This is a genomic window from Cohnella phaseoli, assembly GCF_003386235.1.
In the GTDB taxonomy this organism is placed as follows: Bacteria; Bacillota; Bacilli; order Paenibacillales; family Paenibacillaceae; genus Cohnella; species Cohnella phaseoli.
Window position 1 is genome coordinate 1 of sequence record NZ_QRDZ01000050.1, and the last position, 47,714, is coordinate 47,714.

Consider the following 47,714-nt stretch of genomic DNA (forward strand, 5'->3'; position numbering starts at 1 on the left):
TCTGCAACTCCAGAATACAAAAAAATCACCAAAGGCGAACGGATTTCATTCCGTTTTGTGCCTTGAGCGTAGCGAAAGGAATGGGCATAACCATGGAAAAATTATTGCTCTTTCAATGCTAGTGTTTGTATTTACAGGCCCTTCAACTTTAGTAGACGCTCATCCAACCAAAGGTGAAGCAGTTAAAAGCGTGTATGCCACATCAGAACAAATATTATTGGATATGATGTGGACTTCGATAAACAGGTATGTAAACGATAATTATGGGCATGACGTTTTTTGGGCAGAACCTCGTATTACTGATGCACGACTTGAGGCGAAATCACCAAATAGCTGGAGTTATGTAGTATCACTAATGATAAAAGTAGATGACCATTCCGATCAATACCAGGATTTTGGGCTAGATCAAATGACAATAAAAATTGATTCTTCTCAATATAACAATAAACGATCTTCAAATGGGTCGAACATACATTTAGTGGAGTATAAGAAATTTGTCCTTCCACAAAGATTGAATCCATGAAAGTGACTACACATTAAGCTAATGAAGAACGTTAACTGAATAATAACACAACGGCAGCCGGCCAGAAGATCGGCTGTCGTTGTTCGTTAAAGTAGTAGGCAGGATAATTCCAAATGGTAGACAGGGGGATTTATATCGGAATTTTGAGTCTAGCGAAAGACGGATGAGCGTGACAACAATTTGAAGAAAATGACAACGAATGTAGCCCTTATAAGGATAATTTCAACAAGCACACCCCCATACAAGATGAGGTTTCAAAGAAATGTCTTAAAGGCAGCAACACTATAAACAAATTCTCGGACAAACGTGACAGGTAATTTGTACCAATCCGTCGAATGACAATATTAACGTTCACCTAATGGAGGGCTTAAATATGCCAGTATCAATGGATAAAGCAAGAGAATTTGTATATGCTAACGGTTTGCTTTGGGAACAAGCATTATTCAGTTATCTTTTCGATGACGGCTCACTTGAACGACTTCATCAATGCCTTCTCTGTTATAAAAATTCTGATGGGGGTTGGGGACACGGGCTAGAATATGATATTAAATGCCCAGATTCTCATCCCCTTGCACTTGAATTTTTACTTACGATTGAACGTGATACCAAAATTCCACTAACAGATTTGTTAGAAGGTACTGTTGATTGGATAGAACGCAACAAAAATGAAGATGGTTCTTTGAAGAATCCCGACTCCTTACACAAGTACCCTCATGCTCCGTGGTGGAGTAATGGCGGACAGTCCTCGCCTGATTCAATTACTGGTAATCTCATTAAAATGGGAATTTGCTCAACTTCCTTAACAGCATCAACATCATTATGGGTAAAGACAAACTTGACACTTGAGAAAATTCGAGCAAATGAATGGTTATTTATGGCTTATCACGCCCATGACTACTTTTTGAACCTAGATGATACACCTGAAAATAGACCTTTCATCGAAGCAACCATAGACAATATTATTGAATGTGCAAAAAGCGCCACGGAGAAAAACTACTTTACACTATTCCAATTTGCAAATTCACCTGATACCGAAATCGCAAAAGCTATGCCCAAAGAGTTAATTAACAAATTCCTTGATTATCTTGAGTCCTCGCAACGTGAAGATGGATGTTGGAATGATGAACATGGCTTAAAACATTGGCAACCGTATAATACTACTTTTATTCTTTCTGTACTTAAAAATTACGGAAGACTGAGTTAGGAGCAGCGCTCGATTCCGCTGGAATTCCCCCCCAACTTCTTACATAACCTTTAGGATCTATCCATGCAGGATCGTTGATTTAGCGTGCTTTAGAAATTCAGGATTATTGAATTTAAATGGCGCCACCATCTGTTTGGACTTTGCATGCTAAGTGTAACCATTAGCCACCATGCCAGACAGGGGTGGTTTTTTCTATTTGTAATATTTTTACTTGTTTGTTTTTTTAAGAAACATACTTTAGTAGGTAGTGAGGCCTTACACAATTCGTTATGTTTAATCTATGTTCAGTGGAAGGAGAGTCAATGAAGATATGGACCTGCTAGGATATGCGAAAATATCGAATTATTATGGTTATCGTAAAATGGCGTGGAATAGGGATTACAACTTATAATTTATGAAGGGAGATTAATATGAATACACAAAATAAAGCACAAAATGTACTGGAAGACATCAAAGTCAGTTCGAAACTGAAGCTTGCTACGCTGTGGGCGAGTTTTATGTTTCTCTATATTTATGTTGATTATTTCGCCTTATATATGCCGGACAAAATAGAAGGTATTCTGGAAGGAAAAATATTTATATTTGACATTTCATATGTCTTTCTATTGGTAGCACTGATTTCGGTAACAATTCCAGCTCTTATGATCTTCCTTTCTGTTGCCCTGCCGGCAAAAGTTAGTCGCTGGGCAAATATCATTATTGCGGCGGTGTATATCCCCTATACATTGTTTAATTTGACAGGAGAGGCTTGGGTGCACATGGTGTTTGGCGCTGTTGTAGAAGTCGCTCTTCTTTGTCTAATTATCTGGTATGCATGGAAATGGCCTTCTTCGTTGGCCAAATAGATAGAAACATACAGGCTGTCGAGATTGTTTCGGCAGTGTATTTGTCCTCAAACCTCCTCTAATCCATCCGTCAGCAAGCAAAGGAACAGATAAAGCTACCATGATAAGTAAGCTCGATCAATAGCTCGATCGAGCTTTTTTTGCATTTTTCATCGAACTGTCAGAAAGAATTGTTCCATTCATGAACGATTAAGGGAGAAGATGTGACCGTGATTGTTCTGAATAAAGGACAGAGATAAAATCAACATTAATTACAAATGGCTTGGGAAGGGAGGCAGTAATACATGGAAATTGATACGGTACTATGGAGCAGGCTGGTGACAGGAATGACACTAGGGTTCCATATGATATTCGCGACGATTGGTGTCGGTATCCCTCTCATGATCGCGATTGCTGAGCTCATCGGCATCCGCAAGCGAGATGCTCACTACACACTGATGGCTAAGAGGTGGGCGCGGGGGTTTGTTATATCCGTAGCAGTCGGTGTCGTAACAGGCACGGCAATCTCACTGCAACTGGCATTGGTGTGGCCGAATTTTATGAAGTTGGCAGGGAACGTTATTGCGCTTCCGTTATTCATGGAGGTGTTTGCATTCTTTTTTGAAGCTATCTTTCTTGGCATTTATCTGTATACGTGGGATCGGTTCAAGAACCCATATATTCATTGGCTGCTCACAATCCCCATTGTCGCAGGGGCAGGCATGTCTGCTGTTTTTATCACGACTGTGAATGGTTTTATGAACCAACCTGGGGGATTTACAATTCAAGGCGGACAATTTACAGCCGTTAACCCGGTACAAGCGATGCTAAATACGGCGACTTTCTCCAAAGTGTTCCATGTATTAAGCTCGGCCTATCTCACAGGAGCAGCTCTGCTAGCAGGAATAGCAGCCTTTACGATGCTTAAAAAGGGCGTTACAGGATATCACAAAAAAGCACTGAAGCTTATGATGACTGTTGTCCTGTTGTTCGGCGCACTAAACACCTTTGCTGGAGATGTGTCCGCCAAATTTTTGGCCGAGCATCAACCGGAAAAGCTGGCTGCTGCGGAATGGCATTTTGAGACCGAGAGCGGTGCGGATCTGATTTTATTAGGATGGCTTAATGCCGAGCATCAAATTATAGGCGCACTTCACCTGCCGAAGTTTCTCAGCTTCCTTGCTTTTGGAAACTTCAACGCGAAAGTAACAGGTCTGAACGAGTTTCCTCCGGACGAACAACCTCCGCTCCTTGTGCATTACTTTTTTGACTTGATGGCTGGCATCGGATTTGCATTGTTGGGCATATCCGTTCTGTATTTCCTATTTACATTCTGGAAAAAACGCAATGAGCACAACAAATGGATACTCCGCATGATTGCTTTAGGTGCGCCGCTCGCGTTTTTGGGGGTCGAGCTGGGCTGGTTTTATACCGAGTTGGGGCGGCAGCCGTGGATTTTACGAGGATATATGCGTGTAGAAGAAGCGGCGACGACATCGCCAAGCGTGAGAATTCTTTTTTTCCTCTTCCTTCTTCTCTACATTGTATTAGGCGTGGTTAGCGTTTTTGTTCTTCGGCGCTTATTCAACAATAATCCGGCAGAAACTGAGATGGAGAAGTGGACGCAGCATGAGGACGACAAGAGGACGGGGAAGGGAGCGCATACCTGATGAGTTACGATTTGATTGGGATTTCGGTACTTTGGCTGTTTTTGTACGGGTACCTTATTATAGCCTCCATTGACTTTGGAGCCGGTTTCTTTGCCTTTTATGCTCGCCTCACCAAGCAGGACCACCTCATTAATCGTCTGATTTCTCGTTATTTGTCACCCGTATGGGAGATCACAAATGTATTTTTCGTCTTTTTCTACATCGGCATGATCGGATTTTTTCCGGATACAGCCTATTATTATGGTTCGGCGCTGCTTGTTCCGGGGAGTATTGCAATCGTGCTGCTTGCTATTCGCGGTTCGTTCTATGCGTTTGAGAACTATGGTTCCAAAAATAACATCGTCTATCTGTTTTTGTACGGCGCATCGGGATTGCTGATCCCGGCTTCGTTGTCCGTGGCGCTGGCCCTGTCTGAAGGCGGCTTTATCATGAAACAGGATCAGTCGGTTTTTCTGGATTACTGGGCTTTATTTACCAATCCCTTGTCGTGGAGCATCGTTGGATTGGCGATTGTGTCTGTCTTGTTTATTAGCGCTTGTTTTCTGGCGTTTTACGCTTCACGGGCAGAGGATCAAGCTGCGCTAAAACTTATGAGGACCTACGCGCTGTTCTGGAGCACACCGACGATTATTATCGCCCTGACGGCCTTTATCTATTTGGGGCAACACAATGAGCGACATTATCAAAATATGATGGATTTATGGTGGCTGCTTGCGCTTTCTGTTGCCTTTTTCATGATTGCGATGTGGCTGTTAAACCGCGGCCGCCGCTACGGGTTAGCATTTGTTTGCATCATGCTGCAATTTTTCTGTGCCTTTTTCGCTTACGGAATCGGGCAGTATCCCTATATTCTTGATCCCTACATTACGATTCAGAGCAGCGTCACCTCATCCTCAATGGGCTTCGCGCTGGTTGTCGTATTTATCGGGGGCATGTGTCTATTGATTCCTTCCCTTATTTTGGTTTTCAAGCTGTTCCTGTTCGATGCAGATTACGTGAAAGGGAAAAAGTAGGCTTATTGCTCGCAGGCTATTACGATAAAGGAGTTGAGTTTGGTGAAGGGGAAAAGAAGCTTAGTCGCTATGCAGATGACCGCCCAACGCAAACGTCTCATTTACCTGACATTCATCTCGCTCGCACTAGGCGCCGCTATTGTAAGTCAGGCTGCATTGCTGGCAGAAGCCGTCCAGCGGATCTTTGTGGAGAATGCCTCTTTTTCATCAGTTGCCCCACTGCTCGGCATCCTACTGGTCGTGATGGCGATACGTGCACTGTTGTCATATGGGAACGGGACTGTTGGTTTGCAAATGGCGGCAACCGCCAAAAAAAATATGCGAGTATCCGTGCTTCAGAATTTTACGCATGCTTCCATGCCGTCCTCTCTTCGAGGGCAAACGGGGGGGAAGGTCAGTATGGCGCTGGATGCTGTGGATGAGGCGGATAGTTATTTCAGTCAATACATGCCGCGTATGGTGGAAACGGTCATTATCCCCATTCTGATTATGGTCGTTACGTTTACCCAACATGCCAATTCAGGGATCATCATGCTGGTTACGGCTCCGTTTATCCCGATTTTTATGATTCTGGTAGGGTTGAAAACGAAAAATAAATCAGAAGAAAAGATTGCGCAGTTGGCTGAGTTTGCCAGTACATTTCTGGATTCCCTTCAAGGGCTCGTTACGTTAAAAATATTCGGACGGGCCCGCCGTCAGCAGCAAGAAATCGAACGCAGCAGCTTAAGATACCGTGATGCCACAATGGATATTTTGAAGATTGCGTTTACGAATACCCTCATGCTGGAATCAATTGTGATGCTCAGCATCGGGATTGTTGCGCTCGAACTGGCCATTCAACTGCTTGTCTTCAAATCGATGTCGTTTCACACGGCCTTTTTTGTTTTGTTGCTCGTGCCCGAATTTTACAGCTTGCTAAAGAGTTCGGGAACCGCTTTTCACAATGGGCGAACCAGTATGGGGGCGATTCGCAAGGTTGAAACCATGCTCGCGGACACGAACGATAGAATCGATCCGCAGGATCAGCCGATAAGGCTCCGCACATTCCCGAAGAAACTGTTCCCAATGCCGCCCGTCCTTGAACTGGACAATGTCCGGTTTCAGTATGCACCTGACTCATTCGAGCTAAATACAGGCTCGATCACAATTGGACCAGGAGATCATATTGCCCTTGTTGGTCATAGCGGATCCGGCAAATCGACCTTGCTCCATCTTATAGCGGGATTACTAAAACCGGTGTCGGGGACTATTCTGGTGAATGGAAACCCGCTTACTCAACAGAATGAGACGATATGGTTCGAACATATTAGCTACATTACGCAGCATCCTTACATTTTTGCAGGTACCTTCGCCGATAATATCGCGATCGGTGCCGGGCGGGAAGTCTCCAGGGCTGAAATCGAGGCGGCGGCTGCGGACGCGGGTCTTTCGATGGTTGTATCCCAACTGGAGCAGGGATTGGATACCCCTGTCGGTGAAGGCGGTAGAGGTCTATCCGGTGGGGAAAAGCAACGGCTAGCCGTAGCGCGAGCTTTTTTGAAGCGCCCTTCCATGATTTTGTTCGATGAGCCGACCGTCGGACTTGATCTTCACACCGAGGGCATTCTGCAACAATCGATTGCAACCTTGGCAAAATCGGCGACGATGATCACGGTGGCTCACCGATTGTATACCATTCGAAACGCGGACAACATTTTGTTTATGGACCATGGCGTCCTAAAGGGCTCGGGACATCACGACGAGCTTATGAAACGTCTGCCGGCGTATGCGGAGATGGTCGATGTCCAACGCAAAGGGGTGCCGGGATGAACGAGTTGGCTATTTTGTTCCAAGCTATGATTCGGGAGCGCAAAGATATTATTCTTTCGATTTTAGGTGGGTTTGTCGCCGGCATCGCCGGTGTGGTCCTCTTTTCTGCGAGCGGATATCTCATTTCGCAGACGGTGTTTGCACCTCCGCTGTATACGCTAATCGTACTTACTTCATTGGTCAAGCTGCTTGGTTTGATTCGAGCGATGAGTCGTTATGGCGAGCGCTTATATTCGCATAGAGCGACGTTCTCTATGCTTAGCCGATTGCGAACCTCCTTTTTTGACAAGCTTATTCCTTTAACGCCGGGAATTTTAAGTCATAAACGAAGCGGCGATCTGCTTGCGCGAATCGTAGGGGACGTAGAGAGTTTGCAGCACTATTTTTTACGCGTCGCGTATCCGCCGATCATTGTTGTTATGGTGTTCTTGACGACAATGCTGGCTACCGCCTCCTTTTCTTTCTGGATGGCTTGCTTGATGCTACTCGGTATGCTGGGGACCGTATGGGTCGTGCCGGGAATCGTGTTGCTAGGATATCGAAAAATCAATGGGGATGTTCGCAATCAGCGGGCGCTGCTGTCTACGGAACTAACAGAGGTGTTGTATGGTTTCCGGGATCTTAAAGTTTATGGGCAGCTTGCGCAGCGGGAACAGCAACTTCACCAAGCTTCTGCCGCATTGGCAGCCGAGCAGCAGCGAGCGGCCGGACAACTGCTACGCGGACAATCAATGCACGTCTTTGTCACCTATCTGATTTCCTGGGGGGTGTTGGCGCTTGGTGCTTATCTGATATCGGATGGAACGCTAGCCGGCGTATATCTGGCTATGCTTGTCATGGCCTCATTAACTGTATTTGAAGAAGCAGCGGCTATGGCCACGTTGCCGGCATATAAGCAAGATAGCGAACATGCAGCCAAGCGGCTGACGGAAGCCGTATTAACTCCTGCCACGCAGCCGGTGCCGCCAAGCCGTACGTTGAATGCCGACCACGCCGTTTCTATTGAGTTATCCGGTGTTTCCTTTCAATATGAAGGGGAGTGGAGGCCGGCGTTGAAGAACTTTTCGTTGCAAATTCCACCTGGCTCCAAAACGGCGATTGTCGGACCTAGCGGTTCAGGAAAGTCCACGCTGATTGAGTTGTTGCTCAAGCTGCGTACGCCGACGGCCGGGGATTTGCGACTAGACGGCATATCGGTAGAAGAGTTGGAGGAGTCGAGCATTTGGAAAACGGCTAATGTCGTGCTGCAGCAAAGCCATTTTTTCCGGGGAACGATCCGGGATAACTTGCTCATGGATGGCGAGGACCATTCTGACGGCGACCTGTTGGATATCCTCGCTAAAGTGCAATTGCCGACCACTTCATTAACGGATCCCGTGTACGAAAAGGGAGAAAATTTATCGGATGGCGAAAAACAGCGCTTGGCCCTGGCGCGGGCTATGCTTCGCAAGGGAAAGCTATGGCTGCTGGATGAGCCGACGTCTTCGCTGGACTATGTGACAGAGCAACATGTTTTGACACACCTATATGAACAGGCTTCCGGAGATACGCTTCTGCTAATCTGTCATCGGCTTAATGGCTTGGAAGGAATGGACAGAATTGTAGTCGTGGAGCAAGGAAGAGTGATCGAATCGGGATCGTATTCAGAGCTGATGGAGCAAAACGGCTATTTTTATAAGATGAAACAAATTGAGTTACAATTAATCGGCGAAAAGGGGGACTAAGCATTTAAGGTAAGCTCGAAAAAAAGAAATAACTTTCGTCCGTATTAATTGATCGAAAATACCAGGTACTGCCTGCAGAAGGAGCTTTGGATCAAATGAACTCATCTTCCCTAGAATAAATGGAGTTTTAAATAGCTTTACGTTTATATTTTTGATATCGGGCTTAATTGCAATTCTGAGAAAAAACATTAAGGTGCACAAAGGTTTCATTCTTGCTTCCTTTATCTCGACATTATTATTTCTTGTTTCTTATTTAACATTTCACTACATGTCCTCAGACGTAGCGACATTTGGCGGTCAAGGTATTATCAAACCCATTTATTTTTTTATTTTAATTTCGCACAGCATCCTTGCCGCAATAATCGTACCGCTAGCCCTATTTACACTTGTGTGGGGATGGACGAATCAAATTCAAAAGCATCGGCGCATTGCTCGATGGACAATGCCTATTTGGCTATATGTCAGTTTTACTGGAGTAATCGTGTTTTTAATGATGGAACCCTATTACTGAACAAACATTCGCTTGCATGTTCAGTTCTTGGGTAAATTAGCTCAATAAATTCTATAAATAAGATTATATATGGTATAATATGAAAGTATATTTTAAAAGTACTAAAGCGTTATGAAATGGTGGACTAAACGAATGGAACGAACAATTCAATTAATGGAAACCCATTTAAATATCGATCTTGGAAATCCGCCCTTTTTAAATTTAGATAACGGGTTGCAAATTCCATACTCTTCGATTAGGGGGATAACCACAGGTAGACCCATACCAGATGCTTTCAAACTTTATGGTTTTTCTTTTGGAAGAACAAGAAATGGATTATTTAGATTCAATGGAGGTTATCATCTCTACTTTTTTAATAATGAGGTTGATACCCTTCATTTTGACTTGAATAATTTTCTTGTTGGTAAATTTAAAATATCAAAGTTAATCATTGATGTTAAGAACCCTGAAGAAATATGTAAAACGATCTCCGAAAGATTGACGTGATCGTTCAATACCGACAGCATGTCTGATGTCCCGGGCAAGCATCCGGTTTACACTGGCGCGCTGAGTTAATAAAAGCCAGTGTGTGATTATCTTAGAGAAGAGGCTGTTGTCACGCAGTATGTGACGAGAGCTTATTTTATTTTATCGGTTAACTCTAGGGGAAGATAGTCAGACATCAAAGCCCGTGTTAATCGTAAGCCAACCGCTATCGATGAACGTGATGAGAACTGGAAACCACTTCCCGAGGAGTAACAATCTCATTTTGCCTAACGAGGAACAATAGCATGTTTTTTTTATTAGTCGAATTAGTGGAGGAAATGCATTTGAACTTAGAGAATCAGGAAATGCTTTTCAGTATTTTCCACGATGGTAGTATAGAAGAAATTAGGGATTCGGTTAATGGGATTGAATTTACCGTCGACATAATGAATCTCGCCGAACGAATTAAGCCTCAATTTAGAGGTATTATACAGCATCTTCCTATGATGGTAAAAAGGACGTTAAATTCAGGCTAATGTTTGAGGAAAATCCTACAGAAGCTGAGGCAACTATTTTATTCAATCGCATATTGGACGTTATTGTTAAGTATTTGAATTGTTCACATGTCTGGGATTATTATAATGGATATTTTGATATCATGGTGTTATTTATGAAGGTACAAAGCTAATTGGTGAAGATTTAAAAGTTCAGTCGTAATGAGATTTTTTGATTTTTTCACTAATGGGGCCGATATTTCAATCAGAACAGGGAGTAGGCCCGCCTCGGCGCTGCTCCCTGTTTCCATTAAAGTAACGGGCAGGTAAATTCAGCTATACGTTTTATTCACAGACGTTCCAAATGGGGTGTGATACGCTATTATTAAGGTGGGTGACAAAGTATGGAAATAAGACTAAGGCCTGTTGAACTGATTCACAAAGAAATTTTGTTCAACCTTTACCAATTCTATCTATATGATTTTAGTCGAATTTCGGAAGAAGATTTGGGCTTTGATGGACGTTTCGAAATCAAGTTGGACCATTATTGGGAAGATCCACGGTGGAATCCCTTTTTTATCTATTATGAGGAGCGGATTATTGGTTTTTTAATAATACTTTTCGAAAATTATGATACAGTTCCTGATCCAACTCATGTTATTTATGATTTTCTAATCCTTAGTAAATATCGAAGGAAAGGATTCGGAAAGTTGGCGGCATTTCAAGCGTTTAATTTATATCAAGCGAAATGGAAAGTTGTTCAGATTAAAACGAATGAACAAGCAATTCATTTCTGGAGAGATGTAGTGAATCAGTATACCGTTGGTCAATACACTGAAGTGTTTCGGGAGGATTTAAACAAATACGTACAATCGTTCACTAATAAGACTGCCAGAACCAACTGTGCTAACGGGGAACGATAACCGAAAGATGCGGGGCTGCCGGCATGCTCGGCGGCCCTTTAAGCTGTCGGGCTGGAGAGTTCAATCCCTTCGCGAATCTTTCGAGTATAGATATCTTGCGTGCTTTACTTATCGGCTCATCTACAAGCCGCTTTCTCTGCTCGTCAAGTCGCTTCACAGAATGGAGAGAGGCGATCTCAATTTTCTGATCTCCCACAAATTCATAATGAATTCCGCGCTCCGTTATTGTATGTTCGAAGCGACGTCGATCCGCTTCTCCCGCCGGTACTCGCCCGGAGTGATGCCGGTCAGCCTGCGAAACATCCGTGTGAATGAATTCGCGTTCTGGTAACCCACATGAAGAGCAACCTCATGGATTTTGCAATCGGTCGATTCCAAAATTTCCTTCGCCTTCATGATCCGAATATCGTCGAGGAAATCACCGAACGTTTTGCCTGTTTTATTTTTGATGTATTTGCACATGTAGCCGGAGGACAGATTCAGCTTCTCCGCAACGGCGTCCGGTCCTATGTCGTCCCCATAATGCTGCTCCATATAAGTCAGCGCGAAATCGATAATCGAGTCTTTTTCCATTCTCTTATCGTTCATGAGAGTTGCCGCGTAACCGATCAAGCTTCTGAAGAAGTCGTCATACTGCTCCTCCGAAACAAATTCCTTAATCTGTTCGTAGGGCGACAGTTCTTCCTGCAAAGCTCCCGCGTTAATATTTTGCAGCACTAGCGCCAACAACGTTTTGGAAACGATCTCTCTTGCAAGCTGCCGGTACTGCTCCGCCGTTCCGTTCGCGCGGAGCCTGTTCATCATCCGGCCGATCATCGTCATAATGTCCGCTTCGTTGGCTGCGGCCAGACGGACGGCAAACTCTTTGTCCTCAGACGGCGTCAGATGAAAGTCCTGATGGGGGCCAGCGAAGTTCGAGACGATTTGCGTCTCGCCGTTCAGCCGGCGGCGGCGGATCATTTCCCGCCCCTCGTCATAAGCGGCTGTAAAGCCGCTCGGACTGTACGGCGCCGGCTTGAAGGCGATCGTCACGTAATAATACTCGCTGTCCATGTCAAAAACCCGCTTCATCTTGTCGAGCACGCCGCGCAAGGTCCCCGAAGCGTCCGCCCCCGCAAAGACGATCGAGAAGATCAAATCTTTTTCCGACTGTACTGTCTCCGATTGTGGGAAAGCCAGCTGAATATTCAGTTGGATAAATTCGAGAATATGGGATTTCTTCTGCTCCTCGGTAATCAGTTCATGGAAGCGGCGTGTGAAATGAAGATGGAACATGACGAAAAAATAAGGCTTGGACGTATCGATCAAGCTTTGCACGTCGCGGCTCCCGATCGGAATGCTTTTGACTTTGTTCCAGTAGCCGTACTTTTTAAGTAGTGTGTTCTTGTTTTGCAAATCCTTATGAATGCTGCGGTTCGAGGCGATGATCGTACGCATATTGTCGACGATGGCGTTAAATTCGTTGATTTTGCTGCCTAGCTGAATGTTCGGATTCATTTTGTACATCGACTCTATGATTTTCTGGATCGGGCTTTTGATGCGAATGCTGAGCAGCACGGAAATAATGAGACTGAGCGCGAGCGATACCGCCAGCAGCAGGATGAGAATGGCGCTAAGCCGCGATTTTTTGGCCGCGATGTTCTGGTTCGGGACCACGTTGACGTACGTAAACCCGGTTTTCTCGCCCTGCGCGTAAAAGTAATAGTTATCATTCTTCATATAATAGTTGCCGGATGCCGCGAGCGACTGCGGAGTTACCGTCTGACCTTGAGCATTCGAGCTGTAATACAACGTCCCGCCGGCGTCGGCAATATAGAAAAGATCGGAAACCGACAAATGGTATTTCTCATAAAGGGCCTCGGCGTCGAGCAGGGCGGCGATATAGTAGTGCTTTTGCAGCTTGCTTTTGACGATGACGGGAAACAGCTTGCCGACAGGCTCGATTAAGCCGTGTAACGTTTGTCTTGTAAAATCCGCCGCAGGATAAATGCGCATATAAAAATCTTCATCGAACTGCTTTGCCCAGAATGCCGTATCGTATTTGGCGCTGATGTACTGCTTGGCAAACATTTCGTCTTCTTTCATTAATCCGCTTTTGTCAACAAGAAACGAATGGCGGCCGTTATACAGAAACAGGTTGTCCAAACCGAGATTTTTATAATTCATGACCAGCGTTGTAAATTCGACGGCCAAGTCGTTCATCGCGAAGAAGTTCGTTTTATCCCGGCTGAGAGCGGTTACATTTGTGTTATTGTAGAAGTTCGTAGCAACCTCTCCCATTAATTGAAAATGCTCTTCATATTTAGACACGGTGTTGCTCATATTCAATTTGTTGTAAAGGACGACTTCATCATGAATGCTGACGGTAAAAAATTTGAAGGACAGCACATTGAAAATAAAGGAAATAACAATGATGACGATAAATCCGAGAAGGAGTTTCGCAAATAACGAATTTCGTTTCACCCGCAGGCTGTTGATCACCACTGGCACCCCCTGTATCCTATTTTCTCTGCTTTCATAATAGACGATATTGCCGCGCGCGGGGAACCTGCAATTTTGAATTAATTATTCAATCTCGGATATGCACGGGTTAAAAGGCGCAAAACGGAATAAGTCGGCGGAAACGGAAGCTTTTCAGCAGCGGGTTCAGCGGTTACGCTACTCTTGCAAGCGGTTTCGACCGGTCGGCTTGCCGAAAAATGACGACATTGCGGAAGGAGATGATCGCGGAATTTACGCGGGTTACGATCGAAAAGAAGCGAAAATCAACAAGAAATAACGGAGTGATTACGGATGGAAAACCAGTTGTACCGCCAAACGATACGCCGCGGCCTGTTTGACTTCCACGCGGGGGAAGCTGTTCCGGAGGTGCGGTTGAACGTTGCAGAGTATTTTGCGGCCGCAGCCGCGGCCGGCATGCAGACGATTACGTTCATGACTAAAGACGCGTTCGGCAACAGCTACTTCGACACGAAGATTGGTCATAAGAACGTGAAGCTGGATGGCGACCTGCTCGCCGAAGCTGTAGTCGAGGCCCGCAAGTATAACATCGCTATCATCGCCTATTATAATGTCGGGCTGAACAGCCATGTTGCCACGGACAACCCGGATTACCGGCAGCGGACCGCCGATCAAACGCCGATTAAGGAAGCGTTTGGCTTCTACGATCTGCTCTGCATGAACTCGCCTTACCGCGATTACGTGTATGGGCAGTTGCGCGAGATCGCCGAGAGCTACGAAGTGGCCGGATTTTTCTTCGACATCACGTATGTGTGGGACAACTGCTGCCACTGCGAATATTGCCGCATGGCGTACCGCAACCGCTTTGGCTATGAAGCCCCTACAGCGCCAGTTCCAGGCACAAAAGAAATGGCCCAATGGCAATCTTTTCAGCGCGATATTCGCTTCCGGTTTCTGCGTGATGCGGCGAACGGGCTGAAGGCGATCCGTCCGGATTTCCTGATCGGCTGGAATCATGCCGGCGATCCCCGGTTCGGCCAAGTGGAAGCGGACCGGTATGCGGACTATTTCACCTCGGAGTTCCATCCGCCGCACTACATGTACGGCAGCTTGCTCGCGCGCTGGAAACGGTCGTTCGGCAAGCCGTTCGAGCTGATGATGCCAAGCGAGATGGGGAGCTGGGGGGAATGGACCGTCGCGCCGCCGGAAACGCTGCGAACGACAGCCGCAATCGCCGTGGCAAACGGCGGTTCGATCAGCTTCGGCCATGTCGCCTATCCGTCCGGTGCTTTGAAGGGCAACGTGCCGCAGCCGGTTATGGAAGCGGTCAAACATGCCAATGACTGGGTGCAGTCGTTGGAGCCGTGGCTGCTGGAGGCGGTCAGCGAGCCGAACGTCGCCGTGTTGTTCAGCATCGGCAACAAGCGGATGCTGGAAGCGTCGGCGCTCCCGCGCAGTCTGGACGAAGCGACGCTGCAAGGCGTACACCGAATCTTGTCGGAAGGGCATATCCACTTTGATTTCCTTGACGAAGAGGGCCTCGCGGCGAATATCGACCGATACGAAATGGTAATCTTGCCGGATCAAGCGTATGTGAGCGAGGAACTGCAAACGATCATACGCGCCTATGTGCAAGGCGGCGGCAAGCTGCTGGCAAGCGGACGCACCTCTCTGTATCAAGCAAACGGAGAGTGCAGCGACAACTTTGGTCTGAGCGAGGTGTTCGGCGCCAATTTCCTTGACATGTGGCTGTATGAGGTTTCATATCTGTATCCGCTTGATGCTGATCTTGCGGAGAACGTTCCGGCTATGCCGCTGCTGCTGAAAACCCCGGTGCTGCCTACGCTGAAGGTATTGCCCACAACCGCGACGACGCTGGCCGGACTGATGGAGCCGGCCGTCGAGACGAAGGTACACCGTCATGTGTACCACCAACACTCTCATCCGGCAGCCGCAACGCCTTATCCATCCGTTGTGGTGAACGCATTCGGCAAAGGAAGCTGCTTGTACATTCCGCTGCCGCTGGAGGCGGGATATTGGAGCAGCGGTTCGCCATGGCTGCGCAACGTATACCTGAACGGCCTGCGGGTATTGAATCCCGAACCGGGAATCGACGTACGTGCGCCGTTATCCGTTGAAGTGAGCATCATGCGGCAGCCGGGTCAATCGCGAGTGATCGTCCACCTGATCAACGTACGCGAAGAAACGGCGGCAGGCTCGAAGACGTTTATCGAGGACGTGCATCCGGTCGGAGAAGTGGAAATTTCGCTTCGCCTCGATGCACGCAGCGTCCGGTTAATTCCGGAAGGAACCGAGCTTGCGGTCAGCCGGTCTTCCGGCCGCATCTCGTTCGTCGTACCGCCTTTCGGTTTGCATACGGCCGTTGCGATTGAGATAATCGAACAACGCTTGAGAGGATGAAGGACATGCATTTGCGCAGGAAGTCCTGGTTATCGTTATTGCTCTCTTTCTGTTTAACGTTTCAACTGATTGCCGTTTTTCAGGCACGGTCGGCGGCGGCTTCGAGCGGCAATCTTGTCGTGAATCCCGGCTTCGAGGAGGTGACGGGAGGTGTTCCCGCGCAGTGGGGTGTCATCGGCAATGTCTGGGGGGACGCAATCAAAGCGGTCCCGGAAGCGGCGCATACAGGGAATTACGGCATCTCCATTCAAACGAGCACGGGGAATAATCCGTGGGTAGCGATTCCTGTTCCGGTAGAGGAAGGAGCTACATACAACATCACCACCTGGTTCAAAGCGATCGGTGTTAGCGGAAATGTAGGCTATAAATTTGAATTTTTCAAAGGAATCGACAAAACGTTGGAGAACTGGGTAACCGGTTATAGCTATCAAGCGTCGCGCACCGCTAACGACGGACAATGGCATGAGCTGGAATACAACATTCAGGCTCCGCCGGAATCGGCCTACATGTATGTGTACTTGCGGCTGTACGGAACGGGAACCGCTTACTTCGACGATATGACGGCTGTCAAGACAAAAGACAAGCCTCAGCTTATTGTCGAACCGTCTCAACGTTACTTCTATCCCGACGTGACGAATGGAAGCGCTTTAATCAAGCTTGAACCTTCAGACGGCAGTATGGCGGGTAAAACGGTTGATGTTCGGCTTGTTGAGCAGGCTTCCGGCCAAACGATTTTTGAGCAGAACGGCATTGCGGCCGAAGCAACTTTGAACGTCGCCTTCCCGACGTCAGGGATGACGCTTCAGCAGTCCTATCAACTGAAGGTTGAGTTGAAGGATGAGGAAGGACAACGGATTGAGCTGGAGATCAGTGCGATATACCGTTGGGAGCGCCCGGCTTCCCTCCCTCAGAACGGTCCGGTACTCGTCGACGGGCAACCCTTCTTCCCGGTTATCGCTTACCATGCTTACCCGGAGGACTATCCCTACTTGAAGGAGATCGGTGTCAATACGATTCAAGGCACAAATAACGGAAGCGAGGCATCCTTGCAGTCGATGCTCGATACCGCCCAGGCTAGCGGGCTAAAGGTGCTCATTCCGCTTTATCTTGATATGAAGGTTAAGGAAAACTTTGAGCTGACCCAGCAAGTGGTAACGAAATTCAAAAATCATCCGGCTGTGCTCGCTTATATGATTATGGACGAACCGAGCGGAAACGGCATTCCGCAGTCTGAACTGCTTGATGCCTACAAGCTGATTCGCTCGATCGATCCCGTTCATCCGACGTATATGGTCGAGGTCGATTCGGATTATTATCGTTCTACGGGTCAGGCGACGGACGTTCTCGTTACGGACGTTTACCCGTATAACCAGGACTTCAACCAGCCGATCTCGGCGGTCGGAGACGGAGTGCGTAAAGCGGTTGCGGAAGTGGACGGCGCGAAACCGGTTTGGACGGTGCTGCAAACGTTCAAACTTGCCGGAACCATATGGAACTACTTGCCGACAATCGATCAACTCCGCAATATGGCTTATCAGGCATTCCTCGCAGGCAGCAAGGGTCTCGGTTATTATGCAATCAACGACCCGGGCTGGAAGCTGCGGGATTCTGCATTGTGGCCTGGGTTGGTGAATTTCAAGGACGAGATCGCCTTGATGGGAAATCTCGTCTCGGGAGGCAACAAGGCGGCGGAGCATATCGGCAGTGACGTCCAATGGGCGATCTATACCGAAGGGCAGGAGCAATACGCCATAGCCATCAACTTGACCAAGCAAGCGCAGACAGCCGTGCTTCCGCTTGCGCAAGCAGGTAGTCGGGTGGATCTGCTGTACGGCGCCCCGCCGCAGAAGTCAAGCAGTTGGGAGCCTGAGCTCAGCGTCAACCTAGGTCCGGAGCAAACGCTTGTATACCGAATCACGCCTTTAACGGTAGAGGTCGATCGGGCGATCGGCGAACTGCAAAGCGCAACCAGCCTCATTGCAAACAATCAGTGGCAGAAGAAAACGGAGAAGCTGAGCGAAAAGCTGCTGAAAGTGAAGCAGGAATGGACGGCGGCGTCTGTTGATGCAGGAAAAGTCATGAGCAAGACGGAGAAAGCGCTGGACGACGCCGACAAGCTGAAAAAATGGATAAGCGGCAAATCCGATACCGTTCTGGAAGGCAAAAGAGATCAGCTGAACGCCTTGTTGGACGATGTGATCGCAAGTATGATGCCGATCCTGCAGTCGATGGCGCGGCTGGATTTGCAAGCTGCGGTATCGTCGCTTGTACAGGGTGATGAGCTGGGATTGAGCGCAGAGATCCGGAATGTCGGCGACAAAGCGATCCAAAATGCGCAATTGCGCATAGAGCTGCCGGAAGCGATGGGGGTTCCGCCGATCGAGGCGCAGCTCGGTAAAATCAAGAGCGGAGAAAGCGCTGCCCGCAGCGTAAATCCGGTTATTCCGGCAACGCTGCCGCCAGGAGACTATGTGGCAAAAGCTGCGCTCTCATTTGAATACAAAGGCTCAAACATTCAAGTCAGGGCAGAGCAGGTATTTACGGTATCGCCGCTTCTTGCCGCCAAGCTAACGCCGGGGAGCATGGATGTCACGGAGGCGGGAACGTACCCGTTCTCGGTCGAGCTGACGAACGGCTCTGGCGAGCCGATTACGGTTGAACTGGAGCGGACGGTTGCGGATGGCGTGACGGTTGATCTCCCCGGAGCGGTGACGTTGACCGGGCATGAGACGAAGACGGTTCAGGGATCTGTCACGGTTCCCGCGGAGGCTGCGCACGGCGACTATGCTGTAACTGTCGAGACCAGGGTGTCCAGCGTCAGCTACGGGGTACTGCCGCTTACCCTGTCGGTTGACACGAACCCTGTATACAATGGCGGCTTCGAGAAGGTTACCGCCGGCGGCGCCAGAAAGGACGGCTGGTACATGCGTGAAGGCGTATGGGATATGACTACCGCTCACAGCGGCCAATCATCCGCCAAGCTGATTCCTGATGCAAGCAATGCATTTAACGTGCTGAATACGGATTCGAGCAAAGAATTCCCGCTTGTTGCCGGAAGCAAATATAAGCTGACGGGCTGGGTGAAGACAGCAGCGACGGCCGGCTCGGTCGCGCTTGGCGTTCGCCAAATCGACGCCGGCGGCGCATCCGTAACCTATACATGGACGGAAGCGGCAAAAACTGGCGATTGGACGAAGGTCGAGGTCATCTTCACGGCTCTGACGAATACGAAGCGCGGAGCGGTGTACTTCAAGCTCGACCAGGCCGCGAACGGCGAGGCGTGGGTGGACGATCTGGAATTGCACGAAGTCCTGACCGTTCTTGATGCACAGTTGACGCCGAGTGTTATGGAGATCAGCCAGGCCGGAACGTATCCGTTCACTGTCGAGCTGACGAACGGCACGAATAATCCGCTAACGGTCGATTTGCCACGTACGACGCCGAACGGAATCACCGTGACGCTCGACGACTCCGTCTTGCTGGCAGCACGCGAGAAGAAGACGGTGCAGGGCTCAGTCTACGTACCGGCTTCGGTAACGAAAGACGCATTTGGTGTAACCGTCGAAGCAAAGGTTGGGAATGTCAGTTATGCCACGCTGCCGCTCCAGGTGAACGTCGATACGAATCCCGTATATAACGGCAGCTTCGAGAAAATGACGGTCGGCTGGGCGAGACCGGACGGCTGGGCGATGCGGGCAGCCGTGTGGGATCAAACGGTCGCGCGCACGGGACAATATTCTGCGAAGCTCGTTCCCGACGCCAACAACACGTTTAATGTGCTCAATACGGACGCGCCGAAGGCGATTGCCGTAACGCCGGGTCATCGCTACCTCTTGACGGGGTGGGTCAAGAACAGCGCGACGGCTGGCTCCGTGGCGCTTGGCGTCAGACAGGTAGACGCAAGCGGCGGAAGCACTTCCTATTTGTGGACAGAAGCGGACCGAACGGGCGACTGGACGAAGGTTGAGGTTGAATTCACTGCGTTGCCGCAAACGAAAACGGTCTGGATTTACTTCAAGCTCGATCAGGCCGCGAACGGCGCAGCATGGGTTGACGATCTTGAGCTGAGCGAAGTTCCGCTGTAAAGGGGACCTTTCCGCGGTGAAGACGAGGTCGGGCATGCTGGAAGCCGTACGAGCAATTTCGAATTATTTATTCCATCATGGATAGGATCCGGCATATAAGCGTTTAACGGAATAAGTGAGCGGAAACGGAAGCTTTTCAGCCGCGGCTGCTGCGGGTTACGCTACAAATGCAAGCGGTTTCGGAAGCAGCTTGCGGTCACATGAACAACACTCACAACATTCAGAAGGGGATGCATGAATTGAAAAAGGCTGGACTCACAACCGTAACACTTATGTCCGCGATTTCGATCGCTATTTCGGGATGCAGCGGCAGCGGAGGAAAGGAGCAATCGCCGCAGCCGTCGGCCAAAGCCGAGGCAAGCGCCAAACCACAGGACAGCGGAACGGCAAACGGCATGGAGGACGGCAAATACGACCCGCCGATCACCTTGACGACCGTACGGGCGCAAGCGCCGACCGTCAAATTTGCCGAAGGCGATTCACTCGAAAATAACGCCTGGACCCGCGCTTACGAGAAGGAATACGGCATCAAGCTAAAGACGCTCTGGGCGGTCGATCCGACCCAATTGGAGCAAAAAATGAATTTGACGATCGCATCGGGGGAAATTCCGGATTTCTTCCAGGTGACGCCCACCCAGTTCAAGCAGCTTGCCGAAGCTGACTTGATCGCCGACTTGACGGACGTTTACAACAAAAATGCCAGCGACAGCATCAAAAAGCTGCTGACCGAGGACGGGGACGCGGCGCTGAAATCGGCAACGATTAACGGCAAGCTGATGGCGATTCCGTATACGGCGGCGGCTAAAGAACGTTCGCAAATGGTGTTCGTCCGCACCGACTGGCTGGAAAAGCTCAATTTGCCGGAGCCGAAGACGTTCGCCGATTTGCTCGCGATCAGCGAGGCGTTTACGACGAAGGACCCTGACGGCAACGACAAAAACGATACGTTCGGACTCGCTGTCGATAAAGATTTTGGGCTGCTGCCCGGCTTTTTTAACAGCTTCCATGCTTATTGGGGAATTTACGTCAAAGGGGCGGACGGGAATCTAGCGTACAGCACGACGCAGCCGAAGATGAAGAAGGCGATTAAGCAGCTTCAGGATATGTTTAAAGCGGGACAAATCGATCCCGAGTTCGGGGCAAAAAACTTGTCGAAGGTGTACGAAACGATCGCAAACGGCAAAGTCGGCATGTTCTATAACGCGCCGTATGCCGGTCTGTCGCCGCTGCAAGCCGCGAAGGATAAAGACCCGTCGATGGAATGGAAGGCGTTTCCGATCTTGTCGGTGGACGACAAGCCGGCTTTATCGCAAGTCGGGGTAGGCGTAAGCAACTATTGGGTAGTCAGGAAAGGAGTTCAGAATCCGGAAGCGGTGTTCAAGCTGCTTGAATTTTGGCTGAAAACGTTCTACGAAAATACGTCGAACGACATTTACCAGCAGTACAACACATCGGCGGACGGCAACCAGGTTTGGCTGCTGAACGCGATGGCTGCGTACAAATCGTACAAGAACATCGACGAGAGCCTACGTATTATTGAAGCGCTGGACACGAAGGATCTGTCGAAGCTGACGCCTGAGGATAAGGGCGTATACGATCGCATTCTGAAATTCCAGGCGGGCGATCTCAGCAACTGGGGATGGAATCTGATGTTCAATAAAGGCGGTACGATGTCGGTGGCCGACTACTATCGCAAAAACAATTTATACCTCGTCAACGAGTTTATTACGACGCCGCTGCCTTCGATGCTGGAGAAGAAGCCGGTGCTTGACAAGCTGGAGTTCGAGGCGCTGACCAAAATCATTTTGGGCCAATCGTCGATCGACGAATTTGACAATTACGTGGAGCAGTGGAATAAACAAGGCGGCGATGAAGTTGTTAAGGACGTTAACGAATGGTACAAAACGGCCAAGTAAGCGGGCCGGGGTATGGGGGAGAGGGCGTGCTTCCTCTCCCTCCTTCTCCACTCCACGGGAGGAGGCTTCGCAAGAAGCTGGCAAACTGGCCGCTTCATCTGATGATTTTGCCCGGCTTGCTGCTCGTTATTTTGTTTCATTACGGACCGATGTTCGGCATTATTATCGCTTTCCAGAAGTATATACCGGCCAAAGGCTTTCTCGGCTCCGAATGGGTCGGACTGAAAAATTTCCGCTATGTGCTGAGCTTGCCGGATACGTTCGAGGTGCTGCGCAATACGGTCTTCATCGCCATGATGAAAATCGCTTCTGGATTGGTTGTGCCGATCGGGATCGCGATTCTGCTTAATGAAGTGGCGTCCAAATTTATTAAACGCGGCGTGCAGACGCTGATCTATTTGCCGCATTTTTTGTCCTGGACGATTCTCGGCGGCGTACTGCTCGACCTGCTTTCGCCCTCTGTCGGGATCGTGAATACGATTTTGGGCACGGTTGGCATCAAACCGATTTATTTTCTCGGCAGCAACGACTGGTTCCCTTATGTGCTTGTCGTTACGAACGAATGGAAGGAGTTCGGCTTCAGCACGATCATTTATTTGGCCGCGCTAACGAGTATCAGTCCGTCGCTCTACGAAGCGGCGCTTGTCGACGGGGCGGGCAGGCTGCGTCAAACCTGGCATATTACGCTGCCCGGGATGCGGCCGATCATCGTGCTGATGGCGACGCTTAGCCTGGGCAACGTGCTCAACGCCGGCTTCGATCAGGTATTCAATTTGTATAATCCGCAAGTGTATGAAAGCGGCGACATTATCGACACGTATGTGTACCGGATGGGGCTGATCAGCGCCCAATACAGCACGGCGACCGCGATCGGCTTGTTCAAATCGCTCGTTTCGTTCGTGATGATCTCCTCCGCTTATTTTCTCGCACATCGCTTTGCCAATTACCGGATTTTTTGAAAGGAGAAGAGAACATGCGGGCAACCGGATGGAGAATCAGCTTCAATCTGTTCAATTACACCTTTCTCTGTCTGCTGGCCGTGCTGTGTTTGCTGCCGCTTGTTCATGTTCTTGCCGTATCGTTTAGCGCGAATCATGCGGCGTCCGCAGGAATCGTCAAGTTATGGCCGGTAGACTTCACTACAACGTCCTATTCTTATGTACTCGGCAAGCAAGAGTTTGTCCGTTCCTTGCTCGTATCCGTGAAACGGGTCATTCTCGGTACGATCGTCAATATGCTGATGACCGTTTTGCTGGCTTATCCGTTGTCCAAAGAGTCGGCGACCTTCAAATCGCGAACAGTTTACGTTTGGATTCTCGTCATCACGATTTTGTTCAGCGGCGGACTCATTCCTTATTACATGGTTATTAAGTCCGTTGGTTTGCTGGATTCGATCTGGGCGCTTGTTCTGCCAGGCGCTGTGCCGGTGTTTAATGTGATCCTGCTGCTCAATTTTTTTCGCGGGCTGCCGAAGGAGCTGGAGGAAGCGGCGTTTATCGACGGGGCAGGGTATTTCAGGACGTTGGCCAAAATCATTTTGCCGCTGTCGACGCCGTCGCTGGCGACGATTTTGCTGCTGACGGTGGTCACTCATTGGAATAGCTGGTTTGACGGCCTTATTCTGATGAATTCGCCTGAGCATTATCCGCTGCAAAGTTATTTGCAAACCATTATCATCCAAAAAGATTTCTCAGAGCTGACCGATTTGAATGCAGAGGCGCTGCGGGACATTTCGGACAGAACGGTAAAGGCGGCGCAAATTTTTATGGGTGCGTTGCCGATCCTGGTCGTTTATCCGTTCCTGCAAAAATATTTCATGAAAGGCATCGTGCTCGGAAGTGTAAAGGAATAAATACGCGCGGCATGTTCGGAGGGAGTTTACCTATGAGATTCAGACAAATTCATCTTGATTTCCATAACGATAAACATGTACAGATCGGCACGCAGTTTTCCAAAAAACAGTTTCAAGATATGCTGCGGCTGGGAAATGTCGATTCGATTACGATTTTCGCCAAATGCTTTCATGGCTGGGCTTATTACGATACGCAAAAATTCGCCAAGCACCCGGGCCTGTCGTTTGACTTGCTTGCCGAAATGATTGATGCGGCTCATGAGATCGGCGTTAAAACACCGGTATATCTCAATGTCGGGCTGGATGAGCAGCTCGCAAGGCGGCATCCGGAATGGCTTCGCCGCGACGAGAACGACCGGATCACCTGTGAGGCCGGGTTTCGCGAGCCGGGGCTGCATGTTTTTTGCTTCCATTCGCCGTATCTGGAATATATGACGCAGCATATTGAGGAGGTCGCTGCCGGTTATGACGCAGACGGTATTTTCCTCGACATCGTTTATCCCAAAACGTGCTACTGCCACTTCTGCCGGTCGACGCTGCTCGCGGAAGGGAAAGATCCGTACGACAAACAGGCGGCCGAAGAGATGGCTGAGCGGGTTTACGCCCGTTACACCGCCCAGATCAACGAACGCGTGCGGGCAATTAAACCGGACATGCCCGTGTATCATAATAGCGGCATCCGCTTCGGCCGCCGCGACATGGCCGCGATGAACAGCCATCTGGAAGTGGAATGTCTGCCTTCCGGCGGCTGGGGTTACGATTTTTTCCCGATGTCGGCCAGATATTTACAGCAAATTGAGGAAAAGATCGTCGGCATGACCGGACGTTTCCATAAAAACTGGGGAGATTTCGGCAACTATAAGCATCCGAACGCCCTCCGCTTCGAAGCGGCGCTTTCGCTGGCGCATGGCACCCGTTGTTCGGTTGGGGACCATCTACATCCCGACGGCCTCATGGACCCAATCGTCTATCGGGCGGTCGGCGCAGCTTACCAGGAGGTTGAAGCGAAGGAGCCATGGTGTACGGATGTACGCAACGTCGCCGATGTTGCCATCCTCGCCGTTGAGTCGCTTAGCCCTGCGGAGGAGCGGAAGGGGCGGTCGGATATCGGCGCTTATCGGATTTTGCAGGAGGGGAACATCCTGTACGATTTCATCGACACAGATTCGGATTTCACCGCCTACAAGGTCATCGTCCTGCCGGATAGGGTGAGAATCACGGCAAAGCTCGCCGCCAAACTGGACACGTATTTCAAAAGCGGCGGAAAGGTGCTCGCTACCGGCGAATCGGGGCTGAACGAAGCGGGCTATGCGTTTGCAATCGATCTCGGCGCAACGTGGCTAGGCGCGAATCCGTTCCAGCCGGACTATTTCCGGCCGCATTTTGCGACACGCAGCCTGGGGGAAGGCTCGTTTGTCTTCTATGCGCCGGGGCAGAAGGTCGAGCTAGCCGAGGGCGGCGTCGAGTTGGGCTTCAGGGAAGACTCCTATTTCAACCGCAGCGCAAGCGCTTATTATTACACGCACACGCCCAACTGCCGCAACAACGCGGGGCCTGGCATGATTCAAAGCGCGAACGGCATCTATTACGCCTGGAACGCCTTTTATGACTATGGCGAGAATGCCAGCTTGTTTATCAAGGAAACGATTTTGCATGCGCTGGATTTACTGCTCGGCTCCGGCCGAACGCTTCAGACAAGCTTTCCCGCGCAGGGAACAGTCACATTGCAGCATCAGCCGCATGAATCGCGTTATGTGAACCATCTTCTGTATGCATGTCCAGTCAAACGTGGAAGGAATTTGGAGATTATCGAGGATATGACGCCGATCTATGACGTTGATGTTACCCTGCAAGTGCCGGAGCCAGTGAAGCGAGTATATTTGGCGCCGACAATGGAGGATCTGCCGTTCACGCAAGAAGGCGGGGCGATTCGTTACCGGGTTCCGGTCGTCGAATGCCATCAGATGGTCGTCATTGACTATATCCTATAGTAAATCAACTGCTCACCAGGTTAGCCGTTCCCCTTAAAGGCGGATAACCTGGTGAGCGTTTTTGTTGACAAGAACTTTGTCCCATTCCCGTTTTGTGACATCAACAGAGGAGGGAGGGGAGATTGAATCCTAACGGGCAGGATAGTTGAATGATTTCGAGAATAACTTAGTCATGACGAATTTACGAAGTTCGCAAAAAAGACGTTAGCTTAAAGAAATTCTTAGATTAGGAGGAGTCTATATGATATTAGAAAAAGTTATAAATAAAATTGTAATACAAAGTGAATATAAGGATTTTGTTGATAAGTATATCGATAACATACTTGCCGAATTTAAAGGTAAGATTCATAGCATTTATATGTGCGGCTCGATTCCAAAAGGAACTGCTAAACCTTTTAAGTCAGATGCAGACTTTACGATTGTATGTGCAAATCCCAAAGATATTGATTACGAAAGATTGTCAAATATTAAAGACAGGCTTTTGGAAGAATATCCAGTAGTAACTAAGATTGATACGATAATTTGCTCGATCGGCGATGTATTAAGTAAACCAAATGAGTGGGGTTTTTGGGTAAAGATAATCTGTGTTTGTATATATGGGTATGACGTTGGTGAAGAAGTGCCACCGATAATTATTTCTCCGGAGTTCATTTTAGACTTAAATACAGAGACCAAGGAGGAAGTAGACCGTATACATAGTTTACTTTCTAATGCTAGTGATAACACAATGAAAACTAGATATATTAAAGGTTACTCTAAGAGATTAATTCGTGCATTATACTCTTTGGTTTTAGAAGATACAGGTGTATGGCAAGATGACATTATTAAGATGAAGAATGCCATATTAAACTATTGTGAGATTGACCCCGCTTTAGTTGATTATCTGTATGCTTGTTACTTGGATAGTCATGTACTTGTTGAAGAGTTTCTGGGAATTGCAGATGAAGTATACAGCTATTTTGAGAACGCTTTAAATGCAATGGCTGCTTCCAGGTGACGCTCCGGGTTACTCTGAGAAGCGAGTGACCACATCCAGCCCCCTAAGCCCGTCGGGACGTCATTGCATTAGGTGTTCGGCAAGCCTCACAACTATAAGCACATTAGGGTAAAGAGAAAAGGGTAAAGAGAAAATATGTGAATTAAAGGAGTGGTGATTTGGAGATTTTATTAGGAATCTTTTCAATTTTAGTATCGGTTTTCTTATTGGCTTTATTAATTTTCGGTCTTATACAATGCAAGAAAAATCACTTCATTGAAGGATTTTACTTCTTTCTTATTGTCATATTCCTAAAAATATATTATGTTATTGCACCTTTTACAATAAATCGATTCATTGATTCTTACTTTGTAAACCCAACTTTACTACCGCTGAAAATGACAATAGGGGAAATGATTACATTACTGAATTTCATTCCTAGGACTCTGGAAGTTATTGCTTTTTTCTTTCTAGTTGTTGGACTGTATCGAATGTGGAAAACTAAGGACTGAGATAAGTGATTACGCTAACGGAGAACAATACTTGAATTGGCTGCGGATCTTGGCTTGTGGGACAGAAATGATGAAAAAAAATAAAGCTATGTCCATACTGTTGAACAAATCAATACCGACAGATAAGCAAATTGATGAGAACTTCGTAAACTTCATTGAATGGGATGATTGTGTATTGCTAAAACATCGAGTAGGTTGGATTGTGCGTAAAAGCTTATCGACGAAGTTGATTCAAGTTAATGGTTTGATATGAACGGGAAGGGCAGAGCAATAGCGAAAGGTCCTATCCCAGCAGATCTTTGGCTCCGTTCATTACTAAGGGCATAGTCTGTTTAACGAATGATTCCGCACTTATTAAACGCCCCTCATTGTTCCAAACATAAGCTGCCCCAAACATCCCCCAACTTAACATGATAGAAGCAGTATTTATTAAGAATTGCGCGTTTGGAGTCGCTAGCATCTTGTCTTTGTCTATAAAGGAAAGAAGTGTCGTTTGAATTTTTTCCTTTATTTGAATTTCGAATACAGGTACAAGCGATGTATTTCTTCTTTTGCACATAGTGCTTAGACCCTTGTGAAATTCGCATACCCCCAGAAAAATACTCTGTATTGTTTCTTCATTTAATACTTCGTGACCGCTTATTCTAGGATTTATGATTGTCATAAATGATTCCATAAGTCTGGCCTCAAGAATGTCAAATTTATCTACAAAGTGCGCATAAAAAGTCGCCCTGTTAACAGTAGCCCGCTCTGCAATATCCCTAACGGTTATCGATTCGAAGTCTTTTTCTTGAATTAATGAAGCAAAAGCGTCTTGAAGGAGTCGCCGTGTACGTACCACACGAGGATCAGCTTCATTCTTTTTAATTGTCATGGTTAAGATCTCCCCAGCAAAACGACATTATAGAAATGGTGTTGCCTATACAACGGTTTATGGTTATTGATGATTGCGGACCATTCGGTTGTTATTATAGCATACAAATACAACACGTGTTGTACAAGCAACTCATGTTGTATTGAAGCAAAACAGGAGAGTGAATTATGAAGAGCACATGGAAGGTTTACGTTCTAGCCTTGATCAGCTTTTTAGTTGGAACATCCAATTACATCATTTCCGGGATATTAGACCGAATCGCAGAGACGTTGGGAACAAGCGTTGCGGCAGCTGGCCAGCTCATTACGGTTTATTCCCTGGCCTATGCAGTCGGAACGCCTATTTTGATGGCACTGACAGCCAAGATGGACCGGCGTAAGCTCCTACTTTATTCGCTAGGTATCTTTATTGCCGCAAATCTGCTCACATTTATATTGTCCGGCTTCGGTTTCTTCATTGCCGCTAGAATCGTTACGGCGTTAGGCGCCGGGGTGGTCACAGTTAACGCGCTCAGCATCGCCGCCAAAATCGCTCCGCAAGGTAAGCAGGCAAGCGCCATCGCAAACGTCACCATGGGCATTACCGCATCTCTCATCATCGGCGTACCGCTCGGCAGAATGGTAGCCTTGGCTTTTGGCTGGAAAGCGGTATTTCTGGCCATCGCAATTGTCGGGGGCTTGGCCATGCTTGTCATTGCTGCGCTTATACCACGTTTGCAGGGCGACAAGCCTGTTCCTTTAATAAAACAATTTGCTTTATTAAAAAAACCTCAGGTTTTGGTTGCTTTAGCGATTACTTTTTTCTGGTTGGGAGGATATTCCCTCGCATATACTTACTTATCCCCTTTTCTGCTAGAGGCGACTCATTTAAATGAATCATTGATTAGCGCAGCTCTCTTCGTGTTCGGCGTTGCCAGTTTGATTGGCTCGAAAGTCGGCGGCTACAGCGCGGATAAACGGGGCATCAAATACACGCTCGTTTCAGGGATGATGCTTCACGTCATTTCGTTGATTTTGCTATCCTTAGTCGGACAGTCGGTAATTGCTGTATTCGCCATTTTGATCCTCTGGTCTTTTTCCGCTTGGTCATCCGCTCCAGCGCAGCAATTTAACCTGGTTTCGCTTGTTCCTGAATCCTCGGGCGTCATGCTGAGCTTGAACAGTTCCATGATGCAGCTTGCCATGGCTGTCGGCGCAGGAATTGGCGGGGTGATCGTAAACCGTGTTTCTTTGTCATCCATTACCTGGTTCGGGGTACTCGGCGTACTTATCGCCATCATTGCCGTGTTTGCATTGTCTAGCATGGCATCACGTCATTCGGTGGTTCAATCCGCGGATTAAGTGTATGCTAACCATGGAATATTTGATAAAACAGTACAGTTTACCCTTCGGGCGGATCGAAACAATGGATATAGAATAGATGGTTTGAATGTTGTTTCTAGGCAACAGATTTGGCCCGAACGTTAGACTAACGTGAAACGTTAACCAAATAATAACACAACGGCAGCTGGCCAGAAGATCGGCTGCCGTTTTCTCAACTAACAGGGAACAATCCGAAGTTATTTTTAGAACACGAAATAGAAAGAGCTATAGGTTGTATATAAAAGATCATCAACCGATGTCGAGTGACAAGAACATTGACCGAATCAAGTCCGCGTAAATCGCGGCTTTTTTATTTTATCGGCTCAAGTTCTTGTCATTTGGCAATGTCAAGAACTTGAGCCGGTTACCGATTGATGACAAGAACATTGGCCGATTACCGACTTTCACCCTTTATAGAGCCCCATGTTCTTCGCGTTCACATGGGAATGTCATTTTCTTTAGGAGACAATAACATTTTCCAATTCTCCCTAACATGGAAGCAAAAAGACCAAGGGCAGGAAAAACTCCTCATATGTAGAAATATGTAAACAGGAGGGGGATTTATTTTAGATCCTAAGATTAAATTGTTGATGGAAGGAATTAGTCAGTACACCAACGTACTTGCGAAGCAATTGAGAGATCATCATCGAGCCAACCTCATCCATAGCGCCATAGCAATGAAAAGAGCCGGCGTATACGCCGGCTCTTTTCATTGTTCTACAGACGTAGTTGGTGGTTGGTGGTCGGTCCGAATCAACGACGGTCTGATCACGATCCAAGCGAGCGATGACGGAAACAATGCTTCGCAGAAAATCGGCGGAGTCGTACGCAACGAAGTGAACGGCGGCGACGTAACGGTATACGGGGAGTTACGTGCGGAGGTCCCGGCGGGGGCGGCGGATTTGGCGGCGGTCGGGGCGGCCCCGGAGGCAGAGGCATGCGCTGATCGTTCATCCGTCCATTCTTGGGCGCAAACAAAGAGACGCATTCATTCCCGCTGTGCAGCGGGAGGAATGCGTCTTTTGAATCAGATCGCCTGCCAGTGCAAATCGCCCGACCAATTCGTTGCGAAATAGATACGTATTGTTGCCCCTTGCGAGCTGATATTGATTAACTCGGATTTTGTCAGATTCCCCAAGTAGCTGCTTCCGGGGAGGAGCGAATAAGTGAACGCAGGCATAGTGGTAAATGCGGCTCCGAAGGTTACCGTAACGTCGACATGGGTGCCGATGGAGTTGGGAACATTCTTGATGCCGCGTTTGACCTCGGACGCTCCGCACACAATCGTTTCCACAGGAGACGCGGAGAGGGAATGGTAAGGTAGAGGAGCGCCTTTGTAAGCCGAGATGAACACGCTTCCCAGGTACATGGTGAAAGCGGAAGAGGTTCCGGCGGTTGCCAGCAAGCGGATCTTCCCCGCAGTTCCCGTCAACTTCCCGGAGACGCGCAGCAGATGAAAGTGGTTTCCGAAGTCGTAAAGGTTGATATCTCGGTAACTTTCCGCGCCCGAGGCAACGTCGATGACCATAATGGCTACCGGCATGTTTCCATTCGGGCAGTAGAGCCATAGCGTCGATGAGAATTCCTGTGTATCGACCTCGAAGTTGATTTCAATATACTGAAAAGCGCCATTCCCTGATCCGCCGTACACCGCTTTATACCCATAGGGGGTATTGGTGTTTAGCGGCACTACGCCAGCGGAGCCGAATGTCGCCGAGAAAGCCGGAGGCTTGTTGTTAACGTCCCGAACTGACCAGTCTCCGCCGATAGCGGCATTCTGTAGGGAGACGGAGAACATGTCCCCCCGCGACGATGGGATGTGCTGCGTCATGCCGATGACATGCGAGTAAGGGGATACCGCTGGCGGCGAGTTGGAGTCGTGGTTCATTCCGAGGATCAGGAAATTGCCATTGATCCTGGCCCCCCGCTCTAAATAACAGTTCGTCAAAGTATTTTGTTGATGGACCGCCGTCGCGTTATGTATCCCGAGCGAGACGGAAAAGTCGCAGCCGATGAAGTTGTTGCCGTGCGATTCCGAGGTTGCTCCCGGGAGTCCGTTATCGGTGATGAGAAGACCGTAAACATCAGGCTTGTTGCCGTTACACTTCAGGAACTCATTGGAGTTGACCGCCTGAGCCTGGCAGTCCAGGATGATCTGTCCGGCACGGATATTCTCGAATTTATTCCAGAATGTTCCCCAATCGAGGCTGTAGCCATCGACAATAAACTTGTCGCATTCGATGGAACGGATATTGGAATGCCAGACGGCTTGTGCCATGAGTGTATCGCAGTAGAAATTATGAACATCGGGGAATTTCGTGGTTCTGATGATCAGACGTCCGCCCGTATAGCGGGCCCCTGCTCCGTCGAATACTTTCGGGAGCAGCAAGTCCCCCGAGAGAATTCCCGAGATGCCGCCGATCATAGGGACAGACAACTCCGCAGCGGCATCGCTGGCAGCTTGCATCGGCAGCGTGATGTCCTGGCCTTCGGAGGCTCCGAAGGCGGCGGCGGAGATGGAGGACTCCACGATCCGTATCCAGCATCCGGCTCCGGATGACTGGGTTTCCCCGGTGCCAGCCAGAAACGCTGCGAGAGTGCTTTTCTGGCCGTTCCACGGGACAGTCGGGCTGATGATCGTGCCGCCGTTATGCAGATTCTTTGCACGACCGGCATCCCAGTAGAACAGCCCGCCCCCTTGGTTATCCCCATTATAATAACCACGTACGCTGACATGATGGTTACCCGCAGTCGGCGTGCTTATCAAGTCGGCAAGTGCGTTGACGGTGACAGTACTTCTTCCGATCAGTGTGGCACCCATGGTCGTATTGGCTGAATTGGACAGATCTTGAACCGTGTTCACAGACCCGTTCGGCGCCACATAGCTGATTGCCGTTGCGGGGTGCGAGCCCGGGCTGTTGCGATTGATCAGTTGCTGATGATCTAGCCCGCCATTTCCTTTGGCTTCCGCGGTTCCGGTGGATGCGATCAAACCTAACCCCCCTGCGGCTGCAGTTACGCCGGCTATTCCGATCATCGACAGTACGTCTCGTCGGCTCACCTTGCCCGACTGATCGGGTTGTTCTTGATTTTCCTCAGCGGATACCCTTTGTTCATCCCTCTCATGCGAATTCATGATTGACAGCCTCCTTTAAATGAAATCTTAATTTGCAGGCAAATTCATGACCTCGACAGACGTTCCTTTAGATAACACCTCCATTCGTCCAATGATGCAAGTCTGCAACTTCATTATAGAATTGACGGGTAGCTGCAACTACGAGAATCTCTTTACTTTTCGGTCTTCCGTTTACCTATTTCGGAAGCGGATGTGTTCGCGGCATAGGTGGAGTAGAGGCACAAAGCATATTTTTATTTTGATGATTGTGGGCGATGAATAGACTCTGCTATAATTCGCACTATTAAAATAAAGCCGGCTGAGGAGGGGCAGGATGCGATTGTTGAGGGGAAGGAGCTTATCGATCTACGCCAAACTGCTAATTTCGTTTTTGTTTGTCATCGTGCCGTTATATGTAATCGCACTCATTTCCAATCACGACGGTTCAGTGAAGGTAAGGGAGGAACTGCAAAGGTCGCTCGTATCCAAAGTACATTTCTATCTGAGCAGCTTCGACAATGAAATGATACGTATCGTCAACCTTCGGAACGAATATGTGTTCGATAAAGATTTGCAGGATATCAGTCTTCTTACCTCGATTATGTCGGAGTATCAATATATCCAGTCCGTAAGCCGCATCATAGATCGGTTGAATGTATTGAAATCATCCAGTCTCTACGTTCGCGACGTAGAGGTGAGCGTGCCTTCCTTAAATCGGACGATATCCACCAAATCCTATTCGGATGTGATCGAACCATTGGAGACACCGTCGACGGGGAATGAAAGCGGCGGTCTGGATGCATCGATCCTGCATGCGGACGATCAGTTTTTTATCGCAGGTTCGTATCCGATGTCCCTTGTCCCAGGCGTATCACCTCTCTATAGCGTGAAAATCACATTATCGCAAGAATTAATCGTTCGTTCTCTCGCGGATATTAACCATAGCCTGAAGGGCGGCGCTATCCTGTTCGGTTCCGACTGGAGCTGGGACATTCATAGCGAGCGGGAGGAGCCCTTTCTGCCGCAGGTTCTTCCCTACGCGCAAGCCATGACCGCAGCCGGGGAGAACGAGGCGAGCACGATGATGAAGCTGGGCGGGATAAACCATTTTGTCTTCTACGAACGCTCGCCGAAGCTCAATACTGTCTTGCTCGTCTTTGTACCGGAGAATGAAATCATGGGACCGCTAAAGAAAAATAAAGTATGGCTATGGATGTTATCGGTTGTGTCGGTCACGATCTCGGTGCTGTTCTCGTTCTGGATTCATCGGACCATCCGCAGGCCCATTCGGATCATGGTTCAGGCGCTTCGGAATGTGGAATCGGGGAAAACCGGCATTATGATCCATTACCGGTTCAAGGACGAATTCGGGTATATGTACAATCAATTCAATGCGATGACGAAGAGATTGGACGTTCTTATTCATGAAGTGTACGAGCAGCAAATCCGGGCGCAGAGGGCCGAGCTCAAGCAGCTGCAGTCTCAGGTTAATCCCCATTTTCTGTACAACAGTTATTTCGTCCTGTACCGGATCGCCCGCCTGCACGACATCGATAACGTTATTCGGCTAGCCCAGCATCTGGGCGAGTACTTTCGCTATATTACCCGCAGTGCCAACGATGAGGTGCCGTTCGTCGAAGAGTGGAAACACACGCTTGCCTATATCGAGATCCAGGCGATTCGTTATCGGAAACGCATGCAGACCCAATACGACGAAGTGCCGGATGCCTGCTGCGCTATTAAAGTGCCTCGCCTGCTGCTGCAGCCCGTCATGGAAAATGCTTACGAACACGGCCTTGCGAATAAGAAGTCGGGCGGACTCGTGACGGTACATTTTCTGCATAGTGAACAGAAGTTGACGATCGTCATTGAGGATAATGGAGAGGACTTGCCGGATGAGCAGATTCGGGTTATACAACGGAAGCTGCAGCAATTTGACGATTGGATGGAGACAACGGGTCTTCTCAACGTCCATAAGCGGATTCAATTGAAATTCGGTTCGAAGCATGGCCTGCAGGTATCGCGCGCTTCGATCGGTGGATTGCGTGTCGAAATGACTCTGCCGGTCCAATCGGGAGGATGATGGAGATGTATCGATTGATGGTGGTGGATGACGAAGATTACATTGTGGACGGTTTAATCGATTTGTTCGAAGAGCGATTCACGGCAGTATTGGAATATTGTAGGGCCTATTCAGCGGGCGAAGCACTCGATTGGTTGAAGCGGACGAAAATCGATATTGTACTGACCGACATCCGGATGCCTGGGATGACCGGATTGGAGCTGCATGAACAAATCGTTCGGACATGGCCGCAGTGCAGGGTCATCTTCCTGACAGGATACAACGACTTTGAGTACATTCAATCCGCCATGCGGAATGAGAGCGTTGACTACATTCTGAAGACCGAGTCCGACGACGTTATTGTGCAAGCGGTGGACAAAGCAGTGTACGAGCTCCAGCACAGATTCGAGTCCGAGCAATTGATCGCCGATGCCAAGAAACGGCTGCAGACGGCATTGCCGATTATGCAAAAAGAGCTGCTGTGGGATCTGTTGAACGGAGAAGTGTCCAGAAACGCAATCCATCTGCAATTCAAAGAGCTGAGCCTGACACTGCGTGCGGATCGCCCGGTGCTGCTGGTGCTGGGCCGGGTTGACGGATGGAACAGCATCTGGTCACCATCGGATCGGATGCTGCTTGTTTATGCGCTGCAAAATATCGCCAGTGATTATTTATCGGATTTTTCCCATCACTTCTCGATTTTTTACGAGCAAGCCAAGCTGGTGTGGCTCATTCAATTCAAGAATGAGGAGCATTCGGATGATAATACCCCAGACAGCCGGTTAATGGAACGGTTACATCAAGTTATCAATGGGGCTATGGAGAGCATACAGGCCGCCAGCAAACAGTATTTACAGTTGCCGGTATCGTTCCTGACGGCAAGTGAGACTGTGGCGTGGAGCGAGTGCGCAGAAAAATACAGCCTGCTGAAAATGATGCTCCATGTTCATTACGGCATTCAGGATGAATTGCTGCTGATGGAAAGTAATTTGCCTGCAAGTCCCGGCAGGCCAGCTTCCCGGACGGGAATATTCGACCTCCGGCCGAGAGAATGGGCACTGTTGCAGTCCTGTTTGGAGAAAGGACACAAGCAGCAATTTCAAGAGCTGTTCCTGGAACTGGTCAAGCTTGTGCCGACCAATCAGCAATGGCAGGACGGTTTAAGCCTGCATATCCATCACTCGCTCTTATCGATTTATTTCACGCATCTTCATCAGTCCGGCATGAGCGGGGAAGGGGAGGATATGTTCGGCTACGAGCGTGTAATCGCCAGCGGCCCGAACCGGACATGGGGAGAGACGGCCGAGCGGCTGTGGCAGATGGCGGAAGCAATTTTTGAGCGGCAGAATAGCGCATTGGTCGACCGGGAGCGGGAGGTTATCCGCAAAGTGAAGCAATATATCGGCGCGAACCTGGCAGGGGATCTGTCGTTGACGCGGATTGGAGGGGAGGTTGGGTTCAGTCCTTCCTATCTGTCCCGATTATACAAGCAGATAACCGGAGAAGGACTGTCGGACTACATCGTTGCCGAACGGCTTCAGCTCGCCAAAGAACTGCTAGCTAAGCAGAATATGCGCATTCATGACATTGCCGAAGCGCTCGGTTTCGACTCGCCAGCCTATTTCGCCCGCTTTTTCAAAAAACAAACGGGCACGACACCGACGGAATATCGCGAGCTGTTATAAAGCGGTAAACAAAAGACTCATTTGTAAACACATTCCCGTTGTTGGTCAATTGCGGCGCCTCCTATAATTTAAGGAGTAAAGCGAATTCAAATCTTGGGGGGAACAGCAATGAACAGATCACGTCCCAAAGCTATGGCGGCATTGATTCTGGCCTGCATCATGATCGTTGTGACGGCTTGCGCCGGCGGAGAGAATGGTGGAGGAAACAGCAAGGCAGGAATGGAATCGCCCACCGGCGAGACCGGCACAACGGGCCAGCCAGATACGGGGAAACAGGAGGGCGACCCGTTCGCCAAATACGATCCTCCGGTAGAAGTAACTGCTGCGCGGGATTTGTCGGGCGTGAGATTCAGGGAAGGTGAGTCGATCGAGAACAACGTTTGGAGCAAAGCGTATGAAGAAGAACTCGGAATCAAAATCAAGTATGCGTGGACAACGCAGGGGGATTACGATCAGAAGCTGAACGTATCGATCGCCTCCGGCGATCTGCCGGATATTTTCCCGGTTAACGGAACACAACTCAAGCAGTTGGTTGACTCCGGGCAGCTTGAGGATTTGACGGACTTATTCGAAACCTATGCGACCGAGCTCACGAAAAAAATCGTGAAAGAGGATCCGAATCAATTAAAATCCGCCTCCTTCAAGGGCCGATTGATGGCAATTCCGAAAGTCGGCTCGGCTACGGACTTCTCTCAGGTGCTGTGGATGCGCAAGGATTGGTTGGATCGCTTGCAGCTGCCCGAGCCGAAGTCGATGGATGACGTGGCCACAATCGCCGAAGCCTTCGTCACCCAGGATCCGGACGGCAATGGCAAGGCGGATACTTACGGACTGGCGATCGGGGTCGGGATGAACGGGACGTATACGAGCTTGCGGGGATTCTTCAATGGTTATCACTCCTATCCCAACAGCTGGTTTAAAGATGAATCCGGCAAATTCGTATATGGAGGCGTGCAGCCGGAAACGCGGAACGCGCTTGCCAAGTTAAGCGAAATGTATAAGGCAGGCCTCATTGATAAAGAGTTCGCCATAAAAGGCGATGACAAATTAGTGGAGCAGATGGCAAACGACAAAGTCGGGATTAATTATGGGCCATGGTGGATTCCTGGCGGACCCCTCCAGGCGAACAAGGATCAGAATCCGAATTCGTCATGGAAAGCCTACGGCATTCCTTCGGCAGATGATAAACCGGCGAAGATTCAGCTTGATTTCCCTGTGGCGAATTACGTTGTGGTGAAAAAAGGGGCCAAGCATCCCGAAGCGGCGATTAAAATGCTGAATTTGATGGTGAAGCTCGCCTATGAAAAGGCCGAAATCGAGAAATACTTTGTGCCTTCCGACGGGTACCCGCTTAACAGCTATCCGTTGCTATTCGCTTCGCAGGTCAACGGCAACATGAACATTCACGTCCACATCATGCAGGCACTTGAGACGAACGATCCATCTGCCCTTAATGCCGAGGAAAAAATGTATTATGACCGAATTATCGCCTATCGGAACGGCGACAACAAAATGTGGTTCCAAGAGGGAACGTACGGCAACGTAAGCGCATGGCCTGGAGTGAAGGAGAAAGTCGACCAGGGACTGCTGCAAACACCGGACTTCTTCGGTGCCGTTACGAACACGATGTCTCAGAAGGGCGGGGTATTGACCAAGCTCGAGCTCGAGACGTTCACCAAGATCATTATGAATGAAGCGCCGATTGAAGAATTCGATAGATTCGTTGAGAACTGGCATAAGCTGGGCGGCGACGAAATCGCGAAAGAAATCGAAGAATGGGCCGGCAATCTATAACGTAACGATAGGGGAGCTTACCCTCCCCTATTTCTTGAATGAGGAGGAGCGGGGATGAACCGCAAGACGATCAGACAGTTGCCCCTGCATTTCATGCTGCTGCCCGGCATCGTATTTGCTCTCGTATTTAGCTATGTCCCGATGGTGGGCATTGTCATTGCTTTTCAGAAATTTATACCGGTAAATGGCTTGTTCGGCTCAGAGTGGATTGGCTGGGATAACTTCACCTATGCGTTCCAGCTTCCGGACTTCAGGAAGGTGCTGGGCAATACGGTGTATATCGCCTTGATGAAAATAGTTGCAGGCTTAGTGGTGCCGGTAGTTATCTCGCTGATGCTCAACGAAATCAGGTTTCAGGCTGTCAAGCGGGGGATCCAGACCTTGATCTACCTGCCCCACTTCCTGTCTTGGGTTATACTCGGCGGCATTCTGACCGACATCTTGTCCTATGAGGGCATTGTCAACCAATTGCTCGGTTCGTTGGGCGCTGACCCGATTTCATTTCTAAGCCGTAACAACTGGTTTCCTTACGTACTGGTCGTATCTGACGTGTGGAAGGAGTTCGGCTTCAGTACGATCGTCTATTTGGCGGCTATTACGAGTATCAACCCATCGGTCTATGAAGCGGCGGTTATTGACGGAGCAAGCCGGATCAGACAGATGTGGCATGTAACGCTGCCCGGGATGCGGCCGGTAATCGTACTGCTTATGACACTTAGTTTGGGAAATGTGTTAAATGCGGGTTTCGACCAGGTATTTAATCTATATAATCCCGCCGTATACGAGAGCGGCGATATTCTCGATACGTTCGTCTTTCGGATGGGAATGCTTGATTTTCAATATGGCCTTGCCACAGCGATCGGCATGTTCAAATCGGTCGTATCCCTGATTTTCATCTCCGTGTCTTATTGGGCGGCCTACAGACTGGTGAATTACCGCATTTTTTAAGGAGGGCTTCAATGGTATCGGGAGACTCAATCGGCAATCGTACGTTTAATTTTTTGAATATCCTCTTGTTAGTTTCCGTTTCCCTGCTCTGCCTGCTGCCGTTAGTTCATATTCTTGCTGTTTCGTTCAGTAAGAGCAGTGCGGCTGCTGCAGGAGTCGTCAAGCTATGGCCGGTCAATTTCACGATCAACTCCTATCAGTTTATATTGAAAAAACCGGAGTTTCTCAGTTCGATGAACATCACGCTGATCCGAGTCATTGTCGGAACAACGCTTAGCATGCTGCTGACCGTTTTGTCGGCGTACCCGTTATCCAAAGATAGGAGAGCGTTGAAATTCCGAACCGGCTACGCCTGGTTCTTCGTCTTTACGATGCTGTTCGGCGGCGGACTTATTCCCTGGTATATGACGATTAAATATCTGGGGCTTCTCGACAGCATATGGGGATTGATTCTTCCGTCGGCCTTACCCGTATATAACATCATCCTGCTGCTCAACTTCTTCCGCAGCTTGCCTGTCGAATTGGAAGAATCGGCTCTGATGGACGGTGCAGGGTATTGGAAGGTGTTGTGGAAAATATTCGTGCCGCTTTCGATGCCCGCACTCGCTACTGTTGGCCTGTTCACCATTGTAGGCCATTGGAATTCCTGGTTTGACGGGCTGATTCTTATGAACTCTCCAAGCAACTACCCGCTAGCCAGTTACTTGCAGACGGTTATTCGCGGCGTGGATCTGACGAAGTTGACAGGACAAGACATACTGACCTTGGCGTCGGTCAACGATCGCACGGCAAAGGCGGCCCAAATCTTCGTGGGCACGATTCCTATTTTGCTGGTCTATCCGTTCCTGCAGAAGTATTTTGTGAAGGGCATCGTACTTGGCAGCGTCAAGGGATAAGGAACGGGAGTTGAAACCTAGTGCATAGATTCAATGTTATGATGTATGGAGCGGCAGGAAACGGCATGGTTAATGATACGCAAGCAATTCAATCGGCAATTGACGCTTGCGCAGAAGCAGGAGGGGGCATCGTATACTTACCTCCTGGGCGATTCCGGATCGGCACCGTCTGTCTCAGAAGCAACCTGACGCTGCAGCTTGATCCGGGCGCGGTGCTGGCTGCCAGCACGAATAAAGAGGATTACCGGTTCGTTACGGTATATGAGCGATGCGTGAACTCGACAATTCAGACAGGCAACTTGTATGGGAAAGACATTGCCAACGTCAAGATTACCGGGAATGGCGCCATAGAAGGCGAGGACCGGGCATTCTGGACCAGGAAAGATTCATCCGGCGATAGCTGGAACTCCGTGCCCATCCATTATTGGCCCAAAGAGTGGCGGCCAATGGGAATTATGCTGGAAGGGTGCAGCAATGTCCAGATTCATGAGATTACAATCCTGAATTCATCGGTATACTCCGGTTGGCTGGTCGATTGTCAGCGAATTCAGCTGCGAGGCCTGCAAATCTTGAACGATTTCCATGGGCCCAACACAGACGGCTTTCACTTTAGCTCCTGCCGGGACGTTCATGTAGCCGACTGTCATTTTGTTACCGGAGACGACGCAATCGCGATTGATGCCGATGGCATCGACAAGGCTGAGAATTACACGATTACCAATTGCACGTTCAACACGTCCGTCAATTGCTTCCGCATATTTACCGGGCTGGATCCATGGTTTGCCGTTGATAGCTATAATGAAGTACGTAATATCTCGATTAGCAATTGTTCCGTGAGCAATGCCGCCGGATTTCTCAATGTGACCGCGGATAATGGGTTGATCGAAGGCATTACGGCAACTAACACTAATCTACAAATGGAGCAAGAAGGCACGCCGATCTTCCTCATGACGAACCGCGGGACGATTCGAAATGTGTCTGTGAGCCACTTAATGGCACGATCGAACGGGGCATGCGTCATTGTCGGCCAACCCGGTGACAGCATCGACAACATCGAGCTTTCGCATATTCAATTTGAGGTTGCTGCCAAGAAGAAGGAGTTCGGACTCGACATTCCCGATGATATTCAAGGCTATGCGTACCATCACTTTGTTCCGTACAATTTGTACTTCCGTTATGCAGAGCATATCAAGCTGCACAACGTGTCGATCCGGTGGCTGGATTCGGAGGTTGGGGATAGCTGGAGCGCGCTGAAATGCCGCCATATCGGGAGGATTGACATCGACGGCTTCAGCGGCAAGCAGGCCGGAGACGATCCGCAGATGCCAGCGATCAGCTTCGCGAATGTGGGGGAAGCCTGGATCACCCGAAGCAGGGCGCTGCCTGGAACAAAAGTGTTCGTGCAGGCGACGGGCGGAGACACGCGCGATATTCATCTATCGGGCAATGATCTGCGTCATGCGAACGAAGCTGTGAAGGTAGACCGGAACGTGCCGCTTGAAGCGATATACGTATGGGAAAACAGATAAGGGCGAGGTTATAGTCTATTAATAGAAGAGGAAGTGTTAACGTGAAGCTGGGCATAAGTTCATATTCCCTGTCCCGGTTGGTGCTGGAAGGGAAAATGACCATTTTTGACGTACTGGATTGGGTTTCCGCGCAAGGCGCCCAGCATGTGGAAATCGTCGCAGGCGGGCCGCTGACTATCGATGCGGCGATGGCGGAGGAAATTCGGAAGTATGCTCAAGATTTGGGATTGTCGATTTCGAATTACTTAATTGGCGCCGACTTTGCGACGGATGACGAGGACCTCTTCGAAGCAGAAGTGCATCGCGTCATAGGGGAGGTAGATATCGCGAACCGCTTGGGCGCGAATCAGATGCGTCACGATGTGGCATGGCGGCCGGCAGAGGAAGCAACCGTTGCAGCATTCGATCGTGATTTGCCTAGACTGGCGGATGCATGCGCGAGGATAGCGGATTACGCAGCCCAGCATGGGATGAAGACCAGCGTTGAGAATCACGGCTATCATGTACAGGGAAGCGAGCGCGTTCAGCGTTTAATCGCTGCGGTGAACCGTTCCAATTTCAGAACGACGCTGGACATCGGCAATTTCATGTGTGCTGATGAAGACTCCGTGGTCGGGGTGAAGCGCAATATCGGATGGGCTGCGATGATCCACTTGAAGGATTTCTATCTGCGGCCTTCGTATCGAAATCCGGGAGCGGGCTGGTTCACGACAACTTCCGGAAATTACTTGCGAGGCGCTATTGTCGGACAAGGAGACATCGATATGCGGGAAGTGCTGCGTGTGATCAAGACGAGTGGTTATGAGGGTCCGATCTCGATCGAATTCGAAGGACTGGAGGACTGTCTAAGCGGTACGGAGAGTGCCTTCAGGAATGCGCTCAGCATTTGGAACGAAGTTTGAACAGCAGGGATTGCAGTTGTTTATATGTCATCCGTAATCGAATAATGACTCGGAGAATAGAGGGATAGCCATGTCAATCTTGCGGTTTGTCGTGGTAGGTACCGGATGGGTGGCCGGCGAATATTTGAAAGCAATCCATGCCCGCGAGGATGCGGAAGTATACGGCATCGTCAGTCAGAGCGAAGAGCGTGCGCGACAACGGCTGGCGGAATTGTCCATAGAGGCACGCGTTTTCGAACGTTATGAGGAAGCGGTGAAGGATGCCAATGTCGATGCCGTTGTTCTCTGTTCTACACCGGAGCTTCGACCGGATCATACGATCTTGGCCGCACAGCACGGTAAACACGCTGTGCTTGAGAAGCCGCTCGCTATGGATCGGAAGGCGTTGTGGTCAATGGCGGACGCGATTGAGTCGAATCCGATTCAGACGGTCGTCGGATTTGTTTTGCGCTGGAACCCATCGATTGCCAACACGAAGACACTAATTGATGATGATGCGATCGGCCGGGTATTCATGGCCCAGATCGACTATTGGCACCATATAGGCCCACAATATCCCCAATACCGCTGGAGCAAGGGCAAAGCGGCTGGCGGCAGCAGCATGCTGTCGGCAGGCTGTCATGCCGTGGACGCCGTCCGTTATTTTGCCGGCAATATTGAGGAAGTAACGGCTTACAGCTGCCATACCTGGGCAGACAGCGACTACGAATTCGATCCCAATGCCATTGCCATCTTTAAGCTGAGTAACGGCGGCATCGGCAAGGTATCGTCTTCCCTGGAGTGCAGAACGCCTTATAAGTTCAACGTGCATCTGCTTGGAGAGAAGGGCGCGATTTTGAACAATCAGCTCTTCAGCCATAAGCTGCCCGGTCAAACCGATTACGCGACGATTCCGACGATTTTGCCGGATAGCGGGGATGTATCCCATCACCCGTTCGCTGAGGAGATCGATGATTTCGTAAATGCCATTGTTAATCGTACGAAGACGCGCTGCGACTTCTTCGAAGCCTTGCAGTCGATGGAGGTCTGCTTTGCAATCGATGAGTCGATCGCAAGCGGTCGGAGCGTTAAATTGCCATTGGAACGAAATTAATAAGACTGCCCATGAGAAAGGTTGGAGCGTGCATATGAGCATTAGAATCGGATTTATCGGCTTGGGAGACATCGCCAATCTACACATTCAAGGCCTGCAGCGTATTGAGGGAGCGGACATTGTCGCAGTATACGACCTGAACAGGGATAAGGCGGTCAATGCCGCGGAAAGAACAGGCGCGCAGGTCATGGATAGCGCGGAACAAGTGCTGGATCCGGAACGGATCGATGCAGTATATATTTGCACGCCGCAGTTTGCGAGAGGGAACCTGGAGGAAACTGCGGCTCTACGGGGCATTCATCTGTTCGTAGAGAAACCGCTGGGCCTTGATCTGGGCGAAGTCCGCCGTAAGGAAAAGGCGATACTGGAAGCGGGCATCGTTCATTCCGTCGGTTACTGTCTTCGTTACCTCGACACCGTGCAGCAGGCGAGAGCGTATTTGCAAGACCGGAAGCCGCATTTAATCCAAGCTTATCGGTTCGGCGGCACGCATCCGGCGGAGTGGTGGCACCGGCTTGACCTGTCTGGAGGACATCTGGTGGATGCTGCCACCCATCAGGTGGACATGATCCGTTATATAGCCGGGGAATTCAGCGAGGTCGAAGGGAAATTCGGCCGCGTGTCCTTTGACCGGATGCAGTCGAAGGGGACGATATACGATGCAGGAGCCATTTCCTTCGCGATGGAGCAAGGGGCGGTCGGCAGCCTTACAGAATCTTGTCATTCCGCTTATCACATCGCATCCGATGTTAAAGTGTTCGGCCACGATTTCTTCATCCATCTCAGCGGCAACGGCTTTGGATTGACAATCGTCGACGACACAGGAGACGAGACCTTCACGTCTGCGCTGGATCCGTATTTCGAACAAAGCAAAGCTTTTGTCGAAGCGGTCAAGACGAATACCCAGGAGCCGATCTTAAGCAGCTATTCAGACGGAGCGCGAACGCTCGCTTTTACACTTGCGGCCAACCGATCCGCGGAGCAGCTTAACCCGATTCGACTATCGCCCTGAAGTTGAAGCCCACACCCGTAACCTACTTATTCACAGACTATTCAACGGTTCCTACAGCACTAGTTGGTAGTAGCACAAAAGTCGAGTGGGTGTATAATTCTAATAATGGAAAGCCTGTAGCAGGTGTAAACGCAGGAACATATGGCGCTAAGTTCAGTATTAATAACACAACAAGTACAACATCTTATGCCTCAGAAAAAACTTATGGCGGTGCCATGAGTATCCCTACACCTGTTGGCACTTTCAGCGGTTCAGTAACAACTGCATATAGAACCTCACACTCAATTACTTGGTCTACAACTTTGGCGAATACAACTTTTTACCATTATGACATGGATAATACTTTGCAAATGTTTTACGCTACTTATTAAGGAAGTATAAAATAGAATTAACCAGAGTAAATTACTCTGGTTAATTCTGCCAAAGGAGGGATACTCATGAGAATAAAGCTAAAAGTAATTCTAACTGTAACAATTGTACTTCTTCTACTTGGAGGCTGTCAGGGTAACCCAACAATTACTGAACAAAAATCATTTGATTTTACAGCTATTACATATGGGATAGTGAAACAGAAACAGTTAAAAATAGACAATACTAAAATATTATATACTCTGAGTTTAAAGGAATTTAACCCAAATGGATTTGAATTTGACAAGTATAACAATCAATTCGTTGAGAACGATGACATTAAATTCGTTTATATCGTCAGTGAGACCAAAATTTATGATTCAAAGAGCTCTCCTATTCAAGTAGACGACATTACATTAGACAGTAAAATAAAGTTATCATTGCACTTTCTTAATGATTATTTGTTAGTTGCTGATAAAATAAGTATATACGAAGATTAGTCTTATGCATTCCGGCTTATACATTTTTAAGAGATCTTCTGAAGCCTCCTGGAGTATGTTCCACTCATAGCGGTTATTTCGATTATGCAAACAATAGCCGTCTAATGATAGAACGTAAGCTTTTTTCATTTGGATTAGGAGCGAATTCGAAAAACGTCACTACTACAAAAAACTCGATCTCTGGGCATACTAATAAAGTAGGAAAAATCGAACGAAGGTGTGCAAGAAGACGAAAAAGTACTTGATAAATTGTTAGAATGTTCTCCTGCGTTCATCGGGAGATTTTGTGCCGAAAAAACTGAACTGGCAGCTTCATCTAAAATTGCATACCTAAAGGATTTTGAATGTTTTATTAAGTGGCCCCAAAGAATACTCACGACAGAATTTTTTATGAATCAAATCGCTTGAGAGATGCATCAATTATCAGCCTGATTGCTGATTCTGGCCTCCGTATTTCCGAAATCAGATTGTTAAACTTTAATAATATTGATATAACCAAGAACCAAATATCTATTAATAGAAGGAGACAGAGAGGGAGAGACCAGTACTTTGGCACCTTAACCAAGAGTATCATTGATGAGTACATGTCAATTGAATTTGGTAATGAATCAATTGGCTCGCCATTTTTTCGAACGAAAGGTAGAAATTCAAATGGCACTAGAATAACTAGGCGTGCCTTAGAACTAATAATTGAGAAATATGCTAATGCATATGGGAGATCGATGATTACAGCAAATCGTATAAGACAGACTTTTGTACTCAACTTCTTGGAATCATCTAAAATTTCAACTGGAGAAATACAATCTTTCAGTAACTGATATGATCGGAGTGTATTCGAAATATAATGATTACGGAAACAAAATGGGGGAATCGGATAATGTTCTTACCAGACAACAAAAAATTAAGTTATATGGCTATAAGTCAACTTAAGGACATGTGTATAAAATACGGGTTTTGTGAAATAGTCAAATTATAGTTTGCTGTAAATTCCTATAATCCTCAATATAACCATTACCTTGGTAACCTTCATCATTAAAACCCTGTTGCTTGAAATGTTCTACACGTCGTCTTGGAGTTTCAGTTTCAGTTAACTGTGAATCGTTAATGAAATACTTGTCACATGAAACGCACTTTAGATGGTCTCTTTGAAACTTCTTACCTATAGCTGTGTCAAACCAATTCAACTCAGAATCACATATTGGGAAAAACAACGTATGGTTCGTAAGTTTATCTATAAGTCGCATCGTTGATCACCCCACCAATACACCTATTTTGGTAATAGACCCTTAGATCCAAGTATTTCCATTTTGTGGCCAGGAATACTCTTTTCAAGTTCTATGATGTCCAAGCCCTCCCAATCGACAAACAAAACAAAATCTTCGGATAGTAATGGGAAATCAGACCAATCCGTCTCATTTACTGTATAAGCGACTTCTTGCCATAGTGCCATGCTTTCCTCCCACCAATTATCTGTATTATGCCAATACATAATAAGTGTTCTTAGCATTGTTACTAATTCTTGATCCGTAAGTTCTTGTTGATAATTCACTGGATGCTCTCCAGAACTCCAAATAAATTCGATATCCTCTTTGTTTTCTATTTGCTCTTCTCTAATATATTGTAATCCTGGATGGAAAATGGGTGAGTATACAGAAGGAGCTTCACCATGCAAATAAATGGCTAAGAAACAACAACGTCTATCCACCAAGTCTAAGCAGACAGTTTCAATAACTTTTACTAATGCTATTTTTAGTCTTTCCTTAACTTCTTTATATAGTAGTGTAGCCTCTTCATCCGACAATTTTATGTAAATGACACCCTTATTGCCATCTAATACCCGGATGAGCTCACCCTCTTCATCATACTCAAAATAAGTACGAACAAGATGAGAATAATAATAAGGATCAACTAGAGGCTGATATACTTGGATTAAGCGCCCTCCCTCATATATGTAGTCTTCATAATGCAACTTATCAAATCGAGGGAAGTATTCTACACACCGGCTAATGAAACCGTCTTGTATTAAGTATTCCTTAACGGAATCTAGTTCTCCTGTTACATACAATCTTGTGGTGATCCGGTTTTCTTCATAGACCGTATAAGCATAACCATCAATTAATTCATCACACGCTGAGATAAGGAGTCTATTTTGAATATCAAACTCATAGTATGTGTTCGATTCGACATCCGTAACCTCTCCTGGAACTGTACTTTGCCGCCCG

33 protein-coding genes and 1 pseudogene are annotated in these 47,714 nt (G+C 48.4%); 30 read left to right on the forward strand and 4 right to left on the reverse strand.

The window, feature by feature from the left end; all coding sequences use genetic code 11:
- The 10 genes and pseudogenes from DFP98_RS39365 to DFP98_RS36165 form a co-directional block, all read left to right on the forward strand.
- Positions 1-523: hypothetical protein (locus tag DFP98_RS39365; protein WP_181918155.1), on the forward strand; the 523-nt coding region annotated here is incomplete at its 5' end.
- Between the two features lie 373 nt (positions 524-896).
- Positions 897-1,727, forward strand: coding sequence for a prenyltransferase/squalene oxidase repeat-containing protein (locus tag DFP98_RS36125; RefSeq protein ID WP_116065504.1), 831 nt, complete (start codon positions 897-899; stop codon positions 1,725-1,727).
- A gap of 410 nt (positions 1,728-2,137) precedes the next feature.
- Complete coding sequence (locus DFP98_RS36130; RefSeq protein WP_116065505.1) at positions 2,138-2,572, forward strand: DUF6326 family protein; 435 nt, start codon at positions 2,138-2,140, stop codon at positions 2,570-2,572.
- A 284-nt stretch (positions 2,573-2,856) separates the two neighbouring features.
- Entirely contained in the window at positions 2,857-4,221 is a 1,365-nt protein-coding gene (locus tag DFP98_RS36135) for a cytochrome ubiquinol oxidase subunit I (RefSeq protein WP_116065506.1), read from the forward strand.
- Positions 4,221-5,234, forward strand: a complete 1,014-nt coding sequence (locus DFP98_RS36140) for a cytochrome d ubiquinol oxidase subunit II (RefSeq protein ID WP_181918156.1) — start codon at positions 4,221-4,223, stop codon at positions 5,232-5,234. The genes DFP98_RS36135 and DFP98_RS36140 overlap by 1 nt, the downstream gene beginning before the upstream one ends.
- A gap of 42 nt (positions 5,235-5,276) precedes the next feature.
- Entirely contained in the window at positions 5,277-7,043 is a 1,767-nt protein-coding gene (cydD, locus tag DFP98_RS36145) for a thiol reductant ABC exporter subunit CydD (protein WP_116065508.1), read from the forward strand.
- Positions 7,040-8,767 (forward strand): thiol reductant ABC exporter subunit CydC, encoded by a 1,728-nt coding sequence (gene cydC, locus DFP98_RS36150; protein ID WP_116065509.1) that lies wholly within the window; start codon positions 7,040-7,042, stop codon positions 8,765-8,767. Before cydD ends, cydC begins: the two co-directional genes overlap by 4 nt.
- A gap of 103 nt (positions 8,768-8,870) precedes the next feature.
- Positions 8,871-9,278: pseudogene (locus DFP98_RS36155) on the forward strand (DUF420 domain-containing protein); the annotation flags it as partial.
- Between the two features lie 132 nt (positions 9,279-9,410).
- The gene (locus tag DFP98_RS38780; RefSeq protein WP_147310330.1) at positions 9,411-9,764 is read left to right on the forward strand and encodes a hypothetical protein; all 354 of its coding nucleotides are present in this window, start codon (positions 9,411-9,413) and stop codon (positions 9,762-9,764) included.
- Positions 9,765-10,641: 877 nt separating this feature from the next.
- On the forward strand, positions 10,642-11,160 hold the full coding sequence (locus DFP98_RS36165) for a GNAT family N-acetyltransferase (RefSeq protein WP_116065512.1): 519 nt from the start codon (positions 10,642-10,644) through the stop codon (positions 11,158-11,160).
- A gap of 222 nt (positions 11,161-11,382) precedes the next feature.
- Here DFP98_RS36165 and DFP98_RS36170 read toward each other — a convergent pair whose 3' ends face one another.
- Positions 11,383-13,641: an AraC family transcriptional regulator gene (locus DFP98_RS36170; RefSeq protein ID WP_116065513.1), complete on the reverse strand. Its 2,259-nt coding sequence runs from the start codon at positions 13,639-13,641 to the stop codon at positions 11,383-11,385.
- A 312-nt stretch (positions 13,642-13,953) separates the two neighbouring features.
- Here DFP98_RS36170 and DFP98_RS36180 point away from each other — a divergent pair, with 312 nt between their 5' ends.
- The 7 genes from DFP98_RS36180 (at position 13,954) to DFP98_RS36210 (ending at position 26,882) form a co-directional block, all read left to right on the forward strand.
- A complete protein-coding gene (locus tag DFP98_RS36180) occupies positions 13,954-16,041 on the forward strand; it encodes a beta-galactosidase trimerization domain-containing protein (RefSeq protein WP_116065515.1) in 2,088 nt (695 codons plus the stop codon).
- A 5-nt stretch (positions 16,042-16,046) separates the two neighbouring features.
- Positions 16,047-20,126 (forward strand): carbohydrate binding domain-containing protein, encoded by a 4,080-nt coding sequence (locus tag DFP98_RS36185; RefSeq protein WP_181918157.1) that lies wholly within the window; start codon positions 16,047-16,049, stop codon positions 20,124-20,126.
- A gap of 239 nt (positions 20,127-20,365) precedes the next feature.
- On the forward strand, positions 20,366-22,042 hold the full coding sequence (locus DFP98_RS36190) for an extracellular solute-binding protein (RefSeq protein ID WP_220377223.1): 1,677 nt from the start codon (positions 20,366-20,368) through the stop codon (positions 22,040-22,042).
- A gap of 101 nt (positions 22,043-22,143) precedes the next feature.
- Entirely contained in the window at positions 22,144-23,001 is an 858-nt protein-coding gene (locus tag DFP98_RS36195; RefSeq protein ID WP_246017101.1) for an ABC transporter permease, read from the forward strand.
- A gap of 14 nt (positions 23,002-23,015) precedes the next feature.
- Positions 23,016-23,894 carry a carbohydrate ABC transporter permease gene (locus tag DFP98_RS36200; RefSeq protein ID WP_116065519.1) on the forward strand — a complete coding sequence of 293 codons (879 nt, stop codon included), beginning with the start codon at positions 23,016-23,018 and terminating at the stop codon, positions 23,892-23,894.
- A gap of 32 nt (positions 23,895-23,926) precedes the next feature.
- A complete protein-coding gene (locus tag DFP98_RS36205) occupies positions 23,927-25,885 on the forward strand; it encodes a family 10 glycosylhydrolase (protein WP_116065520.1) in 1,959 nt (652 codons plus the stop codon).
- Positions 25,886-26,126: 241 nt separating this feature from the next.
- On the forward strand, positions 26,127-26,882 hold the full coding sequence (locus DFP98_RS36210) for a nucleotidyltransferase domain-containing protein (protein ID WP_116065521.1): 756 nt from the start codon (positions 26,127-26,129) through the stop codon (positions 26,880-26,882).
- Positions 26,883-27,656: 774 nt separating this feature from the next.
- Here the strand turns inward: DFP98_RS36210 and DFP98_RS36225 are convergent.
- Entirely contained in the window at positions 27,657-28,247 is a 591-nt protein-coding gene (locus DFP98_RS36225; protein ID WP_116065524.1) for a TetR/AcrR family transcriptional regulator, read from the reverse strand.
- A 167-nt stretch (positions 28,248-28,414) separates the two neighbouring features.
- Between DFP98_RS36225 and DFP98_RS36230 the strand changes: the two genes are divergently transcribed.
- A complete protein-coding gene (locus DFP98_RS36230; protein WP_116065525.1) occupies positions 28,415-29,587 on the forward strand; it encodes an MFS transporter in 1,173 nt (390 codons plus the stop codon).
- 611 nt (positions 29,588-30,198) lie between these two features.
- A complete protein-coding gene (locus tag DFP98_RS36235; protein WP_116065526.1) occupies positions 30,199-30,684 on the forward strand; it encodes a hypothetical protein in 486 nt (161 codons plus the stop codon).
- On the opposite strand, the gene DFP98_RS36240 is transcribed toward DFP98_RS36235, so the two are convergent.
- Positions 30,636-32,744, reverse strand: coding sequence for a hypothetical protein (locus DFP98_RS36240; RefSeq protein WP_116065527.1), 2,109 nt, complete (start codon positions 32,742-32,744; stop codon positions 30,636-30,638). The genes DFP98_RS36235 and DFP98_RS36240 overlap by 49 nt on opposite strands.
- Before the next feature lie 313 nt (positions 32,745-33,057).
- Here DFP98_RS36240 and DFP98_RS36245 point away from each other — a divergent pair, with 313 nt between their 5' ends.
- From DFP98_RS36245 to DFP98_RS40360, 11 genes are all read left to right on the forward strand, one after another.
- Positions 33,058-34,806 (forward strand): sensor histidine kinase, encoded by a 1,749-nt coding sequence (locus tag DFP98_RS36245; RefSeq protein WP_116065528.1) that lies wholly within the window; start codon positions 33,058-33,060, stop codon positions 34,804-34,806.
- Positions 34,807-34,811: 5 nt separating this feature from the next.
- Positions 34,812-36,470, forward strand: a complete 1,659-nt coding sequence (locus tag DFP98_RS36250; protein WP_181918159.1) for a response regulator — start codon at positions 34,812-34,814, stop codon at positions 36,468-36,470.
- A gap of 108 nt (positions 36,471-36,578) precedes the next feature.
- Positions 36,579-38,264: an extracellular solute-binding protein gene (locus tag DFP98_RS36255; RefSeq protein WP_116065530.1), complete on the forward strand. Its 1,686-nt coding sequence runs from the start codon at positions 36,579-36,581 to the stop codon at positions 38,262-38,264.
- Positions 38,265-38,318: 54 nt separating this feature from the next.
- A complete protein-coding gene (locus DFP98_RS36260; protein ID WP_116065531.1) occupies positions 38,319-39,212 on the forward strand; it encodes an ABC transporter permease in 894 nt (297 codons plus the stop codon).
- An 11-nt stretch (positions 39,213-39,223) separates the two neighbouring features.
- A complete protein-coding gene (locus tag DFP98_RS36265; protein WP_116065532.1) occupies positions 39,224-40,108 on the forward strand; it encodes a carbohydrate ABC transporter permease in 885 nt (294 codons plus the stop codon).
- Positions 40,109-40,128: 20 nt separating this feature from the next.
- Positions 40,129-41,637 carry a glycoside hydrolase family 28 protein gene (locus DFP98_RS36270; protein ID WP_116065533.1) on the forward strand — a complete coding sequence of 503 codons (1,509 nt, stop codon included), beginning with the start codon at positions 40,129-40,131 and terminating at the stop codon, positions 41,635-41,637.
- A gap of 41 nt (positions 41,638-41,678) precedes the next feature.
- On the forward strand, positions 41,679-42,539 hold the full coding sequence (locus tag DFP98_RS36275; protein WP_116065534.1) for a sugar phosphate isomerase/epimerase family protein: 861 nt from the start codon (positions 41,679-41,681) through the stop codon (positions 42,537-42,539).
- Between the two features lie 70 nt (positions 42,540-42,609).
- Entirely contained in the window at positions 42,610-43,632 is a 1,023-nt protein-coding gene (locus DFP98_RS36280; RefSeq protein WP_116065535.1) for a Gfo/Idh/MocA family protein, read from the forward strand.
- A 34-nt stretch (positions 43,633-43,666) separates the two neighbouring features.
- Positions 43,667-44,644 (forward strand): Gfo/Idh/MocA family protein, encoded by a 978-nt coding sequence (locus DFP98_RS36285; protein WP_181918160.1) that lies wholly within the window; start codon positions 43,667-43,669, stop codon positions 44,642-44,644.
- A 437-nt stretch (positions 44,645-45,081) separates the two neighbouring features.
- Positions 45,082-45,492 carry a hypothetical protein gene (locus DFP98_RS36290; RefSeq protein ID WP_116065537.1) on the forward strand — a complete coding sequence of 137 codons (411 nt, stop codon included), beginning with the start codon at positions 45,082-45,084 and terminating at the stop codon, positions 45,490-45,492.
- Between the two features lie 356 nt (positions 45,493-45,848).
- The gene (locus DFP98_RS40360) at positions 45,849-46,310 is read left to right on the forward strand and encodes a tyrosine-type recombinase/integrase (protein ID WP_116065538.1); all 462 of its coding nucleotides are present in this window, start codon (positions 45,849-45,851) and stop codon (positions 46,308-46,310) included.
- Between the two features lie 449 nt (positions 46,311-46,759).
- Here the strand turns inward: DFP98_RS40360 and DFP98_RS39370 are convergent.
- Positions 46,760-47,714 (reverse strand): hypothetical protein (locus DFP98_RS39370; RefSeq protein WP_116065539.1); only part of this gene is annotated, 955 nt, incomplete at its 5' end.

Bases quoted from the DNA above. Each gene is read 5' to 3' on its own strand.
- DFP98_RS36240 (WP_116065527.1), bottom strand. From the start codon at position 32,744: ATGAATTCGCATGAGAGGGATGAACAAAGGGTATCCGCTGAGGAAAAT.
- DFP98_RS36140 (WP_181918156.1), top strand. From the start codon at position 4,221: ATGAGTTACGATTTGATTGGGATTTCGGTACTTTGGCTGTTTTTGTAC.
- DFP98_RS36290 (WP_116065537.1), top strand. From the start codon at position 45,082: ATGAGAATAAAGCTAAAAGTAATTCTAACTGTAACAATTGTACTTCTT.
- DFP98_RS36200 (WP_116065519.1), top strand. From the start codon at position 23,016: ATGCGGGCAACCGGATGGAGAATCAGCTTCAATCTGTTCAATTACACC.
- DFP98_RS36135 (WP_116065506.1), top strand. From the start codon at position 2,857: ATGGAAATTGATACGGTACTATGGAGCAGGCTGGTGACAGGAATGACA.
- DFP98_RS36165 (WP_116065512.1), top strand. From the start codon at position 10,642: ATGGAAATAAGACTAAGGCCTGTTGAACTGATTCACAAAGAAATTTTG.
- DFP98_RS36245 (WP_116065528.1), top strand. From the start codon at position 33,058: ATGCGATTGTTGAGGGGAAGGAGCTTATCGATCTACGCCAAACTGCTA.
- DFP98_RS38780 (WP_147310330.1), top strand. From the start codon at position 9,411: ATGGAACGAACAATTCAATTAATGGAAACCCATTTAAATATCGATCTT.
- DFP98_RS36285 (WP_181918160.1), top strand. From the start codon at position 43,667: ATGAGCATTAGAATCGGATTTATCGGCTTGGGAGACATCGCCAATCTA.
- DFP98_RS36235 (WP_116065526.1), top strand. From the start codon at position 30,199: ATGGAAGGAATTAGTCAGTACACCAACGTACTTGCGAAGCAATTGAGA.
- DFP98_RS36180 (WP_116065515.1), top strand. From the start codon at position 13,954: ATGGAAAACCAGTTGTACCGCCAAACGATACGCCGCGGCCTGTTTGAC.
- DFP98_RS36205 (WP_116065520.1), top strand. From the start codon at position 23,927: ATGAGATTCAGACAAATTCATCTTGATTTCCATAACGATAAACATGTA.
- DFP98_RS36195 (WP_246017101.1), top strand. From the start codon at position 22,144: ATGATTTTGCCCGGCTTGCTGCTCGTTATTTTGTTTCATTACGGACCG.
- DFP98_RS36230 (WP_116065525.1), top strand. From the start codon at position 28,415: ATGAAGAGCACATGGAAGGTTTACGTTCTAGCCTTGATCAGCTTTTTA.
- DFP98_RS36130 (WP_116065505.1), top strand. From the start codon at position 2,138: ATGAATACACAAAATAAAGCACAAAATGTACTGGAAGACATCAAAGTC.
- DFP98_RS36260 (WP_116065531.1), top strand. From the start codon at position 38,319: ATGAACCGCAAGACGATCAGACAGTTGCCCCTGCATTTCATGCTGCTG.
- DFP98_RS36185 (WP_181918157.1), top strand. From the start codon at position 16,047: ATGCATTTGCGCAGGAAGTCCTGGTTATCGTTATTGCTCTCTTTCTGT.
- DFP98_RS36125 (WP_116065504.1), top strand. From the start codon at position 897: ATGCCAGTATCAATGGATAAAGCAAGAGAATTTGTATATGCTAACGGT.
- DFP98_RS36265 (WP_116065532.1), top strand. From the start codon at position 39,224: ATGGTATCGGGAGACTCAATCGGCAATCGTACGTTTAATTTTTTGAAT.
- DFP98_RS36255 (WP_116065530.1), top strand. From the start codon at position 36,579: ATGAACAGATCACGTCCCAAAGCTATGGCGGCATTGATTCTGGCCTGC.
- DFP98_RS36210 (WP_116065521.1), top strand. From the start codon at position 26,127: ATGATATTAGAAAAAGTTATAAATAAAATTGTAATACAAAGTGAATAT.
- cydC (WP_116065509.1), top strand. From the start codon at position 7,040: ATGAACGAGTTGGCTATTTTGTTCCAAGCTATGATTCGGGAGCGCAAA.
- DFP98_RS36280 (WP_116065535.1), top strand. From the start codon at position 42,610: ATGTCAATCTTGCGGTTTGTCGTGGTAGGTACCGGATGGGTGGCCGGC.
- DFP98_RS36225 (WP_116065524.1), bottom strand. From the start codon at position 28,247: ATGACAATTAAAAAGAATGAAGCTGATCCTCGTGTGGTACGTACACGG.
- DFP98_RS36250 (WP_181918159.1), top strand. From the start codon at position 34,812: ATGTATCGATTGATGGTGGTGGATGACGAAGATTACATTGTGGACGGT.